We start from the raw sequence: 44398 nt of genomic DNA, 5'->3' as shown, positions 1-44398 counted from the left end.
GTTCAACAGGAGTTTCATTGTTGGCTCTTCGAGCCCAACGAAACTCTGGTTATTATGTGCAGTAATAATTTGTCAATATGTAAATTGGGTTTCTTCTTTCCGTTCAAGTATTTCACCATTTATTGGCGATATTTTAAGAATTTCAACACCATCCTTGGATCTGCCGACGTCCGCAGGAGCGCCTGGATGCTGTTGCGCAGCAGCTTGCCCGCCTTGCCGGCGCGGCCAAATTCCGCCATGTTTTCGCGCATCCTTTGGAATTTAGGGTCGCTGTGGATACGGGCAGCGGGGATGCCGCCTCTTTCGCGGGCCATATACCCGTCTTTGGAACGGTAGAAGGTGATGTCACCCAGTGTGCCGTTCAGTTTAATAATACTTTTTTGTCTTGCCATGATAGGTCAGTGTTTTAAATTAAAAATTCAGATGTGGAGGGTACACCTGTGAAACCCGTTGTGATCACAGGGCAAAACTCCAAAAACACCGGAACACCACCATGCCCCTCCGCCATTAACGACCCTTTTTGCCGAAAAACACCATCCCCGCCGCTCTCCAAGTCTCCCCCCCCAACCTGTCATGCTGAGCCTGTCGAAGCCTCTTGTCTATCATTTATCCGTCTATCCCACTCCCAAACTCTAAAACCTGCCACGCTGTGCCTTTCAAAGCATCCATCTCCCATCTCCCCATCATCTATCATTTATCACCTATCATTTATAAAAAAACTATCCCGATGAGTCCGTCGAAGCCTCTTGTCTATCCCTCTATCATCTCTCAAACTCTCAAACCCTCCCACTCTCAAACTCCCAAACGCACCCATCTCCCCGCCAATGTGCATAAAAAAAGCCAACGGCAAAACCATCGACTTCTTTATACAGACAGGCCCCCTAATCAGACTACGATTCGCAAAGCAGAATCCTCCAGAGCACTAACACCAGTTCTATTATAGCACAATAACTTCCGATACCACTTAGGTTTCTTTTTAAAATTTAAATTTTTCAATTGCAAAGTTATATATTCAAGAATTACTGTATTAAAAAAATAAGTAATCTAATTGCCTTTCTTATACCCCTAAAGATTAGCTAGGAATTAGAATAAATGTCAACTGTGTTTCTATATCCTAAAAAAGAATTATTATTAATAAAGAATAACTTGCAAAATATGTACTCCACTTTTATCGAGGAATTTTTAAATAATGATTACTGCTTTTTGTTATCAAAATGGATATTATGAATCACGGTGATATTTTTTCAAAATCTCATTGTTAGCTCAATATTTTAATCAATTTTTCCGCTGAAGATTGCCAGGTAAGTTCCTCTTTAGCATAGCTATAAGAATTCTTACTCATCTCAATAAATTTTTCAAATGGCATGTTATACAATTGATTAACAGCATGAGCAATATCCTTAGATTCCGCATTAACGCAAAGACCAAGATTTTTTGGTACTTGTTCTGCTAAGGCTCCAATGTTTGTTACTATAACAATTTTACCATTGCCATAAGCCATCGGAATGACTCCAGACTGACTTGCATCAATATATGGTAGTATTACAAAATCATTCTCTTTCAAAAGAACCTCCATTTCTACCTCAGACAACCAATGGTTTTTAATTACAATATGAGATCTAATTTTATCAATCTTTTTTCTATAAGGAGCTAGATCACCTTTACCTGCTATGGTTAAAATTATATCTTTTTTCTCTTGAACAACAAGATTTATTGTATCCAATAATAGATCTATTCCTTTATATTTTTCAATACGTCCAATAAATAATACTTTATTTAAAAAATAATCTGGATAATTCGGTACTTCGCTACTAAAAAATCCAGCATGGGGTATAACAAATATATTTTCTTTTTTTAAATTATAAATTGTTGACACCTTATTAATAAAATATGTATTCAGTAAAACAATTTTTTCACATTGCTTGATTTCCATCTTTCTTAAAAATTCAACAAAGTATGATTTTTCCCCCAAATGTAGAATGGGATCATGCAAAGTATAAATTTTTTTATAATTTTTAAGAAACAAAAAAACTCCGGGATTGAGCAAAGAACCCATAGGAAGATATATCCAATCAGGGTTATAATTTTTAATAATACTTGCTATTTTGTGGTAAAGAAAAATATTAAAAATTGAGAACAAAAATTGCTTTTTGTTGGTATAGGTTTCTACTGTTACTATTTCTAGGTTTTGAAAAATAATAGTTAGATTTTGCCATTCGCTTAAATTGTCTATATTATTTGGAATAACAACCTGACAGTTTACTTCATTTTGCTGCAATAAGGCCTTAGTCATTTCAAATGCATACTTTGGACCGGCTCCATTTCTCCCTAAGAATAATACTGTTAATTTCATTTTTTCAATTGAAATTTATCTTTTATAAACATCGCAACACCAAAAGGTTTTAAAATTTTAAATAAAAATGGTATTTTATGCTTTATTGTAAAATCGTTACTCTGAAACCTATAATAATTAATTACTGATTTTATTTTTTCTAATACATTATGCCCTCTTTGAAATTGTTCAATATAGTAAAGAGTTGTAGATCTAGGACTCATCATCCTAACCTTAGTTATTGAGGAAGTAAGTCCACCTTCTAAATATTCTCCTACGTAAATCCCCTTATTAATATAATGTACTTTATAAATACCAGACATTCTAAACATAACCAAAGCTTCTGGTGCAAATTTTTCCCCTATAAATTGAGGAAACTTAAATTTTGAAATTATATCGGTTTTAAAAACTTCTGCTTTATCAGAAGTTAACTTTAATTTTAAATCATACAAAGAAGATATTATTTCATCAATGCCGTGATCTCCACCAATAACATGACCTAACGGATCTAATCTATTAAATATTAATCCACAAAATTCGTTACTTTTAATTTTACTTTTATGATACAATATTGTTTCTACAGCATCCTTTGTAAGATAATCATCACTGTCAACAATAAAAAAAAGTTCGCCTTTTGCCAACTCCACTCCTTGGTTGATGGCAATATGCTTGCCTTCATTCTCTTTTTGCAAAAAAGTAATAGGTAGCATGTTTTCCTTCATAAAATGATTGACAACTTCTGCAGTAAGGTCAGATGAACCATCATCCACAATGACCCATTCAAAATTTTTAACCGTCTGGGCTTTTAGGCTGTTATAAAGCCGGGGCAGTAAGTCTCCTCGGTTATATGTCGGCGTAAATATGGTTATCAGGGGTTGGTTCATTATTTAAAGGCTATAATCAGTGTAAAGATAAAACTTATCAGGATAAGGCCCGCCAAATACCGGTACTGGTTTACAAAAATCCATTTTTTAAGAACCGGGTAAACCAAAACGGTAGGCATCAGCATCCAAGAGAGGTAGGCTGTCCGGTCTGTAAATGCCGCATAGATCATCAGGAGCCAATAGGTATTCGCAATAATATAGGTATTATAAATCCAAAGGTAAAAACGGTCTTTATAGCCCTTTTTATATTGGTAATAAGCACCCACGGCAATAGGCACCGCACTGTAAAGCACAAAATCCAACCGGTAACGCCGCGTAACAATGGCTTTAAACTCATCACTAAAAAGATTATCGGTCCTTGCATCTTCGAAACCGAGGGTATTGAAAAAAGTGCTGACCGTTTGTTCCATTGCATCACCGACAAAATAAGCGATGACAGCAGCGATAACCCAAATACCAATCAGTACTCTAGAATCTTTTACAAAATAAGCCACCGCTAAGGCCAGAATGGGCAAATACATCGAGCTGTGAAAAGTCGTGGACAGCCAGAGCAACAGGATAAATAAAATTTTGCTACTGCGAAAAAAACCAAGCCCAAAAAGAAAAATGGCAACGGCCAGACCATTGCGCATCGTATTCATACCAAAAGCAAAAAAAGACATGGACACAATCGAGACAATGGATGCAAGGATAGCATATTGCCCAAACCATTTTTTAAACGTGATGTACGGTAATAAAACATAAATGGCTGCACTAGACAGATAAAATACTTTAATTCCAAAAGGGCGCATCAGTTTCATATACAGATAAAAACCGACATCCTTTGATTCTGAAAGATCTGTTGATAATATCCTGTCAAAGGTTCTGGTATAAGTTCGTGTATCCCCAAGATATTTTGAACTGGCATAAGGGTCTCTTGCACCAATATAAAGGATCACAAAGCCCAAAAAGAGAACCTCAAGCGTATGCAAAACCGTATCAGAAAGAATCTCACCATTCTTATAGACAGACAACTGCATTGCAGCAACGAATATAAGCAATGCCACACCCACATAATAGAGTAGGATATAATGCTCTATAGGAATCATCGGCTAAGGATCTTATCTAGTTGCTGACAGTAATAGCTCCAGTTGGCTGTACTTACTACCCTTTCTCTCCCGGCAGCCGCTTGTGCGGTAACAGCTGCGGGCTGGTCAATCAATGACGTTAGTAAAGCAGAGAGCTCTTCTGTATTGTCTTGGTCTATGAGCCATCCGCCTTCTCCCGGGATTACGGCATCAGGAATACCTCCGGTTTTGGCGCCTATGGATGGCGTTCCGCAAGCCTGCGCTTCCAAAAAGACCAGACCAAAACCTTCCACACTGGTATCGCCTGCTTTTTCGCGGGTAGGCATTATAAAGACGTCAGCAGAACTATACACCTTGGGAAGGTCTTCATCCGGGACAAATCCGCAAAAATCAACCTGCGCTTCTAATCCCAACTGCCGGATCAGCCGCTGAAACTCCTCCAGATAACTGCCCTTGCCGCCAATGGTCCAGCGGATTCTGCTGCGGTAATGCTCCGGTAACCCCGCAATAACCTGCGCAACAAAATCATAGCCTTTAAATTTCAAAATTCGGGATACTGTTACCAGGTGGAGATGGCCGTCATTGCTTTTGGGTGCACAAGGGCGGAAAAAATCGGGGTTCACCCCCAATGGTAAAACCTCAATAGTAGCTTGGGGGCTAACCATCTGTATCAACCCTGCCGTGTAGCGGGAATTGGCAATCACAGCCTTTGCCCGTCTTAAAATAAATGAGGCATAAACGGGAAGCCAAAACTTTTGGCGGAAGGGTGAAGGACCGGCTAAAAACTCGGTGCCATGCCCCAAAATATAGAGCTTCTTAAAACCCGCCAGCCATGCAAGGCTGGCCTCAGGGTGATAAAGCCCACAGAGAATATCGGTTTGCGCTTTGTTATCCCACCTCCGCAGGAACTTAAACAGCCGCCACTCAAGTCGCCCTCGCGGGGCATCGATTTCGATAATTTTGAGATGGTCCCGATGGTACGATAATGGCAGCGCATTTTTTTTGTGTGTAAGCACTGTAATGTCGCGGTAATAAGGCTGCATCCCTTCGGCAATTTCTGCACACAGCCGGGCAACACCACCGTCATTGGGAGGAAAATCGTAGGAGAATATGAGGAGTGTTCTATCTCTCATACACTGTCATTTTTGTAGGTTTCATCCCCGTTCTTTGACCTTCTATACCCGCTGTAAAAAAGGTTTTAATTAGTGAAGGTTTTTTATAAGATACGGCATAAGCCAAGACAAGGCGGAAAAGTTCTGCTTTTGCCGTTATTCTGTGGAATCCCTTCAGATGTCTTGAGATAATCAGAGAGCGGTTACGCACCAGATTATACATGTACTTCTTAATATCGGAAACCCTGCATCCTCCTGTATCTGCTGCTAAATGGATAACATGTGCAGCAGAATTAAACCATATTTTACCTCCTGCCTCTTTTACCCTCAGGCAAAGATCTGTCTCTTCATACAAGGCCGCACCTTTAGTCAGGTTTTCGTCCATTCCATTGACCTTTAAAAAAAAATTCTTTGTAATGGAAAAGTTCCCACCTCCTGCATGGTCTACTTCTAAAAAACCTTCCTTGTGAAAGCTTCTTAAGGGGGTTGCGGTTTTACTGACAAATTGCCCAATTACGCTATCAGGATTATTTTTGAATTTTTCCGTAATACCACCTGCAACAACTGCGACATCCGGGAGTTGCACATAGGTGTCCCAATGATGCTGCAAAAAATCAGGCTTACATTCTATATCATCGTCGATATAAACCAGAATATCATATTGCGCTTTTTGTGCGCCATAGTTTCGGGCTTCGGGGAGGCCTCGAAAAAAATCAATGTGATAATAATGTAACAACGGATGCTGATTCGCAAGGGTGATGACCTGCTGATCTTTGTGTTGAGACTGGTCCACAACAATAATCTCATAGGGCTGGTTAACCTGTTGCCGCAAGATATCATGCAGGGTGGGGATCAGAAAATCTGTCCTGTTAAGTGTTGGGATAATGACTGAAAGTCCTTTCATAACTGCAAAGATTCAAAAATTTTAATAAATGAAGCCGCTTGATTAGATGCTAAATATTGCGTACAATATTGTAAATTCGTATTCATCTGCAATTCTCCGCTAACTAATTTTTTCATATTTTCAACACCATCTACATCATCATCAATAAAAACTCCCAAACCAGCCTTAATCAATTCTGACCGGGCTTCACTAGGGTTAGGAATCATTGCCAAAACTGGCTTTTGTAATGCAATATAGTCTACCATCTTTGCAAAGTTATTCCACCAATGTGCTTTATATCCTGGGATTAAAATAGCCGCATCCGCATTTTTAATATGCTGATAAAGTTCCTTTTGAGGCATATGATCTATAAGAGAAATAATTCCAGCCTGTATCAGGTCAGCAGCATAAGGCAAAATTATTGGCAAATTAATGTTTTTGTTGCCAATAATTTTTATTCTTATTTTTGAGGCAAATTCTAAATGTTTTTCCTGAAATTTTCTAAATATTTGAAAAAAATAATCTTTATATTCATGAAGATACTCTCCAACAAATATCCATTCAATAATGTCATTATCAGGTTCAATGTTTTGAGGAATTAAATCGTCATCCAACCCTGTAGGTATAAATGAAATTTTGTCATCAAAAAGACCGTTATACATCTCATGGTATATGAGCGTATATGAATATCCCAACATTGTAATTTTATCTGCTAAGGTAAATGCTTTTTTTTCTATTTTGTATTGTCTTGCTTTAACTGTAGACAATTGTGAATGTGTTTTATAAGCATACATAACAGGATCACGATAGTCAAGAACCCATTTTAATGATGGATTATTCAATTTAAGTCTTGATCCAATTTCTAGAGTTGTAAATGGAAGTGATGAAGTATAGATAATCCCAATATTCTCTTTCTTTATGATGTTCTCTGCCAATGCCACAGCATTTTTTTTCCACGTCCAATATCGATCAGGATTATTAAGGTGGTGTTCAAGAAGATAATTATAGAACCTTGACCAAATACTTGTCTTCAAAGCTATATTAGTCGGTTTATCCTTATCTGATACATCATTTTTGTTGTTAAGAACAGAATTATAATAGCCTTGTTTTTTAAGAGTTTTAAAGGTCAGGTCTTTTCCTGTCAGTGCCATTCTAACACCCCTTAATGTTGGTTCAATATATCTTGCACGGTAAATTGGAACGTCATCAAGTTCCTTTAGCAAATGTTCATCTTCATTGTATACATAGTTAGTATCAACAGTTAAAACAATAGGATTCCAACCTGCTTTTTTCAAATATTTTACCAATTTATGTGCCCTGAAAACTGCCGCATGAGTTTCCGGTGCGAAAAAAGGCGTTATAACCAATATATTTTTATTAACAATCATTTTTTTATTGAAAGAATCTAAAGGGCCTTAACTATCTTTTTGTAATATTTAATATTTTCTATAATTAATTTGTCCTGATCAAACAAATCTTTTGCTCTGATTTGCGCACGCTTTCCCATTTCAACTCGTGTATCAGCATCAAGTAACAAAAAAATTTTTTTTGCAAATAATGTATGGGAGAACGGGTGTATTAGAAATCCAGAAATCCCATGCTCTACTATTTCACGATTCCAAGGCATATCAAAAGTAATTACTGGTTTTTTCATTATCATAGATTCTATAGTTGATAATCCAAAGGTTTCAGCATGAGAAGGAAAAATACAAACGAATGCTTGTTGTATTATTTGCTGCATTTCATGATAAGGAACTGTGCCCCTATAATCAACTTTTGCTAGTGCTGCCGATGAGAAACCCTTCTGCATCAATTCCCATACCGATTCGCCTGTAATATGGTCTATAGTATCTTTGCCTGCAAGAATAAGTCTGGCTTCTGGCTTTTTGGCTATAACTTCATTAAAGATAGAAGGAATTTCTAAACATCCCTTTTTCCTCATTAATGAACCAAAATATAAGATAGAAGGAGTTTTGTCGGACTGTGCTAGTTCGTCAGTTAATTTGAACTTGTTAGTATCTACCCCGTTGTAGATGACATGTATAGGCTTCCCGGTAAGGAATAATTCTTCTGTTAATTCTCCTGCAAATTTGCTTACAGCAATAATGGCATTTGAGCGTTTCAGTGCCTTTTTTTCCAGATAATACAATAATTTGGATGGCCTTTTGTTCTCCAATTTATTAAAATAGGTTACAGAACCATGCAATCTAGTAATTATCGGTATTTTCAAATTAACAAATGCATGCCAACCTTCCCAGTCCGGGCATTCGAGCAGATCAATACTGAGTTCTGTAATTTTTTTCTTTATAACACGTGCTATTTTCAATCGATCTATAAGAAAAGATAACCTGGATGTTTTAACCCTAACAATTTCGATAATCTTAATCTGATAATCGATCCATTCCCGATCTTTAGCAAAGTCACCTATCAAAAAAATTGTGACCTGATGTCCTTGTTTGACCAAGCTATCTGCCATACTTTTCACAAAGCTCCCAATACCACCGGCTGGCGGTAATGTAGCATGTGGATACTCTGTTGTAAGGTAAGCGATGTGCATATTATATACGAATAAGTTTAGCTTTTAACTTCTGATAAATCCATTTTCTTTCAGTCCCTGACACGCCAAGAGTAAGAACAAAAAAGAGAACAATAATGTCTGATATAACCACAATAAAAAATGGGTTCGAAAATAAGTATGTTTTAATTAAGTTAACGAGACCATAACTGCACACTAAAATAATTAGATTTTTAAAAAAAATATTTTTAAAGAACTTGATTATATTAAACTCTTGTACATTAGATTTCAAAATAGAAATGGTAAAAAATGCAATACCTATGAAAATAAAAATATTGATATAATATTGATAATAGGGAGAAAAACCATTTTTAAAAAACAGGTACGTAACTGGAAAACTTATAAAAAATAAAATAGCGTTGATCGTATTCATCAATTTAATTTGTCCTGTCGCTTGGATGACATAGGCTATTAAAGGATTCTGTACAGATATTGCCGTAACTACCAGCAAGAGTTTTATAAAACCGGAAACATAAGGCGGAACTGTATGCAACCATAATTCAAGAAAAAAATCAGTCTCTATATATACTGGTATAATAATAAACAGAATCAAATAAAAAGAATAACGAATACCATTATTCATCAGAAAAAAGGTCCTTTCCAAATCACCTTTCGCATAAGATTGCATAATCTGGGGTTTGAAAGACAATGTAAAATTGGAAACAAAATTGGTAATGGTTTGATTAACCATGGTAGCTAAACCTACAGCAGCGTTAAGTACTGTGCCAAAGAAAATATTTTGCAGGATATTATTGCCCTCATTTTTGGTCATCAATGCAAAATTTCCTAAAAGATCCCAGCCAAAAAAGCCAAGTATTTCTTTATATTTTGCTCTGTTAAACTGGTACGAGAATCTGGTTTCAGGAAATTTTCTACGGCAGTAGATCTGAGCAATAAGCCGGCTTACAATGCTGATAAGTAAGGTCAATAAGGAGTAGCTCATCAGCTTGTCCAATGGTAAAACCTGGATAAGGTAAACCACCAGTAATTTACCTACCGCATCAAAAAGGGACAGGTAAGCATAGATATTCATCTTCTCATGGGCGATAATAGCCGCATCATAAGGGATTTGCATCACCGTAAAAAGGACGGATATAATGGACAGCTGATACACCACCATGGTCGCAAAAAAACGCCCTTCCGGGATGTTGAGCCGGTGCATAACAAACCAAAGCCCTACAGTTTCCCCCAATATAAGCAGGATTATACAGAGCCCCAGATGAATAAAAACAGATGTTGAGAAAAGGTTTTTCTTGCTGTTTTCCGTCCCTGTGGCCATTTCGATATTTAGAAAACGGGTGGTGGCCCCGGAAAGTGTGGAGTGCATAAACCCCATCATCGCTACAACGCCGCCCACAACGCTATAAAGACCATAATCGGAGACACCAAGGGTCTGTAGCACAACACGCGAAGTGTATAAGCCTACAACAAGAATGACAATCATCCTGAAATACAGGAAAATAGTATTTTTGGCGATAGTCCTGTTACTCGACATTAAAAAAACCGTTTAAAGAAACCCTTATTTCCGGCAGATTGCGCATAGTAGCCGTACGCATATTTGCCGCCATAGCGGGAATTGCGGGGTTCTATGGCATTAAGGACAAAAGCCATATTTTTGACATGGTTCCTTTCGCGGAACTCGGCAGCATAGTCCAGCATTTCTTTCTCGGTATAGCCGGCTTTTACCACATACAGCAAGGCATCGGAGAGATCCAGCAGGTGCAGGGTATCGCTCACCAGCATCACTGGGGCAGAATCAATGACCACATAGTCATAATGAGCCTTGAGCCATGCTACAAGGGCATCAAACTTATCCATATCCAGCAGGTCATTCGGGTTTGGGGCCATTGCCCCACTAAACATGACATCCAGGTCGGTGTGAAGCTGTGAGTTATGGATATAGTGTTCAGGGGTCTCATCATCAGACACCAGATAATCGGTAATCCCAACATTACGATGTTCTATAAAACGGTGCAGCTGTGGGTTTCGGATGTCGGCACCCAGCAGTAAAACCCTGTTTTTACTGGATAATGTAATGGCCATATTGATAGCCACGGTGGTTTTACCCTCCCCCTTGATAGAGGAGGTAACCAAAATAGTTCCTTTACCTTGTCCGTTTTTCGCTTTGAGCAGGTATTTCAGGTTAGAGGCCAAGATACGGAAGGATTCTGCAAATACCGAGAAATCGTGGGTTTGCACGGTTGTATGGTCTTTGGAAACAGGTATCTCTCCCACAATGGCAATATCGCCGGCTTGGGACAATAGCTGCTGGCGTGTGCGCACTTTGGTATCCAGTGTAAACATCGTGAAGAAAACAAGCAGTGGCAGCAAAAACCCTATAGCCAGTGCTCCACCAGTCACCTGGCTGGGGTTAGGCTTTACCTGCCCAACCGTGAAGGCCGGGTTTACCACTTTGCCCTTGGGTACCGTAACGGCAAGCGTAATAGCATTTTCTTCCCTTTTTTGCAATAGGTAAAGGTAGATCTGCTCCTTCAGCTGTTGTTGCCGGTCAATATTTCTGAAAATCTTTTCCTGACCGGGAAAACGGTCTATCTGCCCTTTGTCAGTATTCAGTTGGCTGTTAAGCTGCCCCGACTGGGCTTTCAAAGCCTCCCGGGTTTCCATGAGGTTCTTTCGCAGGATCGTACGAGCTTCTTCAATATCCTGATTAAGTTGGATAACAGAGGGGTTTTTGGGGGTGGCTTGTTTCAGCACCCTGTTTCGGGTGATCAGCAGGCTGTTATATTGGGCAACATAATTTTCGGTAGCCTGCGACAGCCCCATATTGGTGGGCAGCAACTGTTCCCTTGCGCTCATGTCAAAAATAGAGTTGACGAGATCCAGCCTGGTCACAACATCCAGGTAAGATTTGGTATTGCTGTTGATGTTATCCAGTGCCAGGTTAGCTTGCGTGGTAAGATCTGCTATACGGTTATCACGTTTGAATTTTTCCTTTTCGTTTTCGATACCGGACAGGTCCTTGCTGATAATCTCAAGGCGTCCGTTGATAAAGTCCTGCGTATTCTGCGCTTCGAAGTTCTTATCCTTAACACCGTCGATATTATATTGGCGACTGATCTCGTTTAAAATATCTTCAGATTTTTCCGGAACCATGCCAATCATGGAGAGTTCCATAAGCAAACCTTTGTCTTCCGGCAAGGCTACATTCACTGCGTTCTCCAGCCAACTAACTACGGTGGGAATACTCCAAAAGGCCACTTTAATGGGTGACTGGATTTTCTGGGGATCAAAAGTCCATTGAACAGTACCAAAAGAAAAAGCTGTGGTCTGTCCAGGTAGGATATGTTGGCCTGCGCGTTCTCCTTCCGTAATTTTAACACTGCCTTTGCCAGCAGGTGCTACAACGCAGAAATGCGGTGTAAAATTGCCATTACCCCTTACACTGACAATCGCCGCTTTCAGTGGTCCGTGGTACATCTCGGTTTCTTTGATATTACCAACGCTGTAATAACCTACATTCAACCCTAACTGTTGTGTTACCTGGGCCAGGATAGGTTTGGAGACAATCACCACGGTCTCACCCTGTAATTCCTTGTCGTCATTCACACCCACACCCAGGCTTTTGAGGTCACTGAGCGTGGTGTTGTTCTTAGTATTATTCTGGGTAAGCATCAGCGACGTCTTACTCAGGAATTGGGGTTGGGTATACCGCAGGTATATTTTGGCTGCAATAAAAAACAGTATAATGCTGAGCAAAAACCACGGCCACTTTCGCAGGTACTTATAAATCTCCTGCTTAAAGTTAACCGGCTTAGGTTTGGCGGATAGCTGATCTGATAATTCCATTATTCTATTTGGTAAGGGCGATAATGATAGTGGCAACACCTATTAAAGCTGCCCCAATCTGAAACATTAAACCCCTGTTAGGATTAGAGGCAGTAGCGGCAATCTGGGCATTCTTATCCGGCTGCACATACAGCACATCATTCTGTTGCAAATAGTAATAGGGCGAACTCACGATTCCGGCATCCGATAAATCCAGGTTAACAACCATGTCTTTTTGAGATTCCTCATTGTAACGCACCAGCTTTACCTGGGTTCGGTCGGCATTAGACGACATATCACCTGCAAGGGCAAGAGCCTGGAAAAGGTTCAAACGTTCATTGGGACTGGTCTTCTGCCCGGGATTGGCAACCTCGCCTAAGACGCTGATATTAAAATTAGAAAGTTTGATTGTAACCACGGGGTCTGTAAGGTACGTTTTCAACAAATCCTCAATAGCTGACTTCAGTTGACGGTTGGTCATCCCCTTGCAATAAATACTGCCAAGAATGGGGAAACTGATGGTACCGTCGGTATTGACCTGATACTGGTTATCCCCCAGCTTCTGGGCCCCCGTTATAACCGGGGTATCTGCATTGGCCGTTTGGGTCATGGTAGTCCTGTTAAAAGGACGTACAGCAATATCATCCATGGCAGAAACAACAATGTCCAAAACATCGCCTGTCTGGATATGCAGCCCCGTATACCGGGCTTGGCTCACTTCGTCTTCAAAGTGGTGGTTGCTCATATAGATCATATTCTGCTTAGGCTGGCAGGATGTAGCAAAGCTCAACAGAAGGTATAGGTAAATAAGTACTTTCATGGTAAAAGCAGCGTAACAGAAATAGCCCGTGGACACCGCCGGTATTTTTTGGTTTACTCGCGTACGCCGATATAATAATTAACGCCTAAAGCCAGAAATCTATTGTACGTATTATACATCTTATAATCTGGGTACACCTTGGAAAGGCCACGGTCAAAACGAAGGAAAACCTCCAGTTTATCACTCGCCTTCACGCCTACTTTCGCAGAAACGCCATAACCAAAAGAGGCAGTCTTTTGTCCTAAACCAAATACATTAGGGTCATGACCGGTTGCAATGGCATCTTTTACGGCAGTGCCTTCGTCAGTTTTCTCAGACACCAAAAATTCAAGCTTGGGGCCAAACATCAGGAAAATATCGCCTTTGTAACCATGGTTCTTCAGGTAGTACTTGAGGTATAAAGGGACACCCACATACACATTATTATATTTTTGGTAATCAATTTTATCTTCATTCCAGTCGCCTTTCTCCCCTATGGTAGACACTTCCAGCTGAGGCGTAAAATAGAGCCAAGCAGAGTCATAGATATCATTGGAGACCAGCGCAATGTCCGCAAACACCCCCAGGCTGCCACCCCAGCCGCCTTTGCTCACGCCATGCACGCCGGCAATAGAACCTTTATGGATACTGCCCGTAAGACCATACTTCACAGACTGGCCCTGCGCAAAACCCAGCAAAACAACCGAAAATAAAACCAATAACTTTTTCATGCAGAATAATTATACAGCCACGAAATTAGGAATTTTTTAGCAATAATTATTTTTTTTTAACACCATGAACCCAATTAGTCATGAATCTGCGTTAACATACCTTTATCAAAAACGCCGCAGCCACACCTGCTCAGCCCACCTAACCACCATTATCTTTGTGAAGTTCTGAAAAGCCTTTACATTCGAATCACAATACAATCTTTGATGTCGCCCAAGTCCAACTTGCATTTCCTAAATAAATGATCTCTCACCTGTCATTCTGAAGCTCTTGAAGAACTAATTCGTGGGGCTCTCGTTTCTAAGTCACAAACCGATGCATATATTGTCAGACTAAGCGCAGTCACAGTACCTCTGGCAGGCTGAGCCTCTCGAAGGCCATAAAAGAAAAGCTTTTTTCGTTTTATATTGAATCATTGGCTGAACAAAGTGCCCTTACGCCCCTATCACACAATCATGAAAAAAAAACTTGCGCCCATACCCTTAAAAACCCATCCCTTCATTTCAATAATTGATAAATGCTAAGCGATAAATAATCCCACACATTACAAGTCTTGAACTCAAAAAAAAACATCCTTTGTCTTACCCAGATAAGTTTTACGCCCTTGTCTATCTTAAAATAAATTCGCAGACTTATCCCTTTTGTAAATAATGGCTTCGACAAGCTCAGCCTGACACGTTCTAAAAAACAGTTAGTATTAGCGAGTCATCCTGAGCTTATCTTGTAATGAGCTTGTCGAATTATCGAAGGGCTTTTTGTTAGGAAGCATTTTATTAATCATTATTTTTCAATATTAATTAATAAGGATAATTCAATTAGTCAAAATCCCTCGTCTCGCTTGCCTTTTAAACCAGCCCTCAAAAAACACTCCTACACGCTCAAACTCTCAAACCCTCCCCACATCTCATACTTTTATCTTTATCATCAAAAAAACCAAAAATATTGATTACATTTTGAAACAACATTCCTCGCCTATAAAGATATCTGAAAAAACAAAAAAAACCATATCAATAAATTACACAACAATTAAACAAAGGATACATTTAAATAACACTTTTTTTTTATACATTAGCAATCCCGTAAGACTATATCATGTCAATATTAAAAAAAATAATACCATGTATAATTTGTTTTTTTCCTATTTATAGTTGCACCATGAAAAATGACAGTTTGAAAGCCAAGAGCATCAATGAGAGCGATCTTGTTTCAATGACTCCAACTGTTATTTTATTGAATGGAGCATATATAGAAACTTACCCTGTCATTATATATACGCACTACCCAGACCTACTCAAAAAAAAAGGCATTCTTGTGCAAAGTGTATCCGCAAGCTTTGTAACCGCTTTAATCCAAAAAAAGGAGCTTAAAACATTATATAATTTAAAGGAAGTAACACATATTGCACTTCCCACAATAGATAAAATCAATAATTTATTAGAAAATGATTAAAAAACGACTCACGGTACCTCAGCTTTTAGGTGCATTTTTCTTATTTTACTCAGGAATGGGTATGGCACAATATAAGATTGACCCAAAATTTGAAAATCTTATTAAGGAAAAACATCAGCCTTCACTAAAAAATCAAATATCCGGAAGGCTTATTACGGAAGATCTCCTTCCAACATCTTCAATTGTTTTTCCGAATGGTACGGCCAAAGAACTTTACCATGCCATCATTTACACAACTGATGGCAAGCAGCTGAAAAACGAAGGCTACTTAGTTCAATCCGAAGCCAAAACTTTTGTAACAGCACTCTTGTCCATAGAAGACATTGAACGGTTAAGGAACAACAAATCTGTAATTTCGGTAATGGCGCCGGGTATAGATAAGCTTAATAACCAACAAAACACTATAGAATCTGGTGCGGCATTGCTCCATAACAAAGCACTATTCAACACAGCTTATACAGGTAAGGGCGTTTTGGTAGGAATTTATGATACAGGCATTGATTTTACACACCCCGACTTCAGGGATCCGGCTGATCCTTCAAAATCCCGCATAGTCAGTATTTGGGACCAAACCATAACGGCTGTTGAAAATACAGCTGACGTAACTCCTGCAGGTTTTGATTTCGGGGTCGAATATACCCAGCAACAGATCAATGACGAAATAGACGGAACCCCCGCCAATTATATTCGCGAAAAGGATATCAACGGACATGGTACACATGTGGCAGGCTCTGTAGCCGGAAATGGCTCGGCACTAAGCAGCAGGGCAGAAATGGGCATGGCACCGGAAGCAGATATCGTAATTGTGAAAGGAGGCAACGGAAGCTTCCCTACAACCAATACCATCGCCGCGCTAGACTACTTTAAAAGTGTAGCCGAAAAAATAGGCAAACCTATTGTGGTTAACATGAGTATTGGCGGGCAAGGTAGCCCTCATGATGGAAATGGGGCGCACGAATTAAAGGTCAATGAGTTTACGGCATCAGGGCCTGGGCGCGTGGTAGTTATATCTGCCGGAAACGAAGGGGATGGGAATATTCACCAAAGGATATCTTTAGCGCAAGGGGAAAAGAAATCTTTTAACATTCAGGTGGGGAATATCATCGAAGAAACCAACAATGCCCCTATATTTTCTTTTCTTACGTTCAACAAGGGTACAAACGAAGACTCCCCTGTTATAGCGCGCCTTACGGCTCCTGATGGCAATATTTACACACAGAAAGCGGGATCTCAGGGGAAATACTATATAAAAAACCCAACTGATCCTACCAAGAATATAATCTCCATGCAGCTTCTGAACTATGTAGACTCGGCATCAAAAAAAAGGTTTACACAACTAGTGGTTAACCGGACTGCAATTACCGGAACAAAGGGGACCTATTCTCTGGAAATTGAAAACACCTCCGAAAACCAGCTGACAATTGACGGTTGGCTTTACTCTATCAATTCTGACTTGGCAACAACCACATTACCCTTTGGGGACAATTACTATACCGTAGGATCTCCCGGGACGGCTGACGAAGCCATTACAGTGGCTAATTACGTGGGAAAAAATGCTTTTGCAGTTAACAGCAGTAACCCCACTGCAAATGCAACCTATTCAGCACCTTACATTACCGGCCAACTCAATTCTTCCAGTTCTAAAGGTCCAAGAGCCGATGAAGCACTGAAACCTGATATCGCCGCTGGTGGGACTTTTGTTATTTCCGCAAGAAGCAAGGATGTTACAGATCCGTATATTATTGATGGTCAGTACTATTCCCAAATGACAGGAACCAGTATGTCGTCGCCTACTGTGGCTGGTGCCACGGCATTACTCCTTCAGGCTAACGGTCAGCTTACGGCAAAAGAGGTCAAAAAGAGATTGACAGAGAATACGACCAAAGATCAGATAACCACAAACAGTTATACAAATGAGTTCGGGTATGGAAAACTGAACATTTATAAAGCCGTGTACGATGAGCTCAACCATAAAAATAATAATGGGACGTGCCCACCGAGCAACAATATTACCCTGGCTTATGATAACCAGAACTATCTATTTGGCGCCGCAAATGGAACAGGGGTTTTGAATTATGGTACAGGGACTAAAGTAGCCGTAAAATACACACCGGCAACAACCGGAAAATTAGGTAGCGCCGTTGTATTCTTAGGAAACTATAATACAGAAACTGCTGCTGCCATTCCGATGACAGTAGAAGTCCGGAAAGCTGATGAAAATGGCAAACCCGGTGCAGTACTGGCCACCAAAACCATCCCTAATGTAAAATTACTTGAGCAGTCCGGCTGGAACACAATCGATTTTATTGATCAGGGCATCAACGTGACAAAAGGGGAAGACTTCTTCATTACCGTAGGGGTGGATGCTGCACCGCTTCGCTTGGTTGTGGATTCGAAAAATATCGACCAGAGATCTTATAGATCTACAGACAATGGGCAAACATTTGCCATAGATAACACGTATGATGCCAAGCTGCGCGCAGTGGTTTATGAAGACAAGCCAGGAATTAAACAGCTTGCCACTTCCAGCCGTGAAGCATCACAGGCAGTACAGTTAGGTTATAATTACTTCATCAATAGTTGTGAATTGATAACAAGGGTAGAGGCTTCCGGAAGTTTACCGGTAACGGGAAATACAACGGCAAAAGTATGGATGGATCCTTCCCAGCAGTCATTCGTACGCAGAAAAATAGAGGTTAATGCCGACAACAACAACTCTGTTTCTACTGGAAAAGTAACACTGTTCTATTCGCAGGAAGATTTTGACCTCTACAATGCATCCCACAATGTTAAACTTCCAACGTCACACACCGATGAAAATAATAAGACCAACATCTATATTCATTTCTATGCCGGCAAAAGCAGCGATAATACAGGAAACCCTGACTCTTACGCAGGGGCACCATTAGTTACAAATGTTCAGCCAAATGATATTGTATGGAATGACACATACGGCTATTGGGAGGTAACAGTTAACGCAACAGGATTCGGTGGCTATTTAATAACAGGCAACAAAACTCTGGACACTAAAAATACAGCATTGAATACGCTGACAGTCTATCCAAACCCTGTTAAGGACCAGCTTAATATCACGCTCCCAGCAGGAATCAATAAAGCAGCGGTACGGATTTTTGATATGTCTGGAAAGTCCGTTTCTACTAATCAAATCAACCAGGATTCTGCTAAGATTAACGTCAGTGCCTTAACAGCCGGTGCCTATATTGTTGAAATCAATACAGCCGCTGGGGTGGTATCGAAAAAAATAATCAAACAATAACAATTACAATTTAAAATCAAAAGAATCCGTCTCACAAATCTGAGACGGATCTTTTTTTCCTCTACAAAATTAAAACTGATTTATTTGATACAGATGAATAAAAAAACGCATTAACCGTTAATCCTCGAACCACTAAAACCTTTCTATCCTTGTGTTGTCATATCGCAGAAATCTATGCTCTCTTAATGGACAACACCACGAAACGATAAACAACTCCTAACCCCCAAGCTTTCTTAACTAAAAACTTGGAGTTTTCAAATCCTCAAACTCTATATGTACTTGAAACCATACAAATCATCACATCTCACGAGCACACTCTAATTAATTCCTAAGGATCCCAACATCCAATTGCCGAATAGACCCACATTGCTTATATTCGATAAATGATTTACTTAACTGTAAGTTTCAATCCCAAATAATCAAACACTCAACCACTTTTTTCTAAAACACCCTATCCACCTAACGCTCTCGGAGCCAATAAAAAGCTCCTTCCTATATACTCAATCCCCAAATATCATTCGCTGAACAAAGTGCCTTTACGCCCCTATCAAACAATCATGATAAAAAAAACTTGCGCCCATAGCGTTAAAAGACCCTCCCTTCATTTCAATAATTGATAAATAATATGCGATAAATAATCCCACACAGTACAATTCTTGAAATCAAAACACCATTCGCTTTACTCAGATAAGTTATACGCCCTTGTCTATCTTAAAATAAATTCGCAGACTTATCCCTATTGTCAATAATGGCTTCGACAAGCTCAGCCTGATACGTTCTAAAAAAACAGTTAGTATTAGCGAGTCACACTGAGCCTAGCCTGTAATGAGCTTGTCGAATTATCGAAGGGCTTTTGTTAGGAAGCATTTTATAAATCATTATTTTTCAATATTAATTAAAAGGATAATTCAATTAGTCAAAATCCCTCGTCTCGCTTGCCTTTTAAAACCAGACCCAAAAAAAATACCCTACACTCTCACCCTTCAACCTGTCATGCTGACCCCACCGAAGCATCCGCCTCCCAATCATCCATCATCCATCATTTATCATCCCTCTCCCTCTCCTCACGCACAGCGGTTATGGCCTCGTACTCATAGCCCTTGGACAATAGGTGGCGCGTGGTCTTCACGCCCTTTTGGTAATCCTGCAGCCCTTTAAGCTGCGAATAATAAGTGTCATACATTTTAGAAAGTTGGGCATGGTAATCTTCGGGGTGTATCTCATCCATACATTGGCGGATCAGCTTCTCGGTAATGCCTTTCATTTTAAGTCCGGATGTAATCTTCTGGCGCCCCCAGTGTTTGATGTAGAATTTACCCCGGATGTAGCTGCGGGTAAAACGTTCTTCATTCAGGTAGTTCTCCTGCATCAAGTACAGCAGGATCTCTTCGCGGGCTTCGGGGATCAGGACAAACTCGCGCATCTTCTGTTCCAACTCACTGTGGCAGCGGTCTTGGTAAACACAGTAATTGACCAGTTTCTGTTTAATCTCACTAAAACTGAAAAGCTTCTTATCGGCGGGCATCATAGATCATTGAGGAGGCTAAATTATAAAAACTGGCACAACTATCAAACTATTTATCACCCATCATTCCTCCTAACCCTCACTTCGAAGTCCCAGCCGAAGGGAGGTATCGAGAAGCCAACACCCACGCTGTCAGGCTGAGGCCCTCGAAGCCCATCACCTAACTCTAAACTATGAACCTTGAACCCTGAACCTTGAACCTTGAACTCTGAACCTTGAACCCTGAACTCTGAACCTTGAACTCCCACAAAAAAAGCCCGCCAAAATCCAAGATCCTGGCGGGCGTATAGAGTTAACCGAAAGGCTTAGTTATTAAAAAGGGCGCGACCCTCCATCAGGGCGTTCACCTTGGTTTTAACACCTTCCAGCACCGTGGTATTATTAATATCGCTCACCACTTCCGAGATCAGGCCGGCAATGGTTGCCATATCATTCTCTTTCAATCCTCTGGTGGTAATGGCAGCCGTACCCAGTCGGATACCCGATGTAGTAAACGGCGACTTGTCATCAAAAGGCACCATATTCTTGTTGCAGGTGATATCGGCTTTTACAAGCGCTTTTTCCGTTTCCTTACCGTTCACGTTTTTGTTGCGAAGGTCAATCAGCATCAGGTGGTTGTCTGTACCGCCGCTCACGATCTCAAAACCAAGGTCTGTCATGGCTTTGGCCAAAGCCTGCGCATTGGCCTTCACCTGCTTGGCATAAGTTTCGAAACGGTCATCAATAGCTTCAGCAAAAGCCACTGCTTTAGCAGCAATCACATGCTCTAACGGCCCGCCCTGGATACCAGGAAACACAGAGCTGTCCAATACGGCACTCATCAGCTTGGTTTCTCCTTTAGGCGTTTTGTGGCCATAAGGGTTTTCAAAATCTTTGCCCAGCATAATCATACCGCCACGGGGGCCTCGTAGGGTTTTGTGTGTGGTAGTGGTCACCACATGGCAATGCTCAAAAGGGTTATTGAGAAGGCCCTTGGCAACAAGTCCTGCCGGGTGGGCAATATCAGCCCAAAGCGTGGCACCTACCTCATCGGCCACTTCACGGAACTTGGCATAGTCCAGGTCTCTGGAATAGGCAGAGAAGCCTGCAATCAGCATTTTAGGGCGCTCTTTAAGAGCCACTTCGCGCATCTGCTCATAATCGATCAAGCCTGTTTCTTTCTGAACGCCATACGAACAAACCTGATACTGGATACCAGAGAAATTAACCGCTGAGCCGTGGGTAAGGTGTCCTCCCATAGAGAGGTCCATACCCATCACTTTATCGCCGGGCTTCAGCACAGACAGGTAGATGGCAGCATTGGCCTGTGAACCGGAATGCGGCTGAACATTCACGTAATCGACACCAAAAAGTTCTTTGGCCCGGTCAATCGCCAGCTGTTCGATCTCGTCTACCACTTCACATCCACCATAGTAACGGCGGCCCGGGTACCCCTCGGCGTATTTGTTGGTCAGCACGCTGCCGGCAGCCTTCATAACGGCATCGGAAACAAAGTTTTCTGAAGCAATCAGCTCGATGCCATGGCTTTGGCGCGCTCTTTCTTTTTCAATAAGGTCAAAAATAGGGTCTTGCATTTTATAGATTTATTTTCCCCAAAAATACAAAATTCCACACAGCCCGTCATAATTATGACCCGTATAAATCACAAAACAGATAAATGAATGTTGCAGAATAATATTTAATGATAATTGATAAGCGATAGATGATAAACGATCCACACATTACAAGTTCTTGAAATCAAAATATCCTTTATCTTACCCAGATAATTGTTACGCCCTTGTCTATCTTAAAATAAACCCAATCAGTTAAAAATCCCTCGTCTCGCTTTGCGTTTAAAAAACCAGATACCAAAAACACTCCTAAACTCTCTCACTCTCAAACCCTCAAATTCTCAAACTCCCCAACACCCTCTCAGCCTGAGGCTCTCAAAAAAAGAAACCTTTCTTTATAAATAGTGCATTGATAGCAAAGCCATGTTAAAGCCATACCAAAGCCATGGATATTTCATGGATTGAAAACAACAACCCTATTATCAAATCCTCAGTTTTAACCAAAACAGCTAAGAATAACACAAAAAACAAAAACCCTTCACATTGTTTATCATCGCTCTGTCTATTATCTATAAGTCTACCATCCACAACAGCTCTCAAATATTTTTCGTACCTTTAACTCATTAAATAATGCATTATGAAGACCAAGAAAAAATATAAAAAAGAATTGCTCAAGTCCCTTAAAAACCTGGAAGCGGCAGAACATGCCACCATGGAGACGATGACCAATCTGATGCTGCTGAAAGAACTGAAAAAGAATAAAATCACCTTTAAGAAGGGGGATACATTTTCTTTTGAAGACAGCATCTTTGACTACAGCGAGGACCGCAACATCCGCCAACTGGCCAAACTCCGCCGCAAAACCATCAAAGTAATGAGCAAACTGGTAGAGAAAAACGATTTTAAAGACAAGGAACTCAGCTTTTTGGCATAAATCCTTACGGATTAAAAAATAAAAGCCTGCTGATTATCGTCAGCAGGCTTTACTTTTTAGAATAACATGGGCTGGTCGGTCGCCATCACGGGAACATGAATAGTGGTACCCCAAGCGTCATTCATCGATTTGATGAAATGTGCCGACAGCAGTGGCGAAGCCTGTTCTATGTTTTGATGCACAAAAAAGTACAGGTTCTCAAGTCCTTCTTTTTTCCATACAGTGAGGCGGTCTAGCCAATCATCCAGGCGCTGGTAGTCACTCTCTGTATTGGCCCCCACATAGCGGATAAAAGCATTGGGCGTAGTAAGCCGCATGTGGAGCATATCGCGGCGCCCTGCCGTATCTACAATAATGTTGGTAACGTGGTAATCTTCAAACAGCTGGCAAACCTTGTCCAGTATAGCATCATCGGTAAACCATTCGGTGTTGCGGAGCTCTACTGCCAAGGGCACTTCCTGGGGCCAGCTTTTAACAAAGTCTTCCAGGCGGTCATATACCGTGGGCTTAAAGTTGTCGTGCAACTGTAGGAAAACCATGCCCAGCTTTTCATCAAAATTAAGCACCGCATTGGCAAAATGCGTCACAAAATCGGTGACATTCATTAAACGGCGGAAGTGCGAGACGGTGTTGGGAATTTTGGGAAAGAATTTGAAATCCTTGGGGGTTTTGTCTTTCCAAGTGGTCACCTGCTCTGGAGTAGGCATGCTGTAGAACGTGGCATTAAGCTCTATGGAATTGAACTGCGTAGCATAGTAGCTCAGCTCATCCTTGGTCCCGCGGGGGTAAAAGCCTTTCAGGTCGGTCTTGTTCCACTTGGCGCAGCCAATAGAGATATCCTGCAGCCCTTTCTTATTACGTTCCAATATCGCCTTGGTTTGTGCGTGGTCTTTGGGAAGGGTAAAATCTATACCCGACGGATCGTCAACTTGTCCAAATTTCATAAGATAGAATTTAATCAGTTGAAATTAATCATAATTAACGGGATAAAAAACTGCTTGCTGTGGATTTTGGTTATTTTATTATCAATAGGAAAAACAAGCACCTGGGAATCTTTGATAATTTTTTAAATTGCGGTTCATAAATGATTCATATACCAGTCTGGTTTCTTTACTTTTTTAAGCTGTTTTTAATTTTATTTTAATAATTCTATGATGTAATATTAATTTTCTGTTTCATACCGATGGCTGTCCGCCAATCTATTTTTGCTTCGATCTAATTAAATAAATAGATACGATATGAAAAGAAAATTGATTTGTGCCTTGGCATTACTTTCCTTTGGGGTGGCTTTTGCCCAGGAGACCAGCGCCCGGATTGTGGGAAAACTGAAAGGGGCTAATACAGCAATGACGGTTAAACTAACCCACATCCCTACCAACAGTACAGTAGAAACCAAAAGTAACGGCCAAGGGAGCTTCAGCGTAGAAAACCTGCAGCCGGGAGGCCCTTACAGGATAGAAGTCCTGGATGGTAACCAGACGGTATACTCTTCTGATAATTACCAATTATCATTGGGAAGTAACGATTTGCCTGTTATTGCCATAGACAACCGCGAAAAATCCATTGCCGGAGTTACACTTACTGCCAATAGGCGTTCGGCTAAAAATGGTGTAGCCATCACCGAGGCACAAATAACGGGATTGCCTAACATCAACCGGGGCATCCAAGATGTTACCAAGCTGGTGCCACAGAGTGCCAATAACTCATTTGCAGGAACCAACTTCCGCTACAACAATGTTACCATAGATGGTTCCATCAGCAATGACGCCATTGGTTTCAGTCCTTCTTTAGGAGGCCAGACCGGTACTTCGGGCATGCCCGGTAGCAGTACGAGATCCAACGCTATTAGCCTGGATGCCATACAGGATGTACAGGTTTACATTGCTCCTTACGACGTAAAATTGGGGAACTTTTTGGGTGGCAGCGTTAATGCGGTAACGCGCAGTGGCAGCAATGATGTAACTGGTTCTATATATACCTATGGCCGAAATGCCGCCATAACAGGCAAAAACAGGGTGGGCGATAATTCTAAAATGCCAAGTTCTTTTGAGGACTATATTTTTGGTGGCCGCGTGGGTCTGCCTGTTGTAAAAGATAAACTTTTCCTTTTTACCAATATGGAGTATACCCGAAGGACAGACCCTGTCTTCTATAATTCAGGAGATTCCGGGGCTCTGATTGACAATACTACGGCGCAGGCCATCTCCAACTTTGTAAAATCCAAATACGGCTTTGATACAGGCAGCTATAACCAGTATAACAATTACTCACAAAGCTCCAAATTATTCAATAAACTGGATTGGAAAATAAATGACCAGCATACCTTGTCCCTTAAAAACAATACAGTCTTCTCCGAAGCATCCAACCTGGAGCGTGATGGTGCCAATTTCCGTTTCTCGGGAATCGATTTTGTGCAGAAAAATCAGGCTTCAACCACCACTTTGGAGCTTAAAAGCCGATTTAGCGACAAACTCAACAATACTTTACTAGTAGGCTACTCGGCTATCCGCGATTACAGGAACCCAACTTCGTCCAATGTGATGTTCCCACAGGTAGAAATTGCCTATAATGGCGGCACCATATTTCTGGGTAACGACCGGGAGGCCAGCGTTTTCAACATGAAGCAGAAAACATTTGAAATCACAGACAACTTAACCTACAAAGTGGGGAACCACACGCTGTTATTCGGGACACATAACGAACTTTATAATATCAACTATGGTTTTGTAAATGCCCTCAATGGCAGGATTTCCTACAAAAGTCTGGCAGATTTCTATAACTCGACACCAGCGAGGATCAGGGGAACATATTCGCTCAGTGGGCAAGACAGAGAGCAGCTGTTTGATAATCCTTATGCTAAATTTAATATTAACCTTTGGTCTGCTTATGTACAGGACGAGTTCTCCATCGGACGGCTAAGGCTTACCCCTGGCTTACGCCTTGATTATACAGACATTGGCAATATGCCGAGCCTCAGCAACAAGGTAACCACTTCGCCTGCAGATTCCCATTACGGTACCACTTATACTTATACACCGCTGACACAGTTAACCAATACTTACCTCAACAAACCGACCTTATCCCCTAGGCTAGGATTTACATTGAATGTGACTGAAGACAAATCGGTTGTTTTGCGCGGTGGTTCCGGTATTTTTGTGGGGAGAATCCCTTTCGCATGGCTCGGATACGCTTTCTATAACGATGGTGTAGGATTTGGCAGTTACGATTATAACGGCCCTACAACTGCACAACTGGCAGCCAATGGCGACCCTTTGGTAAGTGGCAACTTCCCGAAATGGCAAAACTCGTCCAAAGTGCAGGTAGATCTTGTGGATAATAATTTTAAGATGCCCAGAATATGGAGAAGTTCTCTGGCATTGGACTATATCGTAGATGGTTACAAACTGACCTTGGAAGGCCTGTATACCAAGGTGCTGTATGACCTCAAATTCCAGCAGGTAAACAAGACCGATGCCGTAACCTATTACAGCTATGATGTAAACCATGAGATGCCTATCTACTCCACCAACATCAATTCAAATTTTTCTAATGCCTATATGCTGTCCAACACCAAGGAAGGATACCGCTACAACTTAACAGCACAGATCTCCAAAGCTTACAAATTCGGATTCAACTTCTTCGCGGCCTATACCTATGGCGACGCCAAAGATATTACCAACGGTATCCGTAACTCAATGGAAAGTAACTGGCAGATGAACCAATCATTGACCCCAAATGATCCCAAACTGGCTACTTCTAATTTTGCTGTTAAAAACAGGATTGTTGCAAACCTTGGTTACGGCCTCAACCTGTCCGAAAACAACAGGCTTTCAACGAATCTTTACTTCAATGCACAGTCGGGTAACCCTTTTTCCTGGGGCTTTGTTAATTCGACCATTGCCAACACTGGGCAGGCTGCAGGTTTGGCCTATATCTTTAAAGATGCTGCAGAAGCTGCAAAATATATCATAGATATCAAAGATGCAGGTGGCAACGTGGTTACCAGTGCAGCCAAACAGGTTGCTGATTACGAAACGTTTGTAAACGGCAATAGTTACCTGAGCAGCAGAAGAGGCAAGTTCACAGAACGAAACGGGGACTTCACCCCTTGGAATGTCCAGACAGACCTTAGGATTATGGATGAATTCCGTGTCAGCAGTAAATCTAAAGATAATATCCAGATTTCATTGAGCATTATCAACCTCACCAACCTCCTGAATAAAGACTGGGGCAAAGTATATTTTGTACCCAACACTTACAACTCTACCTCCAGCGTAGGCCTTACAAAAGTAGGAAGCGTAGCTGCAGGACAAAGTGGTGCTGGAGATCCAACTTATAATTTCAAAACACCTAGCTTGCCGTACACGATAGATCAGTTTGCATCCAGAGTACAGGCACAGCTTGGATTAAGATATAACTTTTAATTTTTTACTTTTCTCTTCATTGGGCTGCCTGGATTTCCGGGCAGCTTTTTCATAATATCCAGCGTTGTACAGCTACCGTTTCACGAGCTCTACCCTGCGGTTCTCTGCCTTACCTTCCTCGCTGTCGTTGCCAGCAATTGGCTTCTCTGCACCATAACCGTTAGATGTTAAACGGTTTTTATCAATCCCTGCATCTGTAAGGGTTTTAAGCACGGTTGCGGCCCCGGTCTTTTGAAAGTTGCAGATTGTGGGAACTGGTCCCCGAATTATCTGTATAACCATTGATGTCTATTTTGAGTGATTTATCGGCCTGTAATACATGGGCAATCTGGGCTACAGCATCCAATCCGTCTGCTTTCAGCGTAGATTTGTCGGTATCAAAGTTGATATGCAGGATGGATTTTCCTTTTTCAGCGAGATCCTTACTAATCTGCTCAGAGGTGATCTTAGTAATGGTCTGCTTAAACGGCGTCTTCTGAACCATTTCAATGGCACCGCTGGCGTTGTTTCCGCTAAATTGAATATAAATATCATCACCTGCAGTACGGCGAATGACATAAACCTTTACAGGTTCATTCCAGTAATCTTGGGACCCTTCTTCACCTAGGTATTTGGCATTTTCTTTAAATTTATCCAGCTCTTCTTTGGAGACTTTCCCATCAAAAACCTTGACGCCACCAGCTGCACGTATCGCATCATCATAACTTTTTACAAAGTAAGGGTAAGAAAACTCACTGCTGCTGTTCTGCACTTTCGTCACAAATGTTTTCCACGATTTGCCTTCAACAGGGATAAAATGGCCATCCACAGGAAAGTACACCTGATCATAATCGCGCTGCAATGGTTTATTCTGAGCCTCAAGACCTTCAGGAAATGAGAAAAAAGGAAATGTTCCCAAATCTTTATCAGACACAGGAATGGTGTTGATATCAAAAACCGAAGTTTTTTGGGTATTGTCCGTAGTACTATCTTTTTCCGCAACGGCGTTGGGAACAGATGATTCTTGTGAGGTTTTCTTGCAGGATACCAAAGCAATGCTGCTAATCATAATGGCAGACGTAATGGATACTATTTTCATAATTCAATATTTAGATGATCGATTTGAGACTTTATTCAATGTCAATATTTCAGTCGAATGCCAAATCTATTCCATTTTAGAAACAAAAAAACCGCATCCAATGATACGGCTTTATTATAGATAGATTTTTATTGAATTTTAAGCTTCACAAGATGAGCAGCTGACAAAATTCACCATCAGCTCTTTGGATACCGAAGAACTTCTTTGGTAATACAATGTTTTCACCCCTTTTTTCCAAGCCTCAATCATAACGTAGTTAACGTCTTTCACCGGCATCGTAGAAGGAATCTGCAGATTCAGCGACTGAGCCTGGTCTATATACTGCTGTCTTTGCGCGGCTTGAGATACAATCTCCATAGGCGAAATCTCACGGAAAGTTTTGAATACTGCTTTTTCCTCATCTGTCAAACCTTCTAGATGCTGTACAGAACCGTGGTTAAGCATAATGGTTCTCCAGGTTTCTTCGTTATCAAGGCCCTTTTCATCCAGCAATTTTGCCAAATATTTGTTTTTACGCATAAAATTTCCTTTGGCCAAACCGGCTTTGTAATAATTGGAAGCGAACGGCTCGATACCCGGAGACGTCTGACCAAGGATTGCAGAACTGGAGGTGGTAGGTGCCACTGCCATCAGCGTTGTGTTTCTAATACCATACCCTTTCAGCATATCTGGCTCGCCATAGATATTAGCCAATTCCTTAGAAGCAATTTCAGCCTGTTCTTTGATATGACGGAACGCTCTTGCATTAAATTGTGTAGCCTCAAAACTCTCAAACGGAATCATATTCTTCTGAAGATAAGAGTGGTAACCTAAAACTCCCAATCCAAGCGCTCTGTGACGCATGGCGAAATTTCTGGCAGAAGTCAGGTAGTAGTTACCTTCGGTTTTCTCAATAAATTCTGACAATACAGCATCCAGGAAGTAGATAGCCAATTTTACAGCATTGGTATCTTTCCACTCGTCATACAGCTCCAGGTTCATGGATGACAGGCAGCAGATGAAAGATTCGTTGGCAGAAGACGGCAACATAATCTCGGAGCAAAGGTTACTGGCATTCACCATCAGGCCGGCATCTTTGTACACCTGCGGCTTGTTGCGGTTCACATTATCTGTAAAGAATATGTAAGGAAGCCCTTTTTGTTGACGACTCTCCAAAACTCTGGCCCAAATTTTACGTTTTTCGGCATCACCGTCAATCATATCTTGCATCCAGTAATCCGGCACGCAGATTCCCGTAAAGAGGTTTTGGATGGGGCTACCAATATCCTTGATACTCAAAAACTCTTCGATATCACCATGGTCTATATCCAGGTAAGCGGCAAAAGCACCTCTTCTTACGCCCCCTTGAGATACCACATCCATAGCCGTATCATAAAGCTTCATAAAGGATACGGCACCAGATGATTTCCCATTATCGGTAACGGCAGTACCACGGTTTCTCAGTTCCCCAAAATAGCCGGAAGTCCCACCACCTATTTTGGTCTGCATAATCACTTCACCCAGTTTGTGGGTAATACCCTCGATATTATCGGGGATATGAACGTTGAAACAAGATATTGGCAAACCGCGTTGGGTTCCCATGTTGGCCCATACCGGAGAAGAAAAACTGATCCAGCCTTTGGTAATCATTTCTTTGAAAGCCGGTTGCAGTTCTGGCTTGTACAGGCGTTTTGCTGCAGCGGTGGTAATCCTGTCTATGGCACCTTCCACAGTTTCGCCTTTCAGCAGGTAGCCTCTGTTAAGCATTTGCTCAGACTCTTCGTTGAGCCACCATATATCTATATTTTCGTCCATCATAACTTTATTTTTTTCTATTAATATTGATTGTGTTTATAATTGTTTTGGGCGCCTTTATCCGTGCTCCACTCCCGCTTTTTCGTTGTTGCCACTTCCCCCCATGCCCCTACAGCAAAAACAAAAAGAGCTCCGTTCAGCCCGGGGCGCGCTGCGCTTCTTTTGATGCTTTCACATAAAAAAGAAAACCCCAAGAATGATACATTGTTCTCAAAATTTTCTTTTTCACGCCACCCTTTCAGAGTTCAAAATTGACTACGTATAATCTACGATTTCCGAAGGGTTTTCTATTTGCTTTTGTCATTCCGCAGGAATCTAAACTGCTGAGATTCCTGCGGAATGACAAATATTATCTTCTATTGATATTGAAATCCTTCGACAAGCTCAGGATGACAATGCTGACATTAAATGTTTCAGATTTTTGAGCTTAAGATCTGATTTCCTTACCGAAATTAGAACAAATCGTTCGCCGTAATACTCTTATCGTGTTTGGTATAATCTACCGGACGTTTGGCGAAGAAGTCATCCATAGAATTGGCAAAAACTTCTTCCTCAAACCATACCATTGGTTTGTAATCTTCCTGGGTCACGTTGTAGCGGGTTTTCATCCCAATCTTTTTCAACGAGTCGTCTACACGGTATTTCATAAAATCGAGCAGGTTTTTCTTGGAAACTTTTTCCAAATCGCCCAACTCAAAGATCCAATCCAAAATATTGGATTCCATCTCAATGGATTCATCTACAAGGTCGTAGATAGCTTCTATATCTTCTTCGTTCAACAGGTCAGGTTGCTCTTCTCGGATCTTGTTGATTAGGTAGATGCCGCCGTTGGCGTGGATCTGCTCATCTACAGACGTCCAAGCGATAATGTTGGACACATTCTTCATATAGCCTTTGAAACGGGTAAAAGACAAAATAATCGCAAACTGGCTGAAGAGCGATACATTCTCTATCAAAATACTGAACAGCAACAGTGATGACACATAGGCTTTAGGATCCTGAGAGTTGGCATTTTTCAGCACTTTTCCCAGATATTCTATACGGTCCCTCACGGCAGGTACTTTCACCACATCCAAAAACTCATCGTTATAGCCCAATACTTCCAACAATCTGGAGTAAGCCTCTGAATGACGGAACTCACATTCAGCAAACGTGGCACCCAAACCATTAAGCTCAGGCTTTGGAAGGTGCTGGTAGAGGTTTCCCCAGAAGGTCTTAACATTGACCTCAATCTGGGCAATAGCCAGCAAGGCATTTTTGACAGCATTTTTCTCATGAGGCTCCAATTGGGAGTGGAAATCCTGAACATCTGCAGTAAAATCTACCTCGGAGTGAACCCAGTAGGACTTGTTGATAGCTTCTATAAATTGTAATACTTCCGGATATTCAAACGGCTTATAACTTACTCTTTTATCAAAAATCCCCATAACTTAGTGCTTATATTTATTGAATGTACTAGTAAAAAAACCGTTAGCAGAAACATAATCAACAATTTACTCAATTAATTACTCCGCAAAACCGGCCTTACAAAAATAGAAATAGAAACCAATAAATGAAATAAAACAACCTTGAAAAACGTCAAAAAACTGACAATCATAGGTAAAAGTTTTCCACATTTTTTGCGAAGCCTTTGCAGCAGGCATTTTCACGGGAAAAGCACAATAGAAAGCACACTAAAAGAGACTGCTTGCTTTAAACAAGAAATAACAATTCCTTTATTTATAAATGAAATACATTAAACAGAACCTTAAAGTCAATAGAGCTTAACCCTCCACAGATTTTTTGGTAAAGCTGTGATTCTTGAGATATTCTGTAAATGCTATTTTCAGTTTGAGCTCAATGGCCGCTTTGTTAAAATTGTTACGGTAATTTTTGGCAAGATCATAAACCTTGTCGGCGTAGGCTAGGAAAACATCAATATCATAGTCATCCATGCCATGATTTGTATAAAAAGAAATATCAATCACCGCTTTCACACGCCTGTAAAAATCCTGTGTTTCGGCATAGTCCGCCTTTGTTTTGCTTCCCGATTTATTTCCCAAAATAGCAGAACCCAGCATACTCAACAAACCACCACCAACACCGCCTGAACCGACACTAAGCAAAGGCACTACACCAGCATTGGGATTGGGCTGCTTAAACGCAGACGGCACCGATGCAGTGGGAACCATTTGATGCATTGGCGTTCGCATGTAGATATTCATTGAGTTATTAAGTGCCACTTCCCTGGCAGGTGGATTAAGCCTTGGAACATCCTTTTTCAGATTCCCGGTAGGATGAAATTTTAGGGTCAACGCCTCTATCTCAATAGGAATAGACAAAAGCCTGACGTCCATACTTTTTGAAAAATCCCCAGTTGACAAAGTAATCACCTGGCGCTCGTAACCTTGCCTCGCCAAACGAAGTTCGTCAAAAACCTTGGCCGGGATTGAGAAATTCCCCATTTTATCCGTTAGCACCATTTGGTCTGTCCTCGTATTATAAACCGTAGCGCCCGGCAGTTTATCACCATTATCATTGGTTACATTCCCAATAATAAGATCTGATTGAGAAAAAAGGCGTAGTGAAAACAAAGTCAGCAATAAAAAGAGTCGAGGTATTTTCATAGTTTTAATTTGATACAAAATTATGCTGATTAAGGATCACTCTTGAGGAAAAGGTTATTACCATCGCAAAGTTTAACCCGATTTAACCCCCCTTATGATATTTTGGCAAAATGTCGCGTTGCAAAATGTTAAAATTCAGCCATTGACTATTAAATTAATTTGCCAGTTTGTAAATTTACCGTAACATGGAAATGCGTTTGAAAATTTTATGTAAATTTGCAATCTTACACTTAACGGGGTTGACTGGTTTCGACAGCAAGACCAATGGGTAAGTAAGCATGCAGAGAACCGTAGCGCGATCTCTCAAATCCCTTGCTACACAATTTTAACTGGCAACGAAGAGTTCGCTCTTGCAGCTTAATAATCGAAGTTTAGTAGATTCAAGCGTTTCCCGAAGATTTTAGTAAGGAAGTAAGATGTCTCACAAACGCTCTGTTCTGCGGCGTTTGAACCTGGGGCATAGCAATGCAGAAATAAGGTTTTGGAAACTTTGGCCAAGGCTCGAAAACATTAGAAGTTAAGGATAGAATTGGGTGTTTGTTCTCTGTTCTATCTCGAAAACCAATAACAAAATAAGCATGTAGAAAGCTTATGTATTGCTTGTTTGGACGAGGGTTCGAATCCCTCCAACTCCACAATTAACATTGAAAATCAGAAGATTACAGTGTTTACACCCAAAAACACACCCAGTAATTTATTGGGTGTGTTTTTTGTTAATTAAATTTATAGCAATACATTATTGCAGAGCATAGTTTTGCACATTAAATTTTTTGACACAAAATATGATATAAAAATATTGATGCTATTTATCGCATCGACAATTGTGTCTTACTCTTGCAAGGCACACAATAAAAATATTTTAGATTTTTTTTCATTAGCGATACATCTTGATATCTTTTACAATCTTACTACCATAAAATTGCTTTTCATCATTGGTAAAACAATGAAACCATCAACATAATCTGTAATGATTTTTCTCATTTATTAAAAATTTAATATTTATTATTTGTAATTATTATCTATCTTTAACATAACATCCAAACAAAATAACATCATACAAAATAACATCATGAAAAACTTTCTTTTTTTAGGCCTTTTATGTATTGGCCTTTTATCATCCTGTAAAGATGATGATACCCCTAACCAAAACACGCTTCCTGAAGCAACGCAATCCGGTAAAAATACTGGAGGAGCCTTAGTAGACAATAATATTTGGGTAGCAAAAATTGAGTCACCAGATCTTAACCCTGGAGGAAATAATACCAAGTACGAATTTGTAAATAATACATATCAACTACAAATAGTATTAAGACAAGTGAATGATACAAGCAACAGAATTGTCATCAATATTTCTGACAGTAATGAGATTACTGCTAAAACATATTCTGTTACAGCCTGCCGATATGAAAATCAATCTCAAGTGTTTGATGTTGGCATTGGTAATAATGATGGAATATTAAATATCATCAAATTTGATAAAGATAATAATATAATTTCTGGAAGTTTTAGTTTCACCGCTAACAATATAAATGGTAACAATAGTAAAGTCACTATTACCGAAGGTCGCTTTGATAAAAAATTCATAAACTAAAAACCATACTATGAAAACAAAATTTTACCTGATTATTCTATTATTCTTAGGTTTTTTAGGGCTGGGTCAGATTGTAACGACACAACAGCAACAAATAGCAATTCCTGTTGATCCAGGAGACATTAACCAAATAAATCCTTTACAAAATATTTTCACGAATCTGGAAAAAGACAGAATTCCAAACGGATTGTTATTAGACGCAGCAATAGAATTTGCTCACTTTAAAAAATACGATGGCACTATCCCAGATAGCTCATATACCAGCTCAAAACTAGTGGTTGATGTATACAATACTTTATTAATGAGTCGTTTGTCTGCCAATTCCCAAATAACAAAAACTTCAGAACAATTTACAAGCGATTGGAAAAATGAACAACAAATTGATATTATTCCTTTAGGTGGGGTCTTTTATAGATATTCCGAGTTTTCCGAAATTACCCAGCAGAATTCAAAGAATACGGGTGATCCCGGAACATTAATTATTAATAACAATCAAATCCAAGACAAGTATGTCAACGGAATCTGGCAAAATCCTTATGAAGAAAAATTTGTATTTGCTCTGGCTCCTTCAATAAACTCTTCTAATAAGTTCAATTTTAAAATTAAACTTCCTGATAATCTGTTTCTCAGCAATCAATCAACACAGATTCAGAAAATAGAATATAAACTCTCGGATAATCAACCATATCAATTGTTGCCATATAATCAATTGATCAATGCAAACTACACCGCCGAAGGAACATACCATTGGACATTTAAATTAACTTTGAATTCAGGTCAGATATTATATTCCCACACATTGTTTACCATTGATGGTCATTTAGATCAATTTGTTGAAATCTCTGATACATCGGCAAAAACTAGCAATCTTGACCAGTATACGAAAAAAGTAATAAGCAATGGGTTGTTTAGCAGAGCCACTCTTTATATTCAACTTGCACCTGGACATACTCAGATTACAAAACCATTAATAGTGGCTGAAGGATTTGATATGGGAAATATTATAGCACCTACGAGAGAGGCGGGATTAACCAATATCAATAATTTTAAATCTAGTTTAATATATCAAAATGATTCTGGGAGTGGTAACAATTATTCGTTATACTTTAATTTAAATGACAATTACGACATTATTTATGTTGATTGGAACAATGGGGTTGATTACATTCAAAACAATGCTGCTTTACTCAAAAAAGCAATACAATGGGTAAACGATAATAAAGCTGGTACAATAAAAAATGTTGTTTTAGGACAAAGTATGGGTGGACTTATTGCGAGATATGCTCTTAAAGATATGGAAGATAACGGTATCAATCACGATACTCAACTTTTCATTTCGCACGATAGTCCGCATTTAGGAGCAAATATACCTTTAAGTATCCAGTATATGCTGATTAATGTTTCTAAAACCTATATCAGGACTCCAATAGCCGGACCTTTGGAATTTATAGTACCTATATTTAACCAAGGTATATCAATCAATGATATTCTTACATTGACCGATACACCTGCGGCTAGACAGATGCTTATCAATTACGTGAATAAAAATTATCAGATAGATAACACTATCCACAATAACTGGCAGAATGAGCTTAAATCCAAAGGATATCCCCAGCAATTAAGGAAAGTAGCTATTTCAAACGGTAGCGAATGCGGAACAGATCAAACAATTAATGATTTATTGAGACTTTATAAGGAAACAGGCGAGCAACATTTGTTTTCAGATATTTTAGGTGTTTTGTTAGGTGTGGGAACCGGACGATTGGATATGATCATTTTAGCTTCTTTACCCGGAAGTTCTAAATATGTTTTTGATTTTACAGCACGTCCTATGATAAATCTTAATGAAAACAAACAACTGTATTCGGGAAGTATTAAATACAAGAAGAAAATACTTTGGTTTATAAACGCACAGGTTTCCCTACTAAGTGGTAGCAGGAATCAGCCCTCAAATATATTCCCTATAGACAAATATGGCGGGGGAAAATTCATATTGGCACAGGACGAATTGCCAGGCTTTATTAAAGATAACCTTGATATGCGTCCCTTTAGCTTTATCCCTACTCCAAGTGCACTAGATTATAAATTTGGTAATGTTACATTAGGAGAAAGTGATTACCAAAAATCTTTTTCACCTGTAGATGATGCATCCAATGTCCCATTTGCTAATTTCGTTGCAGAAAAAATGGATTTTAATAATGATCACATATCCTTTAGTCAGAGAAATGGACAATTCTTTATCAATCAATTATCAAATTCTACTACCACTCAGAACCAAACGCTAACGACAGCATTTTTGTGTGGAAGCAAAGTGAAAATTGGGGGTGAAGCACTATTGTGCGGCAATAATAATGCAATCTACACAACAGGCTTTGCACCTAACATACAGTGGTCTGTCATAAATGGTCAAAATCTTATTGACATAACCGGTCCAAGTAATCAACCACAGATAAGTATCACACCTAAATCAAATGCTAACGGGTATGTCAAATTGCAAGCATATTTAGCTGGGGACGGTGCCAGCAATACTGTAACAAAAGATATATGGATCGGAAAGCCATTAGCAGGTGTTACACAGATAAACAATCCTAATTATTATAATGAAACTCACTTTTATCTTGATTCAAGCACACTTAATTTTCAGGATATAACAAATATTCAATGGACCAAAATATCATCTAACCCTATTGCGGGAGTAACATTACTTGCAAGTCAGGGATCTACAACAGGAATGGCAAAAGGACCAAATAATAGTTGGACGATGGAAGCGAAAGTTGATATTACAAACAGCTGTGGTACGTTTACATTATACACAACTCTAACTCCTCCACCAGCTGCACCTTGTGAAACTTTTTCACTTGCAAAAACCGAAGAATCTTCCGACAGTTATGCAGTGTTAAAAATAATAGAACCGCCTTGTTCTTCAAACAGGACAGTAACTGCAAAACAAGGAGACCAATATCAGATAACTGTAGCAAATAGTTTGGGAACTATTGTAATTTCAAAAACAGGAGATACATTTGACTTGCAGAGTTTCTCTAATGGTGTATATGTTGTGAATATTTCAAAAGACAATAATACTTTAATAAATCAAACACTTATAAAAAATTAACATCATTTAAAATAACAAAGAGACTGCCTTTTGGCAGTCTCTTTTCACTTAATATGCTATCGTTTCATTTTTCTACTATTTATTTCTTCATTTCTTGAAAAATTATTTCTCAAACTTTCTTTGTATTTCTCTTCAAGCCATTTCTGACTTTGTACGTTTTCAATTTTCAGAATTTTACTTTTCTCGATTTTGTCATATTCAATATTCAATTTAAGACTTTTAACTCTGAAGCTTTTAAAATGTCTTGAAGAATATATTTCTCCGCTGATATGTAATTCTTGTTTTTCAAGCAATGTTCTGATCGGCTTCGGTGGTAATCCCATCTTTTCACATTCTATAACAATAGGAAATGAGTCTTTTATTTCAGGGTGATATTTTAATACTTTATCAAATACTTTATTCTGTTTTTCTAAAGTATTTTCGAGTTTTGAAACTGAATCCTGCATCTTTCCTTTTTCTCTATCATTATGAATCTTAAGAATGGTTATTTCTTTTTTCATCTGCTCATTTTCCAGTTCCAATTTCTTTGTCTTAGACCCTGTGATAACATTGGCAAAATTTTCAACAATTCTTTTTGAAGATATATTTTTCTCAATGGCTTTCAATTCAGATTGCTTTTGATCCTTTTCCTGTTGCAGTTGTTGATTTTGCTCATGAAGATTACCACACATTTCTCCAAATCTTTTCCTATCTGAGAAATATAATACTGCACAAAAGTGTAGGGCTTAAATAATACCTCAATTACTTTATCTCCTCATTTTCCTATTATTTATTTCTTCGTTTCTTGAAAAATTATTTCTCAAACTTTCCTTATACTTTGTTTCCAACCATTTTTGACTCGGCTCGCCACTAATTTTTAAAATTTTACTTTTCCCAATCTTATCATATTCAATACTAAGCTTGAGCTTTTCAACTTTGAAACTTTTAAAATGCCTTGAAGAATAGATTTCTCCGCTGATATGGATTTCTTGTTTTTCTAATAGCGTTTTGATTAGCTCCGGGGGTAATCCCATTTTTTCACATTCTATAACAATAGGAAGCGAATCTTTGATATCAGGATGATATTGTGCTATTTTATCAAAAACCTTATGTTGATTTTCTAAAGTATTTTCCAGTTTTGAAACCGATTCCTGCAACTTTCCTTTTTCTCTCTCGTTTGCGATTGCAATTGTATTCATCTCTTTTTTCATCTGCTCATTTTCCAGTTCCAATTTCTTTGTTTTAGAGCCTGTGATAACATTGGCAAATTTTTCAACAATTCTTTTTGAAGAAATATTTTTCTCAATGGCTTTCAATTCTGATTGTTTTTGATTCTTCTCCTGTTCCAACTGTTGATTTTGTTCATGGAGATTTCGGTAATATTCGGCTGTGGAAATATGCTTGGCTTCCGACCCTTCAATTCCTCTTTTTAATCCGTATTTTGCCATTGCTGTAGCATATGTATTCTGATAATGCTTCAGTCTGTTTCTTGCCATCACATCATCGGCGCAAAGACGATTAGCATTTGAGCTTTTCTTCTTATAGATTTGAGGATTATTATCCTTCTTTTCTTTTCGTCTTTCTCCTGTGACTATTGGAACTATAGTAGCATGGATATGTGGTGTTTTTTCATCCATATGAAGAACAGCAGAAACCAAATTCTCTTCTCCAAAAGTTTCTTTCAGCCAATGAAGATTATCTTTACACCAATTATCCAATTGCCTGTTTTTCTCAATGGCTTTCATTGTTTCATGAGTTCCAGACAACATAATACGAATGGCTCTCACCTGATTGGTTCCGATCTTTCTTTTCAGATTGGCATTATTTAACCTGTTCTGTATTGCAGAAGTCCTGTTTTTGATTCCTTCAGGATAGGCAATAATTTCTTTGTTGAGATGAGTACGTGAAGCATCTGCATTTTTCGGATGGATGGTTCTCTCTATATGAGCTGACATTCCAGAATCATTACCTTTGGCTTTTTCTAAATGTAAAACAGTATATGACACGCTTCTTGAATTTAATATTTAAACAATTCGGGGGTTTCCAAAGGGGGAGTATTCCCCTTGGCTTATTGGGGCTTTTTTAGTGAAGTGCAACGGAGCGTTAAGAAAAAGCCCTAATAAGCTATGGCTTTTTTTATTAAAAGCCCTCCGTGCAGCCGTCACCTTTTTCTTTTATAGGTATTTGCCTGTTCAGGATTTCTGCTCTCGTCAATATCATTAGCCAAATTATTGTTAAGGATATTTTTGCTTTTGAGATAATCGTTCAGGTCTTTGTGGTCGGAATAGGTCACTGAAAAATCTTTTGCTTCCGGAAATTCTTCCATCAATTTCGAAGTAGCTTTTTGTCCGGCTTCATCATTGTCAAGTAACAAACTTGGTGTTAGTTTGTTTTCTTTTATCCATTCTATAGCTTTATTGAGATTGGAAAGTGAATTCATAATAACACAATCTACTTTCAACTGTTTTTCATTTTTCAAGGTAAGATGGGACAAGAAATCAAACATCCCTTCGTAGGCCATGCAGATTCTATTTTGCTGATTTGAGTCTGCACTTTTAATTACAGAAATATCCTGCGAAGTACAGCCTTTGAAAAATTCAGAACGAAGATGATAGCCGCCATTGTTACTGAGCCAGCACAAAGCCGTGTATTTCCTGTCACCGATGGAATAACTAATCTCCTGTAGATATTTCCGAGCAACATCAACATTGATTTTACGTTCCTGCAAGTATTGCAACAATTTTGAATCCTGAAGAGATTGTATTGTTTCAATGCTGAAATTAGATTCTCTTGTCGTAATTTGATTTTCTACTTTTTCTCTTTTGCCATTGAAAACAAAGTCTTTATTCAGATTTAAGTCTTTCAGGAAAGTAAGTGCCTCAGAGACAGTTCTTGCTTTTTGCATGGCAATGACAAGGTCAATGATAGTTCCACCTTGGGCGGAGCCATGGTCATACCACAGGTTTAGCTTGTCATCAACTTTCATCGATGCCGTTTTTTCCGTTCGCAAGGGAGAGAGGTAAAAATGGTTGTTTCGAACAGTTCTTTGCGGTTGATATCCCAAAGCATTCAGAAAATCGATAATCCTGATATTTTTTGCTGTTTTTATATTCATTTATTTTGGATTTATTGGGTATTCTTTTTCTTTCAACAGCAGTTTTGCTATTGAAAAGAAAAATCAGTATTGGATTAAGGGGGTTCGATGACTGGTTTAGTCTGGTTTACTAATATATATTAGTAAACCAGACTAAACCAATAGACCATTGAATGATTTTGGAATCAGTAGTAAAAAGTGGGGTTGAATTTATAAGACCTTCCTTCTTTGAATATCATCGTTTTGTTTTGACAAAAGACCTTCAATTTTTTAGCCTTATTGGTTCCGAAATCATATCCGAAATGTGCATAGGATTCTATGAGCTTTGAGATAAGTTCTCCATAGGAAAGTGATTTTTGGTCTTTGAAAGAAAGTGCCAACGCTTCCCGATGTATATGTTCCGATATTTCGTGATAATCGAATCCCTTGGATTGACCTGTCTGTATATGATAGTCATCCACCGATTCAGGCAGACCATCATTATCAATCCTGAAGGCAAAAGGCTCAAACTCAACATCACGAATGCTCATGGGTTTTACAATAGAGACATTCGGGTCTTTTTCATCCCTCACCACTTGTAGTATACTCTCAGCTTTATTTAGCAGTTCCGTTCCCAAATGTCCCCTCGCATTATCATCTGTTTTATTGACGTGTAAAACGGTGTGGATATGCAACTGATAGACCTCTGTCCAAATCATCAGTTTGGAAACAATCTCTGTCGATTCATTAGGGGAATTGATATCAAATACCAGATCCCTTATTCCATCGATAATTACCAACCCTAATGAAGCTGTGCTTTTGATTGCTTCTTCGATAATCTTAATACGGGTTGATGGATTAAATCTTCTCAGACAGACGAATTCAAGATTCTCCGGTTGGATATCCTTGCTCATTCCAGAAAGCTCAATTATCCTTGACAATACCTTCTGGCTGTGATACGGACTTTGCTCAGTATCGAAGTAAATGATTTTCCTCTTATCATCAGGCATCGCAGCATTATAATTGAGCATCAGGCGACAGACCAGAGCAGCTGCGGTCATCGCCGTAACACTAAAGGTCTTTCTGCTTTTGGCTTTTCCAACGGTAGCTGAGAAATTACCAAGTGTTCCTACAACAGATTCATCAATACGGATAACAACAGGCGGATATTCAAATTTATCGGTAATCAAAAGCCTTGAGGAATGCCATAAACTCCTTATGTCTTTGCTATTATCCATCATCACTTTCTTCCTCCTGTTTTACGTCCGGCTAATTCTAATGCAAGGTCTGCATCCACGATGATTTTACGACCTATCTGTGTGATGGCTTTATCTATTTCTCCACTCTGCTTGATTCGGTTCGCTGTGGGAATACTGCATCCAAATAGGCGTGCGATTCCAGCAATTCCGTAAACGTATTTTTTTGTAGAATTAATGAGGGGAACAGGTTCAACTTCTTTATGCCCATCAGTCTTCTGAAGATAAAGAAATTCTTCTCCTGTCATTTGCCAAAGCGGTTTCTGCTTAAGTTCGGTTAGGTTCATATCTTTTGCAATGTTATTGTTAAACAAGCCTTGTACTTCGGCATTATTGTTCGAACACATTGCAAATCTATGTCGGAAAAAAGGTGGTAAGAAGGTGGATGCCTTAAATTTATATCATTGATAATCAATGAGTATTAAAAATATTTTAAGTGGTAAAAGTGGTATTATATGGTATCAGGAAGTATAAACAAATATTTTACTGATAGACAGCGCAAAATTCTTAGATTCTCTACTGGGCGTTTCAGATACAGGTTCTTTGTATTTTGAATTGTAGAAGCCTTCCTCGATACCTATGGAATTTAATATAGCTGTGCGCCACTCTGTTTTATTTTCTACTTTTAGATAATCATACAGTATGGAAATCAAATAGCATATTCGTATCTTTTCTCTTTTCCTGATAATCAATTGAACATTTGCAGGCAGTAAATTTAGAATGGAATACAATTCCATTTCTGTAAGATTCTCAAATTGTATTCCATTGCATTCTTTATGGATTTGTGAGACTATTTCCATATTGAAATATTTTCCCTCCTGCATTTGAGGATTTGATTGATTAGAATCTTGCCTTTTTGTTTCAATCGGAAAGTAATTATCCAAAATTGAAAGATTGAAAATTCCCGATTCGTAGAGTTTCTTGAAAATATTATTTACATATTTTGAAGCAACAGTATCCGATTCATTTTTCTGTTTATAAAGGGCTGCGAGTTTTTCCTGCTCAATTTTATACAAATTGGAAAGTCTCTCTTCCTCTCTGCTAAGAGATTCTACTTTCGAATCATCTCTATTCCAACTTGCAGACTCTAATGAGTTTTTAATTTCTTTCAATTCCAACCATTGAGTATTGGTTTGAATTTGCTGAAAAGTAATTTGAGAGTTGAGGAAATCTGGTCTTTTTGAACAAACAGCCAATGTATCAATCTCGTCAAGAAAATTCTGATTACTCTTATACAATTCAATATTATTATTAATCAGTGTTCGCAACATAGAGACAATTGGAAATTGCTTTTCTTTATCCGTGGAAAGGATAAAATTCAGAACTGATTTTTCAAAGTTTTCACGGTTTTTTAGCCAATTATAGAAATCTGTAATTTGGCATTGTTCGTCAAAACTTAATGTTCGAGCTTTTACAATTTCTTGATATGAGGCTGTCTCAAAAGGACAGTCTTTTTTTGTGCTTTGTTTAAAAATCTGATTTTTGAAGTTTTCTATTTTTGATTTTTTGAAAAACAAAGCTAAAAAAGTCAAAAAACAGTCTTTTTCAGACTGCTTTTGCCATTTTTTTGAGATTGTGGGCAATGGCGAGAATGCCGATTTCTACTTCGACCTTGGTTTTTCCTCGAAGCATAAAACGTTTAAAGTTTTTGTTGTGTTTGAGCTCTGCAAAAACAGGTTCAACATCGTGACATCGCTGTTTTCGGAGTTTGATGCCTTTTTTGGTATTGAGTAGTTTGAAAACCCTTTCCCTGATTTTTGCCAGTCGAGGATTGTTTTGAGAAGTGGTTATTTGTCCCGATTTTTGATCTTTTCTGAAGTAATTGTATTTAACATAAGGTTTTATTTTCTTGTTTTTCAATAGGTTATAGTTTTCTTCCGAACCGTAGCCTGCATCGGCAACGAGTTCTTTCGGAACTTTATGATAGCGGTCTTCAAAACCTTTTAAATGAGACTCCAATGTTTTGGTATCCGTAGGATTGGGATGGATGGAATAATGTAAAATAAATTGTTTATTCGTAGAAATCTGTAGATTATAGGCCGCTTTGAGCTGCCCGTTTCGCATATGATCCTCTTTCATCCGCATAAAAGTAGCATCTGTATCGGTCTTGGAATAAGAGTTTCTGGCTTGTAAAATCGCCTGTTGTTTTTTGTATTTATCCAAATTGTTTGCCCAGTTTTTATTGGCATAATTCAGTTTCTGGCGAACTTTCGAAGGTATTTTTTTATCCTTCAACACCTCGTTGATCTTGTCTATGGTTTGTGTTACTTTTTCTGAATCAATCTCCTTAAAATCGATGTTTTCAGTGTTTTGAAGCTCTTCTTTTGCCACACTTTCTGCATAATTCCATAGCTCTTCCAGTTGTTCTGCAATTCTTACCTGATGCTTCTTGATGGCTCTTCCCCAAACAAAAGTATAGCGGTTGGCGTTGGCCTCTATCTTGGTCCCATCTACAAAAGTGGTTTCCAGACTTACCAAACCTTCCTTTTCCAAGAGCAAAACAATTTGTGTAAAGATGGCTTTGACTTTAGTCATGGTCGGAAGAAAATTCCGACCATTTTTTATGTTTTAAAGACTTTAGCA

General features: G+C 39.3%; 32 protein-coding genes, 1 other RNA gene and 1 pseudogene. 7 read left to right on the top strand and 27 right to left on the bottom strand.

Features of this window, described 5'->3' with window-relative positions; genetic code table 11:
- Positions 1–146: 146 nt before the first annotated feature.
- From AC00Y6_RS14525 to AC00Y6_RS14470, 12 genes and pseudogenes are all read right to left on the bottom strand, one after another.
- Positions 147–392: pseudogene (locus AC00Y6_RS14525) on the bottom strand (hypothetical protein); the annotation flags it as partial.
- Between the two features lie 866 nt (positions 393–1258).
- A complete protein-coding gene (locus AC00Y6_RS14520; RefSeq protein WP_474491331.1) occupies positions 1259–2353 on the bottom strand; it encodes a glycosyltransferase family 4 protein in 1095 nt (364 codons plus the stop codon).
- Positions 2350–3216 (bottom strand): glycosyltransferase family 2 protein, encoded by an 867-nt coding sequence (locus AC00Y6_RS14515; RefSeq protein ID WP_474491330.1) that lies wholly within the window; start codon positions 3214–3216, stop codon positions 2350–2352. The genes AC00Y6_RS14520 and AC00Y6_RS14515 overlap by 4 nt, the downstream gene beginning before the upstream one ends.
- Positions 3216–4304, bottom strand: coding sequence for an EpsG family protein (locus AC00Y6_RS14510; RefSeq protein ID WP_474491329.1), 1089 nt, complete (start codon positions 4302–4304; stop codon positions 3216–3218). Before AC00Y6_RS14510 ends, AC00Y6_RS14515 begins: the two co-directional genes overlap by 1 nt.
- Positions 4301–5416 carry a glycosyltransferase family 4 protein gene (locus tag AC00Y6_RS14505; RefSeq protein ID WP_474491328.1) on the bottom strand — a complete coding sequence of 372 codons (1116 nt, stop codon included), beginning with the start codon at positions 5414–5416 and terminating at the stop codon, positions 4301–4303. Before AC00Y6_RS14505 ends, AC00Y6_RS14510 begins: the two co-directional genes overlap by 4 nt.
- Positions 5406–6299, bottom strand: coding sequence for a glycosyltransferase family 2 protein (locus AC00Y6_RS14500; RefSeq protein WP_474491327.1), 894 nt, complete (start codon positions 6297–6299; stop codon positions 5406–5408). Before AC00Y6_RS14500 ends, AC00Y6_RS14505 begins: the two co-directional genes overlap by 11 nt.
- Positions 6296–7666, bottom strand: a complete 1371-nt coding sequence (locus tag AC00Y6_RS14495) for a glycosyltransferase family protein (protein WP_474491326.1) — start codon at positions 7664–7666, stop codon at positions 6296–6298. The genes AC00Y6_RS14500 and AC00Y6_RS14495 overlap by 4 nt, the downstream gene beginning before the upstream one ends.
- Positions 7667–7683: 17 nt before the next feature.
- Positions 7684–8835, bottom strand: a complete 1152-nt coding sequence (locus AC00Y6_RS14490) for a glycosyltransferase family 4 protein (RefSeq protein WP_474491325.1) — start codon at positions 8833–8835, stop codon at positions 7684–7686.
- A gap of 1 nt (position 8836) precedes the next feature.
- Positions 8837–10348, bottom strand: a complete 1512-nt coding sequence (locus AC00Y6_RS14485; protein WP_474491324.1) for a lipopolysaccharide biosynthesis protein — start codon at positions 10346–10348, stop codon at positions 8837–8839.
- Entirely contained in the window at positions 10348–12660 is a 2313-nt protein-coding gene (locus tag AC00Y6_RS14480; protein WP_474491323.1) for a GumC family protein, read from the bottom strand. Before AC00Y6_RS14480 ends, AC00Y6_RS14485 begins: the two co-directional genes overlap by 1 nt.
- Positions 12661–12664: 4 nt before the next feature.
- Positions 12665–13459, bottom strand: coding sequence for a polysaccharide biosynthesis/export family protein (locus AC00Y6_RS14475; RefSeq protein ID WP_474491322.1), 795 nt, complete (start codon positions 13457–13459; stop codon positions 12665–12667).
- 53 nt (positions 13460–13512) lie between these two features.
- On the bottom strand, positions 13513–14169 hold the full coding sequence (locus AC00Y6_RS14470) for an outer membrane beta-barrel protein (RefSeq protein WP_474491321.1): 657 nt from the start codon (positions 14167–14169) through the stop codon (positions 13513–13515).
- 1153 nt (positions 14170–15322) lie between these two features.
- Between AC00Y6_RS14470 and AC00Y6_RS14465 the strand changes: the two genes are divergently transcribed.
- The gene (locus tag AC00Y6_RS14465; protein WP_474491320.1) at positions 15323–15616 is read left to right on the top strand and encodes a hypothetical protein; all 294 of its coding nucleotides are present in this window, start codon (positions 15323–15325) and stop codon (positions 15614–15616) included.
- Positions 15609–18893, top strand: a complete 3285-nt coding sequence (locus AC00Y6_RS14460; RefSeq protein ID WP_474491319.1) for a S8/S53 family peptidase — start codon at positions 15609–15611, stop codon at positions 18891–18893. The genes AC00Y6_RS14465 and AC00Y6_RS14460 overlap by 8 nt, the downstream gene beginning before the upstream one ends.
- A 1039-nt stretch (positions 18894–19932) precedes the next feature.
- On the opposite strand, the gene AC00Y6_RS14455 is transcribed toward AC00Y6_RS14460, so the two are convergent.
- Together AC00Y6_RS14455 and glyA are read right to left on the bottom strand one after the other, a co-directional pair.
- On the bottom strand, positions 19933–20418 hold the full coding sequence (locus AC00Y6_RS14455) for a regulatory protein RecX (protein WP_474491333.1): 486 nt from the start codon (positions 20416–20418) through the stop codon (positions 19933–19935).
- Positions 20419–20723: 305 nt separating this feature from the next.
- Positions 20724–21992 carry a serine hydroxymethyltransferase gene (gene glyA / locus AC00Y6_RS14450; RefSeq protein WP_474491318.1) on the bottom strand — a complete coding sequence of 423 codons (1269 nt, stop codon included), beginning with the start codon at positions 21990–21992 and terminating at the stop codon, positions 20724–20726.
- A gap of 613 nt (positions 21993–22605) precedes the next feature.
- On the opposite strand from glyA, the gene AC00Y6_RS14445 reads away from it, so the two are divergent.
- The gene (locus AC00Y6_RS14445) at positions 22606–22902 is read left to right on the top strand and encodes a hypothetical protein (protein ID WP_474491317.1); all 297 of its coding nucleotides are present in this window, start codon (positions 22606–22608) and stop codon (positions 22900–22902) included.
- Positions 22903–22958: 56 nt separating this feature from the next.
- Here AC00Y6_RS14445 and AC00Y6_RS14440 read toward each other — a convergent pair whose 3' ends face one another.
- Entirely contained in the window at positions 22959–23846 is an 888-nt protein-coding gene (locus AC00Y6_RS14440; protein ID WP_474491316.1) for a DUF72 domain-containing protein, read from the bottom strand.
- A gap of 294 nt (positions 23847–24140) precedes the next feature.
- On the opposite strand from AC00Y6_RS14440, the gene AC00Y6_RS14435 reads away from it, so the two are divergent.
- On the top strand, positions 24141–27326 hold the full coding sequence (locus AC00Y6_RS14435) for a TonB-dependent receptor (protein WP_474491315.1): 3186 nt from the start codon (positions 24141–24143) through the stop codon (positions 27324–27326).
- A 72-nt stretch (positions 27327–27398) separates the two neighbouring features.
- Here the strand turns inward: AC00Y6_RS14435 and AC00Y6_RS14430 are convergent, their stop codons facing one another.
- The 5 genes from AC00Y6_RS14430 to AC00Y6_RS14410 form a co-directional block, all read right to left on the bottom strand.
- The gene (locus AC00Y6_RS14430; RefSeq protein WP_474491314.1) at positions 27399–27539 is read right to left on the bottom strand and encodes an OmpA family protein; all 141 of its coding nucleotides are present in this window, start codon (positions 27537–27539) and stop codon (positions 27399–27401) included.
- Positions 27532–28404, bottom strand: a complete 873-nt coding sequence (locus tag AC00Y6_RS14425; RefSeq protein ID WP_474491313.1) for an OmpA family protein — start codon at positions 28402–28404, stop codon at positions 27532–27534. The genes AC00Y6_RS14430 and AC00Y6_RS14425 overlap by 8 nt, the downstream gene beginning before the upstream one ends.
- A 138-nt stretch (positions 28405–28542) precedes the next feature.
- Entirely contained in the window at positions 28543–30198 is a 1656-nt protein-coding gene (locus AC00Y6_RS14420) for a ribonucleoside-diphosphate reductase subunit alpha (protein WP_474491332.1), read from the bottom strand.
- 452 nt (positions 30199–30650) lie between these two features.
- On the bottom strand, positions 30651–31625 hold the full coding sequence (locus AC00Y6_RS14415) for a ribonucleotide-diphosphate reductase subunit beta (protein ID WP_474491312.1): 975 nt from the start codon (positions 31623–31625) through the stop codon (positions 30651–30653).
- Positions 31626–31961: 336 nt separating this feature from the next.
- Entirely contained in the window at positions 31962–32804 is an 843-nt protein-coding gene (locus tag AC00Y6_RS14410) for a carboxypeptidase-like regulatory domain-containing protein (RefSeq protein WP_474491311.1), read from the bottom strand.
- 235 nt (positions 32805–33039) lie between these two features.
- On the opposite strand from AC00Y6_RS14410, the gene ssrA reads away from it, so the two are divergent.
- The 3 genes from ssrA (at position 33040) to AC00Y6_RS14395 (ending at position 37507) form a co-directional block, all read left to right on the top strand.
- Positions 33040–33442: a transfer-messenger RNA gene (gene ssrA, locus AC00Y6_RS14405) on the top strand.
- Positions 33443–33873: 431 nt separating this feature from the next.
- Positions 33874–34395, top strand: a complete 522-nt coding sequence (locus tag AC00Y6_RS14400; RefSeq protein WP_474491310.1) for a Riean_0653 family protein — start codon at positions 33874–33876, stop codon at positions 34393–34395.
- Positions 34396–34405: 10 nt separating this feature from the next.
- A complete protein-coding gene (locus tag AC00Y6_RS14395; RefSeq protein WP_474491309.1) occupies positions 34406–37507 on the top strand; it encodes a PGAP1-like alpha/beta domain-containing protein in 3102 nt (1033 codons plus the stop codon).
- Between the two features lie 56 nt (positions 37508–37563).
- Here the strand turns inward: AC00Y6_RS14395 and AC00Y6_RS14390 are convergent, their stop codons facing one another.
- From AC00Y6_RS14390 to AC00Y6_RS14360, 7 genes are all read right to left on the bottom strand, one after another.
- Positions 37564–38178: a hypothetical protein gene (locus AC00Y6_RS14390; RefSeq protein WP_474491308.1), complete on the bottom strand. Its 615-nt coding sequence runs from the start codon at positions 38176–38178 to the stop codon at positions 37564–37566.
- 75 nt (positions 38179–38253) lie between these two features.
- Entirely contained in the window at positions 38254–39492 is a 1239-nt protein-coding gene (mobV, locus tag AC00Y6_RS14385; RefSeq protein WP_474491307.1) for a MobV family relaxase, read from the bottom strand.
- A gap of 155 nt (positions 39493–39647) precedes the next feature.
- On the bottom strand, positions 39648–40601 hold the full coding sequence (locus AC00Y6_RS14380) for a toprim domain-containing protein (protein ID WP_474491306.1): 954 nt from the start codon (positions 40599–40601) through the stop codon (positions 39648–39650).
- 164 nt (positions 40602–40765) lie between these two features.
- Complete coding sequence (locus tag AC00Y6_RS14375) at positions 40766–41800, bottom strand: AAA family ATPase (RefSeq protein WP_474491305.1); 1035 nt, start codon at positions 41798–41800, stop codon at positions 40766–40768.
- On the bottom strand, positions 41800–42162 hold the full coding sequence (locus tag AC00Y6_RS14370; protein ID WP_474491304.1) for a DUF3853 family protein: 363 nt from the start codon (positions 42160–42162) through the stop codon (positions 41800–41802). Before AC00Y6_RS14370 ends, AC00Y6_RS14375 begins: the two co-directional genes overlap by 1 nt.
- 114 nt (positions 42163–42276) lie before the next feature.
- Positions 42277–43347: a hypothetical protein gene (locus AC00Y6_RS14365; RefSeq protein ID WP_474491303.1), complete on the bottom strand. Its 1071-nt coding sequence runs from the start codon at positions 43345–43347 to the stop codon at positions 42277–42279.
- Between the two features lie 13 nt (positions 43348–43360).
- Complete coding sequence (locus AC00Y6_RS14360; RefSeq protein WP_474491302.1) at positions 43361–44350, bottom strand: transposase; 990 nt, start codon at positions 44348–44350, stop codon at positions 43361–43363.
- Between the last annotated feature and the right edge of the window lie 48 nt (positions 44351–44398).

Source organism: Epilithonimonas sp. (assembly GCF_056329745.1).
This window is presented reverse-complemented; position numbering and strand designations above follow the sequence as displayed.

Excerpts from the sequence above, each read along its gene's own strand:
- AC00Y6_RS14520 (WP_474491331.1), bottom strand. The coding sequence starts at position 2,353 with ATGAAATTAACAGTATTATTCTTAGGGAGAAATGGAGCCGGTCCAAAG.
- AC00Y6_RS14515 (WP_474491330.1), bottom strand. The coding sequence starts at position 3,216 with ATGAACCAACCCCTGATAACCATATTTACGCCGACATATAACCGAGGA.
- AC00Y6_RS14510 (WP_474491329.1), bottom strand. The coding sequence starts at position 4,304 with ATGATTCCTATAGAGCATTATATCCTACTCTATTATGTGGGTGTGGCA.
- AC00Y6_RS14505 (WP_474491328.1), bottom strand. The coding sequence starts at position 5,416 with ATGAGAGATAGAACACTCCTCATATTCTCCTACGATTTTCCTCCCAAT.
- AC00Y6_RS14500 (WP_474491327.1), bottom strand. The coding sequence starts at position 6,299 with ATGAAAGGACTTTCAGTCATTATCCCAACACTTAACAGGACAGATTTT.
- AC00Y6_RS14495 (WP_474491326.1), bottom strand. The coding sequence starts at position 7,666 with ATGATTGTTAATAAAAATATATTGGTTATAACGCCTTTTTTCGCACCG.
- AC00Y6_RS14490 (WP_474491325.1), bottom strand. The coding sequence starts at position 8,835 with ATGCACATCGCTTACCTTACAACAGAGTATCCACATGCTACATTACCG.
- AC00Y6_RS14485 (WP_474491324.1), bottom strand. The coding sequence starts at position 10,348 with ATGTCGAGTAACAGGACTATCGCCAAAAATACTATTTTCCTGTATTTC.
- AC00Y6_RS14480 (WP_474491323.1), bottom strand. The coding sequence starts at position 12,660 with ATGGAATTATCAGATCAGCTATCCGCCAAACCTAAGCCGGTTAACTTT.
- AC00Y6_RS14475 (WP_474491322.1), bottom strand. The coding sequence starts at position 13,459 with ATGAAAGTACTTATTTACCTATACCTTCTGTTGAGCTTTGCTACATCC.
- AC00Y6_RS14470 (WP_474491321.1), bottom strand. The coding sequence starts at position 14,169 with ATGAAAAAGTTATTGGTTTTATTTTCGGTTGTTTTGCTGGGTTTTGCG.
- AC00Y6_RS14465 (WP_474491320.1), top strand. The coding sequence starts at position 15,323 with ATGAAAAATGACAGTTTGAAAGCCAAGAGCATCAATGAGAGCGATCTT.
- AC00Y6_RS14460 (WP_474491319.1), top strand. The coding sequence starts at position 15,609 with ATGATTAAAAAACGACTCACGGTACCTCAGCTTTTAGGTGCATTTTTC.
- AC00Y6_RS14455 (WP_474491333.1), bottom strand. The coding sequence starts at position 20,418 with ATGCCCGCCGATAAGAAGCTTTTCAGTTTTAGTGAGATTAAACAGAAA.
- glyA (WP_474491318.1), bottom strand. The coding sequence starts at position 21,992 with ATGCAAGACCCTATTTTTGACCTTATTGAAAAAGAAAGAGCGCGCCAA.
- AC00Y6_RS14445 (WP_474491317.1), top strand. The coding sequence starts at position 22,606 with ATGAAGACCAAGAAAAAATATAAAAAAGAATTGCTCAAGTCCCTTAAA.
- AC00Y6_RS14440 (WP_474491316.1), bottom strand. The coding sequence starts at position 23,846 with ATGAAATTTGGACAAGTTGACGATCCGTCGGGTATAGATTTTACCCTT.
- AC00Y6_RS14435 (WP_474491315.1), top strand. The coding sequence starts at position 24,141 with ATGAAAAGAAAATTGATTTGTGCCTTGGCATTACTTTCCTTTGGGGTG.
- AC00Y6_RS14425 (WP_474491313.1), bottom strand. The coding sequence starts at position 28,404 with ATGAAAATAGTATCCATTACGTCTGCCATTATGATTAGCAGCATTGCT.
- AC00Y6_RS14420 (WP_474491332.1), bottom strand. The coding sequence starts at position 30,198 with ATGGACGAAAATATAGATATATGGTGGCTCAACGAAGAGTCTGAGCAA.
- AC00Y6_RS14415 (WP_474491312.1), bottom strand. The coding sequence starts at position 31,625 with ATGGGGATTTTTGATAAAAGAGTAAGTTATAAGCCGTTTGAATATCCG.
- AC00Y6_RS14410 (WP_474491311.1), bottom strand. The coding sequence starts at position 32,804 with ATGAAAATACCTCGACTCTTTTTATTGCTGACTTTGTTTTCACTACGC.
- AC00Y6_RS14400 (WP_474491310.1), top strand. The coding sequence starts at position 33,874 with ATGAAAAACTTTCTTTTTTTAGGCCTTTTATGTATTGGCCTTTTATCA.
- AC00Y6_RS14395 (WP_474491309.1), top strand. The coding sequence starts at position 34,406 with ATGAAAACAAAATTTTACCTGATTATTCTATTATTCTTAGGTTTTTTA.
- AC00Y6_RS14390 (WP_474491308.1), bottom strand. The coding sequence starts at position 38,178 with ATGTGTGGTAATCTTCATGAGCAAAATCAACAACTGCAACAGGAAAAG.
- AC00Y6_RS14380 (WP_474491306.1), bottom strand. The coding sequence starts at position 40,601 with ATGAATATAAAAACAGCAAAAAATATCAGGATTATCGATTTTCTGAAT.
- AC00Y6_RS14375 (WP_474491305.1), bottom strand. The coding sequence starts at position 41,800 with ATGATGGATAATAGCAAAGACATAAGGAGTTTATGGCATTCCTCAAGG.
- AC00Y6_RS14370 (WP_474491304.1), bottom strand. The coding sequence starts at position 42,162 with ATGTGTTCGAACAATAATGCCGAAGTACAAGGCTTGTTTAACAATAAC.
- AC00Y6_RS14360 (WP_474491302.1), bottom strand. The coding sequence starts at position 44,350 with ATGACTAAAGTCAAAGCCATCTTTACACAAATTGTTTTGCTCTTGGAA.